This is a genomic window from Saccharopolyspora hirsuta, assembly GCF_008630535.1.
Taxonomy (GTDB): Bacteria; Actinomycetota; Actinomycetes; order Mycobacteriales; family Pseudonocardiaceae; genus Saccharopolyspora; species Saccharopolyspora hirsuta.
Window position 1 is genome coordinate 1 of sequence record NZ_VWPH01000013.1, and the last position, 56,834, is coordinate 56,834.

Sequence of the window (56,834 nt, forward strand, 5' to 3'; positions counted from 1 at the left end):
CCTCGAAGTCCAGCGGCTTGCCCGCCGACATCATCGGCCTGACCGCACCCAGCGCGACACCACCGTCGTCCTCGCGCTTGAAGTAGATGTTGAAGAACGCGCTGAACCGGTGCCAGGCGATGCCCATCGTCATCGTGCGGGCCACCACGATCAGCCAGACGGTGGCCGACATCAGCTTCAGGAACGCGAACGCCGACACCAGGTTCTCGCTGGCCGGGAGCAGCGTGCCCAGCGGGCCCGAGACGAACTCCGACCACAGCGGCATCGGGTGCACACCCAGCGCGGACTTCGCCGCCCGCACGCCGATGATGCCCAAGCCCTCGATCAGGACCACGGCCTCGACGAAGTACGCCCACTTGAAGTTCGAGCCCTGGAACCGCGAAACGCGGTCAGCGCGCCGCGGGTGGTTGCGCTGCCGGATCACGATCAGCACCACGATGCCCACCACGGTGCCGATGCCCAGCAGCTCCATCAGCAGGCCGTAGATCGCCAGATCGCTCAGGACCGGGAAGCCCCACGTCGGGACGAACACCTCCCCGTAGGCCTCGAACACCGCCAGCGAGCCGAGCAGGAAGCCCCACATCACCAGCCAGTGCCACACACCGACGTTGCGGAACTTGTTCATCCGCGTGTGCGCGGCGAACTCCTTGACCAGGGTCGCCAGCCGCGCCATCACCGGGCCGTTGCGGGTGCCGTCCGGTTGCCCGAGGCGGATGATCCGCACGAACCGGGCGATGGTCATGGCGAACATGCTCCACGCGACGACGCCGAGCGCGACCGAGATCGCGCCAAGCGTGATCTGAACAGCACCCATGCTCGCGGCCTCCTGTTTCGAGGGGGTTGTCCGTTCGGGCAGCGTACGCCCTGTTACCCATCGGTAACTACGGGGGCTGTGCGCATGTCGGGAACAGTCGGTGATTCTGCGAGACGGCTGGGTGAAAAACTAGTTGTGCATTCGTTCAGGTTTATCGGGTAGGCTGCCCCCGTCAGTTGCGGGTGGCGCCGGCCGCGGCCGCTGGAGTTGTCCTGGTTGTTCCTGTTAGACGGCTGAGACGGGGGTTGCGATTTCGTCGCGGCTTCCGCGTGGCGGATGTCGATCGGGGCAGACTCGGGGGCGCAGTGCGATTTTCGCCACGTATTTGATCGGGTGAACGGTTCGTTCGGCCACGCCGAACGTCCAGGGGGTTGCGATGACTGGGGCGGACAACGCGTCGATGCGCGCATCGGACGGTGACCGGGAGGCCGTGGCGCAGCGGCTGCGGGCGGCGCTGGACGAGGGGCGGCTCACCCTGCCGGAGTACGACGAGCGCCTGCAGCAGGCGTTCGCCGCCACCACCTACGGCGAGCTCGAACCGCTCACCGCCGACCTGCCCGAGTCGACGCCGCCGAAGCCGTCCAAGCAGGTCGCCAAGCGCGAGAAGCGCAAGCGCAAGCAGATCAAGGAGTGGCGGGACTGGGGCGGGGTCGCGGTCATCCTGGTCGGGATCTGGCTGGTGACCTCGATCGCCTCCGGCGAGCTCACCTTCTTCTGGCCGATGATCCCGCTGGGCATCTGGGCCGCGGTGATCCTCAGCGAACTGGTCTTCAGCAGCGGGGGCAAGCGCTCCGACGACTGAACCGGGCGCCCCCTCGACGGGGGCATCGTCGTGCCCTGAAAGTGGGGCGATCGTACAGCTTTTCGAAGGGAGTTCGGGCGTGGCCTACCTGGTCCTGGCGGTGGCGATCCTCAGCGAGGTGTTCGCCACCGTGTCGTTGAAGCTCTCCGAGGGGTTCAGCAAGCCCGTCCCCTCGATCCTGGTCGTGGTCGGGTACGTGATCGCCTTCTCCGCGCTGGCCTCGGTGCTCAAGCTGGGGCTGCCGGTCGGCGTCGCCTACGCGATCTGGGCGGGGGCCGGGGTCGCGCTGGTGGCGATCATCGGCGCGGTGTTCCTCGGCGAGTCGATCACCGCGGTGCAGATCGGCGGCATCGCGCTGATCATCGGCGGCGTCGTCGCGCTGGAGCTGGGAGGTGCGCATTGACCCGACCGCGGGCCGAGGAGACCGACGGTCGCCGGGCCAAGGGCGAGCGCCGCCGCCGCGCGATCATCGACGCGGCGCTGCGGGTGGTGGCCCGCGAAGGCGTCGGCGCGGTCAGCCACCGCAACATCGCGCGCGAGGCCGACGTCCCGCCGGCGTCCATCGCGTACTACTTCGACGGCATCGACGACCTGCTGGTGGCCGCGCTGATGGAGGGCTGCGAGGGGCTCATCGCGCAGCTGGACCAGCTGCACGAGCAGGTCCGCGAGCGCGCCGACTGGCCCCGGGCGATCGCGGAGAACCTGGCCGGAGTCCTGCGCGACCACCGAGAGCGCACCCTCGGCGAGTACGAGCTGTACCTGCTGGCGGCCCGCCGCCCGGCGCTGCGCCCGGCCGCGCGCCGCTGGATCGAGGCCGCCTCCGGCTACGTCAACGGCGGTCGCGGCGGCGACGGACCGGCGATCCGGGCCCTGTTCGCGGCCATCGACGGCATCCTCATGCAGGGCCTCATCGCCGACGAACCGCCCACCGCCGACGACCTCGAACCGGTGCTCCGCTTCCTGGTCCAACCGGTCGACTACCTGCGCGATCGCGGCTACCTCGACTGAACCCGACCGCGCGTTCCCGCCGACGGGAGGTCCTCGCCGTCGGACGACGGCGGCTCCGGGGCGGATCCGGGGTGTCCCCGATGCCGGGGCGGGTGCCCGGTGCGTAGTTTCGTCCGCGCGGAACGTACTGGGGACAGGGGGAATCGATGGCTCGGGTGGGACTCGCGATCGGTGGTGCGGCGCTGGTGCTGGTCGGGGGTGCTGTGGCGTTCTGGGGGCCGATGTCGTCCGCGGAGCAGCGCACCGACCCGATCGGCGAGGTCGACCGCGTCCAGCTCGGCGACGGGGCCGGGTCGGTCGAGATCCGGTACGCCCCGGGCGGGCGCGGTGAGGTCACCCAGCAGGTGCGGCGGTGGGGTGCCGCGCTCTGGGGCGGCGACGGCGCGGTGGAGCACCGGGTCGAGGGCGGTGCGCTGGTGCTGGACACCGACTGCGGGTGGGGCTGCAGCGTGTCCTACCAGGTCACGCTGCCCGCGCCGGTGCCGGTCGAGGGGGAGCTCGGCTCCGGCTCGCTGACCGTGGTCGGCATGCGGTCGGTGCAGGCCGAGGTCGGTTCCGGGGAGGTCGACGTGCAGGAGGTCCCCGGGCCGGTGAACGTGCGGGCCAGCTCCGGTTCGGTGCAGGTGCGCGGCGCCGACGGGCCCGTCGAGGTGCGCACCGGCTCGGGGCACGTCGAGCTCGCCGACCTCGGCGGTCGGGTCGAGGTGGAGGCCAGCAGCGGCGGGATCACCGGCAGGGGCCTGCGCGGCGCGGAGATCGTCGCGGACGCCAGCTCCGGGAGCATCGAGCTGGAGCTCACCGGACCGCGGAACGCCTCGCTGTCCACCGGCAGCGGTGGGATCGACCTGGTGGTGCCCGCCGACCGCTACCGGGTGGACGCCGACGCCGGCAGCGGCGGCGCGGACATCGAGGTCGTCCAGGACCCGTCCGCGGAGAAGCGGCTGACGCTGTCCAGCGGCAGCGGGCACATCAACGTCCGTTCCTGAGGAGGACCGGCCCCGACCGGGTGGTTCGCATCACTCCGCGGAACTCGCGCGCCTGGTCGGGCGTTGTCCTGGCAGAAAGCTTGAGTGAGCTGCGCTCAACCCCGATTGACGGTGCTGACGTGCAGTGGGTAAAACTTGAGTGAGCAAGGCTCAGGGCCTCGGTGGCTGCTGGGCGCACAGGCAAGAAGTCGGGAGGAATCGAGCATGGCGCGAGCGGTCGGTATCGACCTGGGGACGACCAACTCCGTCGTTTCCGTCCTGGAGGGCGGTGAACCGACGGTGATCGCCAACTCCGAGGGCTCGCGGACCACGCCGTCCATCGTGGCCTTCGCGAAGAACGGCGAGATCCTCACCGGGCAGCCAGCGAAGAACCAGGCGGTCACCAACGTGGACCGCACCATCCGGTCGGTCAAGCGCCACATGGGCACCGACTGGAAGGTCCAGATCGACGACAAGCCCTACACCCCGCAGGAGATCAGCGCCCGCGTGCTGATGAAGCTCAAGCGGGACGCCGAGGCCTACCTGGGCGAGGAGGTCACCGACGCGGTGATCACCGTCCCGGCCTACTTCGAGGACGCCCAGCGGCAGGCCACCAAGGAAGCCGGTCAGATCGCCGGCCTGAACGTGCTGCGCATCGTCAACGAGCCGACCGCGGCCGCGCTGGCCTACGGCCTGGACAAGGGCGAGAAGGAACAGACCATCCTGGTCTTCGACCTCGGTGGCGGCACCTTCGACGTCTCGCTGCTGGAGATCGGCGAGGGCGTCGTCGAGGTGCGGGCCACCAGCGGTGACAACCACCTCGGTGGTGACGACTGGGACGAGCGCATCGTCGAGTGGCTGGTGGAGAAGTTCAAGTCCTCGTCGGGCATCGACCTGACCAAGGACCGGATGGCCATGCAGCGGATCAAGGAAGCCGCGGAGAAGGCCAAGATCGAGCTGTCCAGCTCCTCCAGCGCGAACATCAACCTGCCGTACATCACGGTCGACGCGGACAAGAACCCGCTGTTCCTGGACGAGACGCTGTCCCGCGCCGAGTTCCAGCGGATCACCTCCGACCTGCTCGAGCGCTGCAAGAAGCCGTTCGAGGCGGTCATCCGCGACGCGGGCATCAAGCTCGACGACATCGACCACGTGGTGCTGGTCGGCGGTTCCACCCGCATGCCGGCGGTCTCCGAGCTGGTCAAGGACCTGACCGGTGGCCGCGAGCCGAACAAGGGCGTGAACCCGGACGAGGTCGTCGCCGTGGGCGCGAGCCTGCAGGCCGGTGTGCTGCGCGGTGAGGTCAAGGACGTCCTGCTGCTCGACGTCACCCCGCTGTCCCTGGGCATCGAGACCAAGGGCGGCATCATGACCAAGCTGATCGAGCGCAACACCACGATCCCGACCAAGCGCTCCGAGACCTTCACCACCGCGGACGACAACCAGCCCTCGGTGCAGATCCAGGTCTTCCAGGGCGAGCGCGAGATCGCCGCGCACAACAAGAAGCTCGGCATGTTCGAGCTGACCGGTCTCCCGCCGGCGCCGCGCGGCATGCCGCAGATCGAGGTCACCTTCGACATCGACGCCAACGGCATCGTGCACGTCTCGGCGAAGGACCTGGGCACCGGCAAGGAGCAGTCGATGACCATCACCGGCGGCTCCGCGCTGCCGAAGGAGGACATCGACCGCATGGTCAAGGACGCCGAGGCCCACGCGGAGGAGGACAAGAAGCGCCGCGAGGAGGCCGAGGCCCGCAACCAGGCCGAGACCCTCGTCTACCAGACCGAGAAGGTCCTCAAGGAGAACGACGAGAAGCTGCCGTCGGAGGTCAAGGACAAGGTCAAGTCCGCGATCGACGAGGTCAACGAGTCGCTCAAGGGCGACGACGTCGCGGCCATCTCCGCCGCGGTGGAGAAGCTGGCCACCGAGTCCCAGGCCCTCGGCCAGGCGCTCTACGCCGACGCCGGTGCCAACGCGGCGGCGGGTGCCGGTGCGGGCGCGGGTGCCGCGGACGACGCCGCGGGCGCGAAGGCCTCCGGCGCGGATGACGTGGTGGACGCCGAGATCGTCGACGACGAGGACGAGAAGAAGAAGTGACAGCGGACCGGTCCGAGATGTCGCACAACGAAGGCGAGCAGGAGCCGGTGGTGGTCCGGGATCGGCGTCGCATCGACCCCGAGACCGGCCAGCGCCGGGCCCCCGCTCCGAACGGAGAAGAGGCGCAGGTGCCCGAAAGCATCTCCGGCACCCTCGACGAGGAGATCGCCAAGGCCGAGCCGGCGGCGGAGGGCTCCGAGTCCGCCGCTGAACCGACCCAGGGCGAGTCCGCCGGCCTGCAGCAGCAGGTCGACGAGCTCACCGCCGACCTCAAGCGGGTCACAGCGGAGTACGCGAACTACCGCAAGCGGGTGGAACGCGACCGCGAGTCGGTGATCGCCGGGGCCAAGGCCTCGGTGGCCGGTGACCTGCTGACGGTGCTCGACGACCTGGAGCGGGCCGAGGCGCACGGCGACCTCAACGGTGCGTTCAAGGCCGTGGCGGACAAGCTGGTCGCGACGCTGAACTCGGCCGGTCTGGAGGCGTTCGGCGCGGAGGGCGACGAGTTCGACCCGTCCGTGCACGAGGCGGTGCAGCACAGCACCTCCCCGGACGTGAGCGGCCCGACCGTGACCACCGTGCTGCGTCGCGGCTACCGGTTCGCCGACCGGGTGCTGCGGCCCGCGATGGTCGCGGTGACCGACCACGAACCGGCGTCGGCGGAACCTGCGGCCGCCGACGACGACAGCCAGGCCGAGCAGGGTTGATCAGGAGCGAGAGGAGGGGCGTCCGGTGAGCGCGAGGGAATGGCTGGACAAGGATTTCTACGCCGAGCTGGGCGTCTCCTCCGACGCTTCGGCGGACGAGATCAAGAAGTCGTACCGGAAGCTGGCGCGGGAGAACCACCCGGACGCCAACCCCGGCAACGCCCAGGCGGAGGCCAAGTTCAAGGCCGTCTCCGAGGCGTACGGCGTGCTGTCCGACCCGGACAAGCGCAAGCAGTACGACGAGGCCCGTCGGCTGTTCGGCTCCGGCGGGTTCGGCGGCGGTGGCCAGGGCGGGTTCGGCGGCTTCGGCGGCCAGGGCGGCTTCGACATCGGTGACCTCTTCGGCGGTGGTCAGGGCGGTGCTGGCGGACTGGGCGACCTGTTCGGCGGCCTGTTCGGCGGCCGCCGCCCCGGCGCGTCCACGGCCAACCGGCCCAAGCGCGGCGCCGACGTGGAGACCGAGGTCCGCATCGACTTCACCGAGGCGGTGCGCGGCGCGACCGTGCCGCTGCGGCTGTCCAGCCCGGCGACCTGCCAGACCTGCCGCGGTTCGGGCGCCAAGCCGGGCACCCGGCCGCGCACCTGCGGCACCTGCGCCGGATCGGGGCTGGTCACCCGCAACCAGGGCGCGTTCGCGTTCAGCGAGCCGTGCCCGGACTGCCGCGGTCGCGGCCAGCTGATCGACGACCCGTGCCCGGACTGCGCCGGTGAGGGGGTCAGCACCCGCAGCCGCACGCTGACGGTGCGGATCCCGGCCGGGGTCTCCGACGGGCAGCGGATCAGGCTGGCGGGCCAGGGCGAACCGGGTCGGCAGGGCGCTGCCGCCGGTGACCTCTACGTGGTGGTGCACGTCAACCCGCACCGGGTGTTCGGACGTTCCGGTGACGATCTGACGATCACGGTCCCGACGACCTTCCCCGAGCTGGCGCTGGGCACTACGTTGACCGTGCCGACGCTGGACGGGAAGGTCACGCTGAAGGTCCCGGCCGGGACCAGCAGCGGCCGCACCTTCCGGGTGCGCGGCAAGGGAGTCGGCAAGAAGGACGGCAGCAGCGGGGATCTCCTGGTCACGTTGCAGGTCGCCGTTCCGTCCAAACTGGACGGCAAGGCGGCTGAGGCGCTGGCGGACTACGCGAAGGCGACCGCCGACCACGATCCGCGTCAGGACCTGAACGAGTTGCTCGGGAGGTAGCCATGGCCGGTCGCCGCACGACGGATCCGGGCTTCGGATTCCCGCCGGGGGCCGACGAGGACACGCCGATGTTCGTGATCTCGGTCGCCGCCCAGCTCTCCGGCCTGCACGCGCAGACCCTGCGCAGCTACGACCGGCTGGGCCTGGTGTCGCCCGGGCGGACCCCGGCCGGCGGCCGCCGCTACTCCCTCCGCGACATCGCGCTCCTGCGCGAGGTCCAGCGCCTCTCCCAGGAGGAGGGCGTCAACCTCGCCGGGATCAAGCGGATCATCGACCTGGAGAACGAGGTCGACGCCCTCCGCGCGAAGGTCCAGGAGCTGGCCGAAGAAGTCGCCGCGGCCCACGCGGCGGCCGAACAAGCAGCGGCCCAGATCCACGCCTCCTACCGCCGAGACCTGGTCCCGGTCCGCCAAGAAACGGCCCTCGTAGTCTGGAAACCCAACCGCAAGCGCTGATTCTTGGATTCCAGTGGCTGGTTTGCGTGGCGGTGCCGGTGGCGGAACCTCAGCGCCCGCCTGGCTGTGGGTGCCCTGACTTGTGTATGAGCCGATACACGGCGTCAGGGCCGTCCTCGCCGGAAGGAACCCCGGAGGGGTGGGCCGTGAACCCGCGGTGGTGCGAGCTGCGAGGGTGGGTTATGCGCCTGGCGGCGCATGCGACCCTCGCCGACCGGTGCCGGTCGCCCGTCGCGGTAGCTGTTCACCGCAGAAAGCCCGGTGGTCGGGCGTTTTCGGCGTTCCTCCCGACACCTGCTCGGCCAGGCGCTTCATACCCCCAGCTACGAGTGAAGGGCGGCTCTCGCCAGGTGCGAAAGCCGCCCTTCACTCGTGCTCTGGAATTCAGTCCAACGTGAACGGGTCGTAGCGGATGCGGTCCAGGGGTGTGCCCGCGACCAGCATTCGGGAGACCGTGGCCCGGATCATTCCCGGGGAGCCGCTGACCAGGACGTCCCAGTCCTGCCAGGCGCCGTAGCGGGTCACCACCTCGGGGAGGGTGCCGTGCTCGACGCCGGAGATGTTCGGGGCGTTCTCCAGGACCGGCGTGATCGTCAGCCACGGGTTGTGCATCGCGATCCGCTGGAGGTTCTCCAGGTCGTAGAGGTCCTCGCGGGTGCGGCCGCCGTAGAACACCTGGACGCGGGGGTTCTCGCCGTACTGGGCGAGGTCGTCGATGATCGCGCGCATCGGGGTCACCCCGGTGCCGCCGGCGATCATCAGCACGTCCGGGGACTCCTCCCGGTCCACCGTCATCCGGCCCATCGGCGAGCCGATCCGCCACTGGTCGCCGGTGCGGGCGTGCCCGACCAGCGCCCGGCTCACCCAGCCGCCCTCCACCGAGCGGACGTGGAACTCCATGATCCCGTCCTCGGCGGGCGCGTTCGCCGGGGTCAGGTACCGCCACAGCCGGGGCCGCTGCGGCACCTCCACGCTCACGTACTGCCCGGGCAGGTAGGGCACCGGGTGGTCGGTCTGGACGCGGATCACGGCGACGTCCCAGCTCAACCGCTCGTGGTGGACGATCTCGCCGGTGTACCAGGCGGGGCCGTCGTCGGCGGCGGCCGCTTCGGTCATCGCCGAGGCCATCACCGTGTACGCCTCCGCCCAGGCCCGCTCCACGGTGTCGTTCCAGGCGTCCCCGGCGTGCTTCTTGATCGAGGCCAGCAGCGCGGTGCCCACCGCCTCGTAGTGGTCGGCGACCACGCCGAACTTGCGGTGGTCGCGGCCGAGCTGGTGCAGGAACGGCAGCAGCTCGTCGGGCTTGTCGACCATCTGGATCACGTGCACGAGCGCCCGCAGCAGACGGCTGCGCTGCACTTCCATGTTCACCGCGAACAGCTCGCGGGTGGCCGGGGAGAGGCTGAAGAGCATCCCGTAGAAGAACTTGGCGACGTCCTCGATCTGCGGTTCGACGACCTCGAAGCTCTCGCGGATCAGGCGAACCATCTTGCTCACACCAGAGGACGGCTCGCGGTTCGGGGGTGGTCCGGGGCTCAGTACGGCGTTCGCTGTCATGGTTCGGGTGCAGTCTTCTCCACGTTGGCGGCGGTACCCGATTGGGCGCACCGCTACTTGCTTGCGTCCCCCGACACTGGGCTGACCCTAACTCGTGGGTCGGGGAACGTCTGCCTTGATGCCACTTTTGAGTGCTTCTTAACTACTACTGGTAGATAGTGCATGAACCTGTCGGGGGAACCTAGTATCCACCTCTGTGAGTGGAGAGGAAGGCGTGACACGGTGAGCCGCGTGAGCCCCGACCACCCGACCCCGACCGGCACCGCCGACGAGGCGCTGCTGGACCTGGAGCTGTCCGACCCGTCCACCCCGACCGATTCGTCGCAGGTCAGCACCCCTCTCCAGCACCACGCGCTGGACGTGGCGCCCCGCGATCCGTTCGCCGAGGAGGACCGCCCGGTGCCGCTGCCCGGCTCGACGGGCGAGCACCTCCTGCAGCAGGCCTACGGCACCGAGAAGCGGGCCCGCCGGTTCTACGACGACCAGGTGCTGGACCACCTGAACTCGGAGATGAAGGCGTTCATCGGCCGGATGGAGCTGGCCTTCGTGGCCACCGCCGACGCCCGCGGCGAGTGCGACTCGAGCCTGCGCGCCGGTCCGCCCGGCTTCATCGAGGTGCTCGACGACCGGCACGTCTGCTACCCCGAGTACCGCGGCAACGGCGTGATGGCCAGCCTCGGCAACATCAGCGAGAACCCGCACGTCGGGATCCTGCTGGTGGACTTCGTGACCGACCTGATCGGCCTGCACCTCAACGGCAAGGCCCGCATCGTGGAGGACGCCGACCTGCGCGCGATCCACCCCGCGCTGCCCGCCGAGTTCGACCGCGGCCGCACCCCAGAGCGGTGGGTGGTGGTGCAGGTCGAGGAGGCCTACATCCACTGCCGCAAGCACATCCCGCGGATGGTCCCGGTGCTGCGCCAGCGCACCTGGGGCACCGACGACGTCAAGCGCAAGGGCGGCGACTACTTCGCGGCCAAGGGCACCCCGCGCCCCTGGCACCGGGTGGAGCCCGTCTCCGCGAACTGATCGCAACGAAGGGCCGCCGCGCGACATCGGTTCTGGGACGGCCTCCTAGAGTGGGGCGAAACGGACTAACGTGGGGCCTGGGCCTGATCGGGTGCTGCGGGTGCGCCTCCGGCAGGTGGAGGCGCGGGCGGGAGAGCTGTGATCGAGCAGGATGAGGCGCGGGCGACCGACGGGGTCCGCGAGGAGGGCGTGGACCGGCGCGCCGCGGCGGAGACCGTGGAGCGCGAGCTGGTGATGATGTTCCGCCGCGCCCGCAACCTCTCGACCACGGTGGCTGCGCACGTGCACCCGGACCTGGACCCGGCGTCCTACAGCCTGCTGCTGATGATCGACGACGCCGGACCGCTGCGCGGCATGGACGTGGCGGGCCGCACCGGCCTGGACAAGTCGACGGTGAGCCGCCAGATCGCGACCCTGGTGGAGCTCGACCTCCTGGAGCGCGTCCCGGACCCGGACGACGGTCGGGCCCGCCGGATCCAGCTGTCCGACCTGGGGCGCGAGCGCCTGGCCCAGGTGCGGGCCGAGCGCCGCAAGCACCTGCACGGCCAGTTCGCCAGCTGGACGACCCAGGACCTGAAGGACCTGGCCAGGCTCCTCGCCAAGCTCAACGCCATGATGTGACGTCCTGATCCTCCGATCGCCGGGGCCCGCCTGAGTGCGGGCCCCGGCGATTTCGCGCGAAAGCGCCGCTTCCCCCGCCTGCGAAACGCCGATCTCGCGCGAAATCGGCGAAACGCCCCGCGCCGGAGCTGCGGGTGTTGCGGGTCACAAGCCGACAAGTTGCGTGCTACAACCAATTGAGGTTATGGTTGCGTGCAGCAACTAAAGGATTGGGTTCGCATGGGACCGAAACTCGAGACCTGCGGTGAACTGCTCCGCCCGCTCCGGGCGTTGATGGGGCTCAAGCAGGTCGCACTGCAACGGGGCCACTTCGCTGATCAGGTGCCCTACGCCGCGGCCGGGTTGCTCACCGAACTCGTGTTCCGCGGCGAGTGCCGGGCCTCCGACCTCGCCCACCACCGCGTCGTCGACGCCTCCGTGGTGAGCCGCCAGGTGGCCCAGCTCGAACAGGCCGAGCTGATCAGCCGCCGACCCGACCCCGCCGACCGGCGGGTGTCGCTGCTGCGCGCCACCCCCGAGGGCGAGCGCGCGGTGGCCGAACTGGAGCGCAAGAAGGCGGAGTGGATCGCCGGTGCGCTGGGGAACTGGGAGGACGCGGAGGTCCGCGAGCTCACCCGGCTGCTGGGGGAAGCGATGGACGACATCCGCCGCCACACGATCGACGAGGGGATCTGCCACGCAGACCCCGCTACCAGGGAAGGAACTCGATGACGAGCTCGACGGAGGCGGTGCGGGACGCACCGGCCCGGCGGGATGCGCGCGGGTCCGCCGATGAATCGCCGATGACGCATCGGCAGATCATGGAGGCGATGTCCGGGCTGATGTTGGCGCTGCTGGTCGCCATCCTCAGCTCGACCATCGTCTCCAACGCGCTGCCGCGCATCATCGCCGACCTGGACGGAACCCAGGGCCAGTACACGTGGGTGGTCACGGCGATGCTGCTGACCTCCACCGCGTCCACCCCGATCTGGGGCAAGCTCTCCGACCTGTTCAGCAAGAAGCTGCTCTACCAGCTCGCGATCGTGATCTTCACGGTCGGCTCGGTGGCCGGCGGGTTCGCGCAGTCGATGGAGACGCTGATCGGCTTCCGCGCCCTGCAGGGCATCGGCATGGGCGGTCTGCAGGCGCTGATCCAGGTCGTGATCGCGGCCATGGTCTCGCCGCGCGACCGCGGTCGCTACAGCGGTTACATCGGCGCCACGTTCGCGGTGGCCACGGTCAGCGGCCCGCTGGTCGGCGGGGTCATCGTGGACACCTCCTGGCTGGGCTGGCGCTGGTGCTTCTGGGTCACCGTGCCGATCGCGGTGATCGCGTTCATCGTGCTCGGCCGCACGCTGAAGCTGCCGGTCATCAAGCGGCCGGTCAAGATCGACTGGTTCGGCGCGCTGTTCCTGGTCGGCGGCGTGAGCCTGCTGCTGGTGTGGGTCTCGCTGGCGGGCAAGTCCTTCGACTGGTGGTCGGCGGAGACCGCGGCCTACGTCGGCGGCGGCGTGGTGGCGCTGATCATCGCGGTGATCATCGAGTCGCGGGTCAGCGAGCCGATCGTGCCGCTGCGGATGTTCCGCAACCCCACGGTCACCCTGGCCACCATCGGCACCGTCGCGGTCGGCACCGCGATGTTCGGCGGCTCGGTGTTCCTGGGCCAGTACTTCCAGATCTCGCGCAGCATGACGCCCACCGAGGCCGGGCTGATGACGCTGCCGATGGTCGGCGGGATGTTCCTGTCCTCGACCGTCTCCGGTCAGGTGATCTCCCGGATCACCGGAAAGATCAAGCCGTTCCTGGTGGCCGGGGCGGTCGTGATGGTCGCGGCGATGTACCTGCTGAGCACCATGGACCACGAGACGAACCTGTGGTTGGTCGGCGTCTACCTGTTCCTGATGGGCACCGGCGTCGGCATGCTGATGCAGAACCTGGTGCTGGCGGTGCAGAACGCGACCAGCGCCCGGGACATGGGGTCGGTGACCTCGGTGGTCACCTTCTTCCGGACCCTGGGCGGTTCGGCGGGCGTCTCGGTGCTCGGCGCGGTGCTGGCCACCCGCGTGTCGGACTACATCGTGCAGGGCCTGGCCAAGATCCCCGGCGCCGCGCAGGCGGCCGGTGGCAGCGGCGGCGGCTCGCTGGACGTCGGCAGCCTGCCCGAACCGATCCAGGTCATCGTGCGGGCCGCCTACGGCGACGCGATCGGCGACATCTTCTTCATCTCCGCCTGCATCGCGGTGGTCACCTTCCTGGCGGTGCTGTTCGTGCGGGAGACCCCGCTGCGGACCACGATCGACAGTCACGAGGAAAGGGAGGCGGTTGCGGTGGCCGCGCACGAGGACGCTGTGGACAACCCCACCCGTCCTGTGGACAACTCGACGGTGACCGGTGCCGCGGTCAACGGCTCTCCGCTGGTTGGGGACCCCGGCCCGCGCACCGCGCGACTGGCCGCCGAGCCTGTGGACAACTCTGTGGACAGGCGCTCCGAGGCCTGGTCAGAGCCGGTGTCGCCGCGCCGCTACGCAACCAACGGCAGGCATCTGGCAGGTGAAATCGGCGGCGACGGGCTGTTCGTGCACGGCACCGTGCAGGACTCGGTCGGCAGCCCGGTGCCCGGGGTGGTGCTCACCCTCACCGACGCCAACGGGCGGCAGGTCGAGCGGGCCCGCACCGACCAGGACGGCCAGTTCCGGCTGGCGGTCACCCACGGCGGCACCTACGTGCTGATCGCCTCCGGCGGCAGCTACCAGCCCACCGCGTCGATGGTGGTGGTCGGCGACCGCCCGGTGCGCCACGACGTCCAGCTGCTCGGCGCCGGTCGGCTCGTCGGCCTGGTGCACGTCGGCGGCGTCGGGGTCGGCGGGGCGATGGTGGTGCTCACCGACGTGCGGGGCGAGGTCGTGGCCACCACGGCGACCGCCGCGGACGGGCACTACGCGTTCGGCGACCTGGTCGGCGGCTCGTACGCGCTGACCGTCACCGCGCCGAACTACCGGCCGGTGGCCAACTCGGTGACGGTGACCGACGGCGAGCAGACCACGGCCGACGTGGTGCTGCAGAGCGGGGCGCAGCTGACCGGCGTGGTCCGGTCGGCCAGCCTCGGGGTCGCGGTGCCGGACGCGCGGGTCACCCTGCTGAACTCCGGCGGGGCGGTCGTCGGCGCGGCCACCACCGACATCGACGGCAACTACACGTTCACCGACCTGCCCGACGGCGAGTACACGGTGATCGCCACCGGCTACCCGCCGGTCGCCACGTCGCTGCAGCTCTCCGGCGAGACGAGCACCCACGACGTGGAGCTCGGCTACCCGGACGCCGACTGAGCAGCGAGAAACCCGTCTGACGAACTCGTTTTGCGCGGCGGTGCCGGTAGCGGAACCTCAGACGCCGCCTGGCTGCGGGATCCCGTTGTCCAACACACGGCGAACGGGCTGTCCTCGCCAGGCGACGTCTGAGAACCCGCGGCGGTGCGAGTTGCGAGGGTGGGTTGAAGCGGCTGCGCCGCTTCAAAAGCCAAAGATCAAAAGCGGGTTCGAAAGCAGACTCTGAGGAGATGTTCTGGATGGACCTCGGCCAACAGCAGGTCGACACGACCGGCGTCGGAACCGGCGCGGTCACCGCGACGGTCCGCGGCGGTGACGGCTGGCCGGTCCCGGAGGCGGTGCTGACCGTCATCGACGGCACCGGCACCCAGGTCGCCCGCGTGCAGGGCGACGCGCAGGGTTCGGTGGTCGCCGCCGGGCTGAAGGCCGGTGCCTACACCGCGATCGTCACGGCGGTGGGGCACGAACCGGTCGCGCGCACCACGCTGGTGCACGACGGGACGGCCGCCACGCTCGGCGAGGTCGAGCTGCGCCGCGCGGGCGGGGCGGACCTGCCCGCGCCGGGGTTGTGGCGGATCGACCCGGTGCACTCGTCGATTCAGGTGACCGCCCGGCACCTGGGGATCAGCAGCATCCGCGGGCGGTTCAACGAGTTCGCCGGGGAGATCCGCATCGGCAACCCGATCGAATCGTCCACAGTGGAGGCGACGATCGTCGCGGCGAGCATCGACACGGCCAACGGGATGCGCGACGACCACCTGCGCAACGCGGACTTCCTGGACGTCGAGAAGCACCCGCAGATCACCTTCCGCTCCACCGCGCTGCGCCCGCGCGGCGGCGACCGCTGGGACCTGGACGGCGAGCTGACGCTGTGCGGCCTGACCCGCCCGGTGCGCCTCGACACCCGCTTCGCCGGTGTCGGCCCGGACCCGTGGGGCGGCACCCGCGCCTCGGCGACGGCGACGACCCAGCTCCGCCGCGAGGACTTCGCGATGAACTTCAACCAGGCCCTGCAGACGGGCATCGCAGCCATCGGCACGACCCTCAAGGTCGAGATCGACATCCAGGCCGTCCGCGAGGACTGAGTCGTGAGCGGCGATGGCCGCAAGGGCGACCATCGCCGCTCACGAGGGGTCAGACCTTCTCGGGTTTCTCGGCCTTGGTGACCTCGCCGGTGCGGAGCTTCTCGCGGTAGGACGCCAGCTCCTTCTTCACCACCGGGATCATGATGTACAGGCCCAGGATGTTGAACAGCGCCAGCGCGAACAGCACCGCGTCGGCGAAGTCCAGCACGCTGCCCAGCGTCAGCACCGAGCCCACCACGGTGAACGCGCAGAACACCACGTTGTAGACGCGCTCCTTGGTCCTGCTCTTGCCGAACAGGAACAGCCACGCCCGCTGGCCGTAGTAGCCCCAGGTGATGATGGTGGAGATCGCGAACAGCGCCACCGCCACGGTCAGCACGTACGGGAACCACGGCAGCACGGTGGCGAAGGACTCCGAGGTGACCGTGACGCCGTCCGGGGTGTCGCCGCCGTTGAGCACGGTCTGCTGCGCGTCGGTCCAGAACTGGGTCTTGGCGATGACGATGGTCAGCGCCGTCATGGTGCACACGATGACCGTGTCGATGAACGGCTCCAGCAGCGCGACCAGGCCCTCGGTGGCCGGGTGCTTGGTCTTCACCGCCGAGTGCGCGATCGGCGCCGAGCCGAGCCCGGCCTCGTTGGAGAACGCGGCGCGCTGGAAGCCGACGATCAGCACGCCGATCAGCCCGCCGAACCCGGCCTCCGGGGTGAACGCGCCGGAGATGATCTCGCCGATCGCGCTGGGGATCGTGTCGTAGTTGACGCCGATGACGGTGAGGCAGGCGAGCACGTAGATCACGGCCATGGCGGGCACCAGGCGGCTGGTGACCGCGCCGATGGACTTGATGCCGCCGATGATCACCGAGCCGATCAGCACCGCCAGCAGGACGCCGAAGATCAGCGCCGCGCCGTCGGAGCCGAGCAGGCCGCTGTCGCCGCCGGTGACGTTGCGCAGCTGCGCGAAGGTCTGGTTGGCCTGGAACATGTTCCCGCCGGCGATGGCGAAGAACAGGATCATGATCGCGGCGAGCACGGCCAGCACCTTGCCCAGGCCCGCGCCGAAGGCGTTCGGGAAGCGCTCGGCGATGCCCTTGCGCAGGTAGTGCATCGGGCCGCCGGAGACGGTGCCGTCGGCGTCGATCTCCCGGTACTTCACGCCGAGGGTGCACTCGACGAACTTGGTGGCCATGCCGAGCACGCCGCAGACGATCATCCAGAAGGTCGCGCCCGCGCCGCCGACGGTCACCGCCACGCCGACGCCGGCGATGTTGCCGAGGCCGACGGTGCCGGACAGCGCCGAGGCGAGCGCCTGGAAGTGGTTGATCTCGCCGGGTTCGGACTTGTCGGTGTACTTGCCGCGGACGAGGTCGACGGCCAGCTTGAAGGACCGGATCTGGATGAACCCGAAGACGGCGGTGAACACCGCCGCGGCGATCGCGAGCCAGGCCACGATCCACGGGAAGGTCACGCCGAAGACCGTGACCTCGCCGAAGACGATGTTGGAGAAGCCCTCCGAGATCGGGGTGAAGACCGTGTTGATCGCGTTCTCGATGCCGGAGAGCGCGCCGCCCTCTTCGGCAGCCAGGACGAGTTGATCGCCCGCTGTCGTGGTGGTCATGGCGGTTTAGCTAAAACGGGTGAAATGTCCCGGACAAGACCTGCTTGTCACATTCGTCGAAAATGAAACCAGTTCGTGTCGTGCGTCACGTCATCACCTTGAGCGGAACTCGCTCAACTTTTCTTACGTTGACGGTGTAGATGAGGCTGGTACAGGGCAAGATGTCCTGGCAGGAGCCATCGGCGACGAGGTGAGGAATGGACGCGTTCAACCCGACGACCAAGACCCAGCAGGCGATCTCCTCGGCGGTGCAGGCCGCGACCGTGGCCGGCAACCCGGACGTCAGCCCCGCGCACCTGCTCGGCGCGCTGCTCGCCCAGGGCGACGGGCTGACCGCACCGCTGCTGACCGCGGTCGGCGCCGAGCCCGCGGCGGTGCGCCAGGAGCTGGAGCAGCTGATGAACAGCCTGCCCGCGGCCAGCGGCAGCACGGTGTCCGCGCCGCAGCTGTCCCGCGACGCGGTCAAGGCGCTCACCCACGCCCAGCGGCTGGCGACCGAGATGGGCGACGAGTACGTCTCCACCGAGCACCTGCTGGTCGGGCTGGCCGCTGAGGGCGGCCGGGTCGCAGACCTGCTCAAGAAGCACGGCGCCACGCCCGAGGCGCTGACCGACGCCTTCGGCAACGTGCGCGGCTCGGCCCGCGTGACCAGCCCGGACCCCGAAGGCACCTACAAGGCCCTGGAGAAGTACGGCCAGGACCTCACCGACCGCGCCCGCAAGGGCGACCTGGACCCGGTGATCGGCCGCGACACCGAGATCCGCCGCGTGGTGCAGGTGCTCTCCCGCCGCACCAAGAACAACCCGGTCCTCATCGGCGAGCCCGGTGTCGGCAAGACCGCGATCGTCGAGGGCCTGGCCCAGCGGATCGTCGCCGGGGACGTGCCGGAGTCGCTGCGCGGCAAGCGCGTGGTGGCGCTGGACCTTGGCTCGATGGTGGCCGGGGCGAAGTACCGCGGCGAGTTCGAGGAGCGGCTCAAGGCGGTGCTCAAGGAGATCACCGACTCCGCCGGGCAGGTCATCACCTTCATCGACGAGCTGCACACCATCGTCGGCGCCGGGGCCAGCGGCGAGGGCGCGATGGACGCCGGGAACATGATCAAGCCGATGCTGGCCCGCGGCGAGCTGCGCATGGTCGGCGCCACCACGCTCGACGAGTACCGCCAGCACATCGAGACCGATGCCGCGCTGGAGCGCCGGTTCCAGCAGGTGCTGGTCGGCGAGCCGAGCCCGGAGGACACGGTGGCGATCCTGCGCGGGCTCAAGGAGCGCTACGAGGTGCACCACGGCGTGCGGATCACCGACGGTGCGCTGGTCGCCGCGGCCACCCTGTCCGACCGCTACATCACCGCGCGCTTCCTGCCGGACAAGGCGATCGACCTGGTCGACGAGGCGGCGTCCCGGCTGCGCATGGAGATCGACTCCCGCCCGGTGGAGATCGACGAGGTCGAGCGCGCCGTGCGGCGGCTGGAGATCGAGGAGATGGCGCTGTCCAAGGAGGACGACCCGGCCTCCCTGGAGCGGCTGGCCGCGCTGCGCGCCGAGCTCGCCGACCGCCGCGAGAAGCTGTCCGAGCTGACCGCGCGCTGGCAGCAGGAGAAGGAGTCCATCGACAAGGTCCGCGACCTGAAGACGCAGCTGGAGCAGCTGCGCGGCGAGTCCGAGCGCGCCGAGCGCGACGGCGACCTGGGCAAGGCCGCCGAGCTGCGCTACGGCCGGATCCCGCAGCTGGAGAAGGAGCTCGACGCGGCCACCGCCGCGCAGTCCGAGCGCAAGGCGATGCTGCAGGAGGAGGTCACCGCCGACGACGTCGCGGACGTGGTGAGCTCCTGGACCGGCATCCCCGCCGGGCGGCTGCTGGAGGGCGAGACGGCGAAGCTGCTGCGCATGGAGGAGGCCCTCGGCGCCCACGTGGTCGGGCAGGCCGAGGCGGTGCGCGCGGTGTCCGACGCGGTGCGCCGCACCCGCGCCGGGGTCGCCGACCCGGACCGGCCCACCGGCTCGTTCCTGTTCCTGGGCCCGACGGGCGTCGGCAAGACCGAGCTGGCCAAGGCGCTGGCCGGGTTCCTGTTCGACGACGAGCGGGCGATGATCCGCATCGACATGTCCGAGTACGCCGAGAAGCACTCGGTGGCCCGGCTGGTCGGTGCGCCGCCCGGGTACGTGGGCTACGACCAGGGCGGCCAGCTGACCGAGTCGGTGCGCCGCCGCCCCTACTCGGTGGTGCTGTTCGACGAGGTGGAGAAGGCGCACCCGGACGTCTTCGACGTGCTGCTGCAGGTGCTCGACGACGGTCGGCTCACCGACGGCCAGGGCCGCACGGTGGACTTCCGCAACACCATCCTGGTGCTGACCTCGAACCTGGGCTCGCAGGCGATCGCCGACCCGAACCTGTCCGAGCGGGAGCGCGACGACGCGGTCATGTCGGTGGTGCGCAAGCACTTCAAGCCGGAGTTCCTGAACCGGCTGGACGACGTGGTGGTGTTCCACTCGCTGTCCACCGAGGAGCTGACGTCCATCGTGGACATCCAGGTGGACCGCCTGGGCCAGCGCCTGGCGCAGCGCCGCCTCACCCTCGACGTCCAACCGGCGGCGCGGGACTGGTTGGCGCTCAACGGCTTCGACCCGGTCTACGGCGCGCGCCCGCTGCGCCGCCTGGTCCAGTCGGCCATCGGCGACCAGCTGGCTCGCAAGCTGCTGGCCGGTGAGATCCGCGAGGGCGACAAGATCCGCGTCGACACCACCGACGACAACGAATCCCTCACGGTCACCGCGGCCGAGGGCTGAGGTCGTGAGCGGCGATGGTTCCGCCATCGCCGCTCACGAGTCCCGGTCAGCGGTGGAGGTAGGTCGAGGTCACGGCGATCGCGGCGAACAGCGCTGCGGCCGAGGCGAAGACGACCGTTGCCGCGGTGAGGCCGAAGAAGGTGCTGACCACGCCCAGCGCCACGCTGGGGACTCCTGCCGACAGGTAGGCCACCACGTAGATCAGCGCCGAGGTCCCCGCGCGGTGCTCGGGGGAGGCCAGGCCGGTCAGCATGCGCATGCCGCCCATGAACACCACGCCCCAGCCGGTTCCCAGAACAGCTGCGGCGGCGAAGAACAGGATCGGCTGGTGCTCGACGGTCGAGGTCGCCACCCCGGCCAGCCCGAGGACCATCACCGGACCGCCGATCCGCACCGCGCGGCGGGCGTCCACACCGGACAGCACCAGCTGCGAGAGCCCGCCGAACCCGGCCAGCACCGCGACCGTCGCGCCCCCGATCAGGTAGGGGCTGCCGTGCACCATGCCCTTCGCCACCGACGGGCCGAGGGACATGAACATCCCGCCGACGATCCACGACGCCAGCAGCGTGGTGGCCATGAGCGCGAACGCGAGGCCCTTGCCCGCCGGGACGGTCGGCCGCTGCGGGCGCAGCACCTCGCGCAGCTTGCTGCGGTGGGCGACCGGCTCGGGCATCGCCAGCACGCCGGGGATCGCCACCGCGAGGCCGAGCACGATCAGCAGGTAGCTGGTCAGCGTCGGACCGGGCACGTACTGCACGAGCGCCCCGGCCAGCAGCGAGCCCAGCGCCATGCCGAACGCCGCGGCCACCCCGTTGACCAGCGACCCGCGGTTGGTGCCGGGGCGCTGGAAGTCCAGCAGCGAGCCGCTGATCGCGCTGGTCGCCACGCCGGTGGCCAGGCCCTGCAGCGCGCGTCCCGCGTACAACCAGCCCACGGCGGGTGCGAAGGCGAGCAGCAGCATCGAGACGATCTCCAGCACGACCGCGACCAGGAGCACCGGTCGGCGCCCGATGTGGTCGGACAGCGAGCCGAACAGCAGCAGCGCGGCCAGGATCGCGACCGCGTAGACGGCGAACACCTCGGTGAGCACGGTGGTCGTGAAGCCCCACCGCTGCTGGTAGATCGAGTACATCGGGGACGGCGCGGTGGACGCCATCAGGAACAGGGCGTAGAGCGCGCCGATGAACCAGAACGAAGCGGACCGGGACAGCCCGCCGCTGCGGAACGCGCGGACCGCGCCGCGGGGCCGAACGAGTTCCGTGGTGGTCATGGTTGCTTCCCATCCTCGCGAAAGACCGGAACGGACGATTCCGTTCCGCTGCAACCCGAGGGCGGAACGGATCATTCCGCTCCGGGGTTATCCTGTGTCCCAAGACACCCCTGGTGTCGAGTCCTGCTCAACCGCACCTCAGGGGACACCGATGCAACCCAGCCGCAAGAAACCGCGAAACGTGGGATCCCTCCCGGACGCGACCGCCGCTGACAATCACGGAGAGGTGGACGGCCTGGTCATCCGGGCGGCTCGCGACGTGTTCGCCGAGCAGGGCTTCGCCGCCCCGATGGCCGAGGTCGCCAAGCGCGCGGGCGTCGGCGTGGCCAGCGTGTACCGCCGCTACCCGAGCAAGCACGAGCTGGTCGAGCAGGTGCGCATCGACGGGTTCCGGCTGATGCTCGCCGAGGCCGAGCAGGCGCGCGCCCAGGAGTCCGACCCGTGGGCGGCCCTGGTCCGGTTCATGCAGCGGTGCCTGCGGGAGAGCTCCGGGATCGGCGCGGTGATGCCGCCGATGGACCCGCAGCACGTCTACTCGGACGAGTTCCGCGACCTCCAGCGACGGGTCGCGAAGGAGCTGGAGGAGCTGGTCACCGCCGCCCAGGAGGCCGGTGAGCTGCGCTCGGACGTCGACTGGCCGGACATCCTGCTGCTGCTCAAGCACCTCAACCCGCGCCTGCCGACCAGCGAGCACCGCCGCGCGGAGCTGCGCTCCCGCTACCTCGCCCTGGTCCTCGAAGGCCTGCGCGCCGGTGGCCCGGAGCTCCCCGGCTCGGCCCCGGACCGCGCGGAGTGGCAGTCCCTCTGCGACAACCTGGCCACGTCCTAGCGATTGACCCACCCTCGCGCCCCGACGTCCGTCGGGGCGTTTTTGCTGCTCAGGGGTCATTTTCGCGGTTCCGCTCGACAAAGATCATCGTATGGTTATCCTATGGTCATAGGTAAATAGAGATGGGAGCGAGTGCTTGATCGAGTTCCGGGTCGACACGGGATCGGGCGTGCCGCCGTACCGGCAGCTCGTGCACCAGGTCGAGCACGCCCTCCGGCTCGGGCAGCTGCAGGTCGGGGATCGGCTGCCCACCGTCAAGGAAGTCGCGAAGAACCTGGTCATCAACCCGAACACGGTGTTGAAGGCCTATCGCGAGCTGGAGCACAAGGGATTGGCCAAGGGCCGTCCGGGACAGGGCACCTTCATCGAGCAGGGCCTGGTCGGACTGCCCGCGGAGAAGCAGGCCGAGCTGCGCGCCGGTCTGGAGTCGTGGCTGGCCGAGGCGCACCGCGCGGGCATGGACGCCGACGGGATCGCGGCGCTGGTCGCGACGGTGCTGGCCGAGTTTCGCCAGGAGGAGCGGAAGTGAACGAGATAGCGATACGAACCAGCGGGCTGGGCAAGCGGTACCGGCAGCAGTGGGCGCTGCGCGGCTGCGACATCGAGGTCCCGGCCGGGCGGGTGGTCGGGCTGGTCGGCCCGAACGGCGCGGGCAAGTCGACGCTGATGAACCTGGTCGTCGGCCTGCTGGCGCCGACCGAGGGCGAGCTGGAGGTCCTGGGCCGCCCGGTGCGGACGAGCACCGTGCTGCACCGGGTCGCCTACATCGACCAGGAGCACACGCTGTACCGGAACTTCCGGGTGCGCGAGATGGTCAAGGCGGGCCGGAAGCTCAACCAGCGCTGGGACGACCAGGTCGCGCTCGACCGGCTCGCCGAGCTGAACATCCCGCTGGACAGCAGGATCAGCGCGCTCTCCGGCGGCCAGCGCGCGCAGGTCGCGCTCGCGGTGGCGCTGGCGAAGCAACCCGACCTGCTGATCCTCGACGAGCCGGTGGCCAGCCTCGACCCGCTGGCCCGGCGGGAGCTGATGAGCGTGCTGATGGAGGCCAAGGCCGACTCGGGCTGCACCGTGGTGCTGTCCTCGCACGTGGTCTCCGAGCTGGAACGGCTCTGCGACCACCTGATCGTGCTCGACCGCGGCCGGGTCAAGCTCGCCGACGACATCGACGACCTGCTGGAGCAGCACCACCTGCTGACCGGACCGGCCGCCGCCGCGGACGACGTGGCCGGGCAGGTCGTGCACCGGGACGACCGCGGCGACCGGGTTTCACTGCTGGTGCGCGGCCCCCGCCCGGAGCCGGGCTCGCCGTGGGACGTCCAGCACGTCGACCTGGAGACCCTGGTCATGCACTACCTGACCGCCGCGGCTCCGGTGCGACCGCAGGAGGTCGCCGCATGACCTGGCTGGCGTGGCGGCAGCACCGCCTGGGACTGGCCGGTTTCGCCGTCCTCTTCCTCGCCGTGGTCGCGCTCTACCGGCTCGCCGCTCCGCTCGGCGCCGACGCCCTGACCGTCTACACCGCGGCCGCCGGTTTCTCGCGGCTGGTCAAGCTCGGCGAGGACGTCAGCACGTACCTGCAGCCGCTGCCGGTGCTGGTCGGCATGTTCGCCGGTGCTCCGCTGGTGTCCCGGGAGATCGAGCACGGCACCTACCGGTACGCCTGGACGCAGGGGACCTCGCGCGGGAACTGGTTGCGCAGCAAGGTGCTCCTGGTCGGCGGTGCCGTGCTGGTGCTCAGCGCGCTGGTCTCGGCGGTGCACATGGCCTGGTTCGCGCCGGCGGCCCCCGACCGCGGCTGGTTCCAGCTGTTCAACCAGTCGATCCTGGTGTTCCCGGCGACCTGCCTGTTCACCTTCGCCCTGGGCGTGGCGATCGGCGCGCTGATCAGGCGGACCGTGCCCGCGATGGCGACCACGCTGGTCGCGGCCGGGGCGGTGTTCCTGCTGTTCGCCACGGTGCTGCGGCCGAACTACCAGGCGCCGCTGACCGTCAGCAGCCCGGTGACCGCCATCGACGGCCCGCCGGAGCTCGACGGCGCCTACTACCTCGGCTCCGTCGTGAACGGCGAGATGACGACCACCTCCTACCACCCGGCCGACCGGTTCTGGACGTTCCAGTTCGTCGAGGCCGGTATCTACCTGGCGCTGACCGCCGCCCTCCTGGCGCTCACCTTCTGGTGGCTGCGCCGCAAGTTCAGCTGAACCCGCTCCGGGCAGCGCGAGAACCCCCTCACCAGGACGCGAAATCGCGTCCGGCTCGACGCTGCCCGGAAAACCCGGACGAGGAGACAACGGATGATCTGGTTGACCTGGCGGCAACACCGGCTCGCCGTCGCGGCCATCGCCGCGGTGCTGGTCGGTTTCGCCGGTTGGTTCCTGCTGCTGGGCAGCGGGATGCGCGGTTCGCTGGCACCGGGCGAGCTGTCCGGATGCCTCGGCATCGGGGTCGACTGCGGGGAGTGGTCGACGTCCGTCGGCCTGCTCTCCGAGCTGCAGCAGACGCTGCTGCCGCTGATCCCGGCGCTGATCGGCGCTTTCCTGGGCGCGCCGATGCTGTCGCGGGAGATCGAGCACCGCACCCTCCGCTACGCCTGGACGCAGGGGGTCTCCCGCGAGCACTGGCTGTTCGGCAAGGTGCTGCTGCTCGGCGGGGTGATCGTGCTGCTCGGCAGCGCGTTCTCCGCCGGGTACATGTACTTCTTCCAGCCCGCGGTGCCGGAGTGGAGCTGGTTCGACTCCTTCGGCATGGCCTGGCCGTCCTTCCCGGCCCTCTGCCTGTTCGGCTTCGCGCTCGGCGTCCTGGCGGGCACGCTCACCCGGCACGTGCTCGTCGGGATGGCGCTGGCGCTGTTCGGGTTCCTGGCGGTGTTCCTGCCGGTCGTGGCGTGGCTGCGGCCGCGCTACATGTCGCCGGAGCGGATCCCCGTCGACGAGTACTACCGGGGCGAGCCCGGCTGGATCACGGACTTCACCTACCGGACCCCGACCGGTGCGGAGGTCGACGTCTGGGAGGCGATGCGGATGAGCGGCGTCCCGCACGAGTCGCGGTCCTTCGGATCGGCGCAGATCGACCAGCTGCAGCAGGCCGGGTTCACCGAGCTGGCGATCGTCCAGCCCGGCGACCGGTTCTGGACCTTCCAGCTCGTCGACGCCACGGTCTTCGCGGTGCTCGCGGCGGTCTGCATCGGCGCGACGTGCTGGCTGCTGCGCCGCAAGGCGCTCTGAGCGCCCGGCGTGGCGCAACGCCCGGCCGACCCGGGGGCGGCCGGGCGTTTCCGCAGGTCAACTTCAGCCGATGGGGCGGTTCCGGAGCGGATCTCCAGGTGATCTTCGTCTTCGGCGGTGATCGGACTACCCTGCGCAGTGTGGGCATACCTGCGTGGCTCTGGTTCGTCGTCGCCGTCCTCGCCATCGGCGCGGGCGTCGCGCTGCTGATCGCTGACCGGTCGCAGCGCGTCTCGAACAACCGGGAACGGCGGCGCTGGGCCGCGCTGCGCGGTTGGCAGTTCGCCGAGGTCGACCAAGTACTGCCGACCCGCTGGGAGCGCGGCGCGCTCGCCCAGTACGGCAGCCCGACGGCCACCGACGTGGTCGCCGGATCGACCTTCACCGCCGACGGGCGGCGCCAGGTCTACGTGATGGACCTCGCCGTCAACGGCCGGGCGGCGACCGTGCTGGTCGGCATCCGCTGCCGCCGGGCGGCCCCGGCCACCATCGAGCTGTGGCTGCCCGACGTGCCGGTGCCCCAGGACTCCGAGCTGGACCTGCTCGGCCCGGTCGGCGCCCGCTACGCGTTCGTCACCGAGGTGGCCGCGGCCCGTCCGCTGGTGACCCCGGACCTGGTGGACGCCACCGAGGAGATCGGCTCGGACGTCACCGTGGTGTGGCTGGAGGACGACTGGGTGCTGGCCGCCCTGGAGCCCGGCCAGGCCGACCCGGCCCGGCTGGAGCGCCTGCTCCGCGACCTCGGCGACCTGGCCGACCTGGTCGACCCCTTCGACACCGACCCGAACGAGGCGGAGACCCCCGCCGAGGTCGAGCCCTCCGAGTCCCGCTGACCCCCGCCGCTGCTTCGGCGGTGGGGTCGTGTGCAGATCAAACGGCATCGACGGCCCGGACATCGCAGTGCCTGGCGGGCACCGGATCGGGGCGCGCGGCTGCGGGTGCGGGCCACGGTAAGTTCGGGCGCATGCCTACCGCACTCGTCACCGGAGCCACCGCGGGGATCGGGCGCGCCTTCGCCCGCCGACTCGCCGCTGAAGGCCACGACATGGTCCTGGTCGCCCGCGACGCCGACCGGCTCGCCGAACTCGCCGACCGGCTGCAGTCCCGGCACGGGGTGCGCGTCGAGGTGCTCCCGGCGGACCTGGCCGACGCCGACCAGCGCGCGAAGGTCGAGCAGCGCCTCGCCGACGCCGAGCGGCCGGTGGACGTGCTGGTCAACAACGCCGGGTTCGGCACCGCCGGAGCCTTCTGGGACACCCCCGCCGCCGAGCTGCAGAAGCAGCTGGACCTCAACGCGGGCGCGGTGCTCGCGCTGACGCACGCCGCGGTGCCGGGCATGCGGGAGCGCGGCCGCGGCGACGTGATCAACGTGTCCAGCGTGGCCGGGTTCTTCCCGGTGGCCGGGTCGACCTACGGCGCGACCAAGGCCTACGTGACCGCCTTCTCGCAGGGCCTGTCCGTCTCGCTGACCGGCACCGGGGTGCGGGTCATGGCGCTGTGCCCCGGCTTCACCCAGACCGAGTTCCACCAGCGGGCCGGGCTGGAGATGGGGCGGCTGCCCAAGGCGTTCTGGCTGCAGGCCGACCAGGTGGTGCACGAGGCGCTGGCGGACCTCCGCCGCGGCAAGGACGTCTCGGTGCCGGGCGCGCAGTACAAGGCGCTGGTCACCCTGGGCCGCCTGGTGCCGCAGAAGCTCCAGCGCATGATCGTCACCCGCACCGTCCCCGACCGCACCTGAGCTGTCGTGAGTGCGTAACAGTGTTCGAACACCGTTACGCACTCACGACCACCCCGGCGCGGGCCGAGCAGCGGGACGTATGCTGAAAACTCGTGGTCACAGTGGATGAACAGCAGCGCTCCGAGCTCGCCCGCCTGGTCCGGGAAATCGCCGTCGTGCACGGCAAGGTCACGTTGGCCTCGGGCAAGGAGGCCGACTACTACGTCGACCTCCGCCGCGCGACGCTGCACCACCAGGCGGCACCGCTGATCGGCCGGTTGCTGCGCCAGCTCACCGCCGACTGGGACTACGTCGCCGTCGGCGGCCTCACCCTCGGCGCCGACCCGGTCGCGACCGCCATGATGCACGCCGAGGGCGCCCCGCTGGACACCTTCGTGGTGCGCAAGAGCACCAAGGAGCACGGCATGCAGCGGCTGATCGAGGGACCGGACGTCACCGGTCGCCGGGTGCTCGCGGTCGAGGACACCTCCACCACCGGCGGCAGCGTGCTGACCGCCGTCGAGGCCCTGCGCGCGGCCGACGCCGAGATCGTCGGCGTGGCCACCGTCGTCGACCGCGACACCGGAGCGCGGGAGAAGATCGAGGCGGCGGGCCTGCCGTACCGCTCCCTCCTGGGCCTGGCCGACCTCGGCCTGGCGTGAGCGGGCCCGTTCGGTGCCCCAGTCCTGAGCCCCACCCAACCGCACCTCAGGGGACCGTGACGCAACTCAGCCACAAGAAACCGCGAAACGTGAGATCGCTCCAGGACGCAACCCACCACTGTGAATCGCGGGGAGGCGGGACTGTGAATCGCGGGGAGGCGGGACCGTGAGCGAAGACCTCGGCCCCACCGAGTGGGGCACCACGGTCGGCGTTGGTCCTTGGGAAGGTCCCTGGCCGACCGACGAGCGCTACGACCCCGAGCTGCTGGAGCACGGCGACCGCCGGAACGTGGTCGACCACTACCGCTACTGGCGGCGCGAGGCGATCGTCGCCGACCTGGACCTGCGGCGGCACGACTTCCACGTGGCGATCGAGAACTTCCAGCACGACCACAACATCGGCACCGTGGTGCGCACCGCCAACGCCTTCGCCGCCAAGGCCGTGCACATCGTGGGTCGGCGGCGGTGGAACCGGCGCGGGGCGATGGTCACCGACCGCTACCAGCACATCCACCACCACCCGGAGTTCGCCTCGCTGCGCGACTTCGCGGCCGAGCACGACCTGGCGGTGGTGGCGGTGGACAACACGGCCGGTTCGGTGCCGATCGAGCGCACGGCGCTGCCGCGCCGCTGCGTGCTGCTGTTCGGCCAGGAGGGGCCCGGCCTGCGCGAGGACTCGCGGCGCGACGCCGACCTGGTGGTCTCCATCGCGCAGTACGGCTCGACGCGGTCGATCAACGCGGGCGTGGCGGCCGGAGTCGTGATGCACACCTGGATCCAGCAGCACGCGAACCCCGACGACGCCTGGTGATCAGCCGCGGGTGGCCAGCCACTCCTGGAGCTCGATCAGGTTCCCGGCCGGGTCCTTCAGGTGCGCGACCCGCATCCGGTCGGTCATCGGGGCGGGTCCGTTGCACAGCTGAGCGCCGCGACGGGTGATTTCCGCGCAGTAGCCGTCGAGGTCGTCTAGGTGCAGGACGACCAGCGACCGGTGGGCGGACGGCTCCTCGCCGAGCTCGTCGAGCACCTGCGCCATCTGCGCCCGGTCTTGGAGCGCGATGCCTGCGGAGCCGCCGTCCGGGCTGAACTTCGCGTACGGGCCGTCGGGCGCCTCGAACTGCGGCTCTAGCCCCAGCACGTCCCGGTAGAAGCGGTAGCAGGCGGCGAAGTCGGTCACCAGCAGGCGGACCTGGGAGAGTTCCACGGATGGGCTTTCTGGGAGGAGTCGTTGCCGCGGCCGACGAGCTCGCGGGAAGGGCTGAAAAGCAGTTCGCGCGGACCCGGTGCGACCGGATCCGCGCGAAACGTGGCGACTGATCAGCTCGCGGCCTTGCGGGCCTTCTCGCGGCGGCCCTTCAGGTACTCGATGACGATCGGGATGACCGAGACCAGCACGATCAGGATCGCCATCGCTTCGAGGTTGTTCCGGATCCACGGGATGTTGCCGAGGAAGTAGCCCAGCAGCGTCATGCTCACGATCCACGCGACGCCGCCGATCGCGGAGTAGCTGAAGAACTTCTTCTGGTCCATCTGCGCGATGCCCGCGACCGCGGTGATGAAGGTGCGCACGATCGGCACGAACCGGGCCAGGATGATCGCCCGCGCGCCGTACCGCTCGAAGAAGTCGTGGGTCTTGTCCACGTGCTCGCGCTTGAACAGCTTCGAGTCCGGCTTGTTGAACATCGCCGGTCCGACCTTGCGACCGATCCAATAGCCGGTCACGTTGCCCACGAAGGCGCACAAGCTCAGCAGGATCAGGACCAGCCAGATCGGGGTGTCGATCGCACCGGCCGCGACGAACAGGCCGGTCACGAACAGGAGCGAGTCACCCGGCAGGAAGAAGCCGATGAGCAGGCCGCATTCGGCGAAGATGATCAGGCACACGCCGATCAGGGCGAACGGGCCGAGGGACTGGACGATGTTCTCGGGGTTGAGCCAGTCCGGCAGCAGGGCCAGCGCGGATGTGTTCGCGGCGGCGTTGACAATCGCGGGCAGTTCGGTCGTCACGGTCGCCAACGGTACCGCGACCCCGTGAAGCCCGGTCCGCGGGCGAGTGACCCGCCGTGCACGCAGCACGGTCGGCCGATCACCCGGTGGAATGACAGGCGGGGGCGACGAGCACTCTCCGGCTGATCCCGAAGGCCTGGACGGCTGGGTCGTCCGGGCGCGGAGCGCCCTTTCGAGGGCCGTTCTGACCAGCGGAAACGATCTCCCGCGATGTCGGGGTCAGGTCACCAGATCGGACCAACGACGGTCATGACCCCGGCCAGCGCCCCGGCCGCCAACCCCAGGACCAGCGCGAAGACCAGCACGCCCGCGACGGGCAGGCGCTTGCGCGCGGGAGGTGGGGGCGGCGGAGGTGTCGGGCCCATGCCGGGACTTCCCCCGGCCTGGGCGCGCAGCGCCGCGGACAGCAGGTGCTCGGGATCAGGCGACGTCACGCCCCGAGCCTAACCACCGCACCCCGCACATCCGGCCCATCCGCCTCCGCCCGTCGGCCTCCGCCCGGGGTGGACGCGATTTCAATGGAAATCGGACATCCGATTTCCATTGAAATCGCGGAAGTCCCCCGCAGCGGCGTCGAGCTGTCCACAGGCACCGGCGTGTCGGGAGGCGACACGCCGGTGGGACCACAGTTTCAATTGAAACTGCAAGTCCTGGTCAGCTGGGGTCGACGGCCCAGGCGCCGTCCTTGAGGACGCCGGTGAGCTGGAGGTCCGCGTCCAGGACGACCAGGTCGGCCGCCAGGCCGGGGCGGATCGCGCCGGTGCGGTCGCCGAGGCCGAGCAGCTCCGCGGGCTTGGTCGAGGCCGCCGCCACCGCCGCCGGGACGCTCTGCCCGCCGGACTCGACCAGGTTGCGGAACGCCACGTCCATGGTCAGCGTGCTGCCCGCCAGCGAACCGTCCGCCAGCCGCGCCTCCCCGTCGGTCACGGTCACCGGGAGCTTGCCCAGCTCGTAGGTGCCGTCCCCGGCGTCGGTGGCGCTGATCGCGTCGGTGACCAGCACGGTCCGGCCGGTGCCCGCGTGCGAGGCGGCCAGCTGCACGATCGCCGGGTGCAGGTGCACCAGGTCGCAGATGAGCTCGACAGTCACCCGCTCGTCCTCCAGCAGCACGCCGATCGGGCCGGGCTCGCGGTGGTGCAGCGGGCGCATCGCGTTGAACAGGTGCGTGGCCACCGTCGCCCCGGCCTCCACCGCGGGCACCACCTGCGACAGCACCGCGTCGGTGTGCCCGACCGCGGCGATCACCCCGTGGTCGACCAGCTGGCGGACCGCCTCGACCCCGTTCGGCAGCTCCGGCGCCAGGGTGACCATCCGGACCGCGCCGCGCCCCGCGTCCAGCACCTGCTGCACGGCGGAGGCCTCCGGGGCCCGGAGGATCGCCGGGTCGTGCGCGCCGCACCGCGCCGCGGACAGGAACGGGCCCTCCAGGTGGATACCGGCCAGCTCGCCGTCCACGACCAGGTCGCTCAGCGCGCTGATCTGCTTGGTCAGGTCGGGCAGCGGGGCCGACACCAGGCTGGCCATGATGGTCGTGGTGCCGTGCCTGCGGTGCGCGGCGATCGCGGCCCGCGCCTGGTCGACCTCGATGCTGGTGAACGAGCCGCCGCCACCGCCGTGGCAGTGGATGTCCACGAAACCGGGCACCAGCCACTGCCCGCGCAGGTCCACCACCCGGCCCGCGGGCGCCGGACCGGTGCCGACCTCGGCGATCGTCCCGCCGGACACCCGGACCCACCCCCGGTCCAGCACTCCCTCCGGGGTGACGACCTGCCCACCGGCGAGGATCAGTTCGGGATCGTTCACTTCGCTCTCAATCCTTCCGTCGCCAGCAGCGCTGCCCCGAGGCAGCCCGCGGTGTCGCCGAGTTCGGCCAGTTCCAGGTGCGGGCGGCGGTGGTACGCCGCCAGCATGCCGTCGAGCCGTTCGCGCAGCGGCCCGGTGAGCAGGTCCCCGGCCTGCGCGAAGCCGCCGCCGAGCACGATGCACTCGGGTGCGGCGACCGTCACCAGCACCAGCAGGCCCTTGGCGAGCGCGTCGACCGCCTCCCCCCACACAGCTTGCGCGTCCGGGTCGCCCGCGCGCACGGCCGACGCCACTTCGGCGCTGGTCCGCGCCGTGCCGGTGCGCGCCAGGTAGCGGCGGGCCACGGCCGCCGAGGACGCCAGCGCCTCGACGCAGCCGGTGCGCCCGCAGCCGCAGAGCTCGTCGTGGCCGATGTCGACGTGCCCGATCTCGCCAGCGAACCCGCCGCCGGAGTGGACCCGCCCGTCGAACAGCAGCGCCGCGGCGATGCCGGTGCCGATCGGCAGCACCACCACGTCGCGCATGCCGCGCGCCGCGCCCAGCCGGGCCTCCGCGAGGCCGCCCGCGCGGACGTCGTGGCCCAGGCTGACCGGCAGGTCGATGTGCTCGGCGAGCAGGTCGCGCAGCGGGGCGTCGCGCCAGCCGAGGTTGGCCGAGTACACCCCGACGCCGCGCTCCTCGTCGACCGCGCCCGGCACCACCACGCCGACGGCGTCGACCGATGCGTCCACGCGCAGCTCGGCCACCAGCTCGGCCACGGCGGCCACCACGCGCTCCGCGGTCGCCGAGCCGTCCGCGCCTCGCGGGGTCGGGCGTCTCAGCCAGCGCAGCGGCTCCGCGCTCCGCTCGCCGACGGCGACCAGCGCGGCCTTCATCTCGGTTCCGCCGACGTCGACGGCGATGGCGTTTGCGGTCACGCCGACGATCCTCCGCTACCGAACACCTATTGGTCTACACCAAACCGGTGTGTTGTTCGCGGAAGGTTTTCGCGGACTTCCCGCGCTCAACCGCCCATCAGCTTCTGCAGCGCGTCCAGCGCCCGGCTCGCGGTGGACTTCACCGTGCCCCGCGACACCCCGGTGGCCTCGGCGATCTCCGCCTCCGACAGGTTGCCGTAGTAGCGCAGCACCAGGACCTCCCGCTGCCGCCGCGGCAGCTTGGCCAGCGCCGCCACCACCGCCTGGTGCTCGGCCGTGAGCATCGCCAGCGACTCCGCCGACCGGGCGTCGGCCTGGTGCGGCGGCTGGTACTCGCGGGCCGTCTTGCGGCGGCGCAGCACCGAGCGGCTGCCGTTGACCACCGCGGTCCGCAGGTAGCCGATCGCCGCCCTGGCGTCGCGCAGGCCCGACCAGTTGCGGTACAGGCCGGTGAACGCCTCCTGCACCACGTCCTCGGCCGTCGCCGGATCGTCGACCAGCAGGATCGCCAGCCGCACCATCCGCATCCGCTGCTGTCGGTAGAGGTCCTCCAGGGTCAGCGGCGGCGCCGACGCGTCGATCGCCGCGCTGTCCAGGGTCCGCAGGTGGCCGAGGGTCTGCTCGACGCTCCGTTCGACTCCGCGTGAATCACCGGCCATGATCGAACAAGTTACCGGTTGCACCCCGGTCCGTGTGGCGCGGCCGGGTAGCGTGCGCACCGAATCGTGATCCGAAGACGGAGGTTTCGGCATGGCCAGGTTCGTGGTCGAGTTGGTCTACGGCGAGGACCAGGAGCGCCGCCTGGAGGTCCGCCCGGCGCACCGCGAGTACTGCCGGGACCTGGCCGCTCGCGGCGTGGTGCTGGCAGGCGGCCCGTTCACCGACGGCGAGGGCGCGCAGCTGGTCTACGAGGTCGCCGACCGCGACGAGCTCCAGAAGGTGCTCGACGCCGACCCGTACACCGAGGCCGGGGTGATCGCCAAGACCACCGTCCGGGAGTGGGACGTGGTCGTCGGCGCGTGGCTGCAGTGATCTCCCCAAGATCGAAAACACGACCTCGGCGAGCCGCGAAACCCCAGCGTGTGAGGATGTACACAGGATTCGTCGCGTTCTGAATCCTGTCACCGGCTTTCCAAAGCGGCCCCGGCTCGGGCACTGTGACGCGAAAGTGTGGCGCCGAGCCAACAGGGCCCGCTGGCGCTGGGCCGCGGCTCGTAGGATGCTGCGCAACTCCCCGTCACCACGACAAAACTCCATGCGAGGAGGACGACCGATGCCCATCGCGACCCCCGAGGTCTACGCGGAGATGCTGGACCGGGCGAAGGCTGGCGAATTCGCCTACCCGGCCATCAACGTGACCTCGTCGGAGACGCTCAACGCGGCGCTGCGCGGGTTCGCGGAGGCCGAGAGCGACGGCATCATCCAGATCTCGACCGGCGGTGCCGAGTTCGCCTCCGGCACCAAGGTCAAGGACATGGTCACCGGTGCCACCGCGATGGCCGAGTTCGCGCACGTGGTCGCCGCGAAGTACCCGGTGAACATCGCGCTGCACACCGACCACTGCCCGAAGGACAAGCTGGACGGCTTCGTCCGGCCGCTGATCCAGATCAGCCAGGAGCGGGTCGACCGCGGCGAGAACCCGCTGTTCCAGTCGCACATGTGGGACGGCTCGGCGATCGACCTCGACGAGAACCTGCAGATCGCCCAGGAGCTGCTGGCCGCCTCCGCCAAGGCCAAGATCATCCTGGAGCTGGAGGTCGGCGTGGTCGGCGGCGAGGAGGACGGCGTCGCCAACGACATCAACGAGAAGCTCTACACCGCGCCCGGCGACTACGAGAAGACCGTGGACGCCCTCGGCAGCGGCGAGAAGGGCCGCTACCTGCTGGCCGCTACCTTCGGCAACGTGCACGGCGTCTACAAGCCGGGCAACGTCAAGCTGCGCCCGGAGATCCTCAAGCAGGGCCAGGACGTGGTCTCGCAGAAGCTGGGCCTGCCTGCTGGCTCCAAGCCGTTCGACCTGGTCTTCCACGGCGGCTCGGGCTCGCTGCTGGAGGAGATCCACGAGGCGGTCTCCTACGGCGTGGTGAAGATGAACATCGACACCGACACCCAGTACGCCTTCACCCGCCCGATCGCGGACCACATGTTCAAGAACTACGACGGCGTCCTGAAGATCGACGGCGAGGTCGGCAACAAGAAGACCTACGACCCGCGCAGCTACCTGAAGGTCGCGGAGCAGGCCATGGCGGCCCGAGTCGCCCACGCCTGCGAGAACCTCAAGTCCGCAGGCCGCATGCTCGCGGGCTGACGCCTTCGGAACGTCGGTTCGCCGCTTGCCTGACGTCGGCAAGTTCGCGCTTCCAGGTGGCTGCTGCTGTTCCGGCGTTGATTTCCGACGGCCCGTTCGCCAGGTGCGGACGGGCCGTCGTCGTACCTGACAGGATTGGGCCATGACGAGGAACCTGTTGGAACCGCCGGAGACGCTGCTGCCGGAGAGCCCGGAGGCGCAGGCCGAGCTCAGCGCGGGCACCGATCCGACCGTGGTCGCCGCGCACCACCCGGCCTTCAGCGCCGCGTGGGCCGCGCTCGCCGAGGCGGCGCTGGAGTCCGGCCAGAACATCGCCGCCTACGCCTATGCGCGCACCGGCTACCACCGCGGGCTCGACGCGCTGCGCAAGGCGGGCTGGAAGGGCTTCGGCCCGGTGCCGTGGCGCCATGAGCCGAACCAGGGCGTGCTGCGCTCCATCGCGGCGCTGGCCAAGGCGGCGAAGTCGATCGGCGAGGACGACGAGTTCGACCGCTGCCGCAAGCTGCTCGAGGACAGCGACCCGAAGTCCCTCGAAGCCACCGGCCTGGCGTGATGCCGCACCGCGATTTCCATTGAAGTCGGACATCCGATTTCAATGGAAATCGCGGTTCTGACGAGGATCACTGCTCCTGTGCTCGGATCGCCGGGCGGTCTGGCGGACAATGTCCCGTGTGCACCGACTGCGCGAGGAACTGAACCGCCGACTGCGCCGACTGCTGCGCACCGGCGTGCCCATCGTGCAGTGCGCGGTCGCGGCCGGGCTCGCCTGGTTCCTGGCCCGTCACCTGTTCGGACATCCGCAGCCGTTCTTCGCGCCGATCGCCGCGGTCATCTCGCTCGGCGTCTCGCTGGGGCAGCGGATGCGGCGCGCGCTGGAGCTGGTCGTCGGCGTGAGCATCGGGATCGGCGTCGGCGACGTGCTGATCTCGTTCATCGGCACCGGCACCTGGCAGATCGCGCTCGTCGTCGCGCTGGCCATGAGCACGGCGGTGCTGCTGGACAGCGGTGTCGTCATCGTGCTGCAGGCCGCGTCCTCGTCGGTGCTGGTGGCGACCCTGCTGCCGCCCGCCACCGCGGGCGGGCTGACCCGCATGCTCGACGCGGCGATCGGCGGCCTGGTCGGGTTCGCGGTGGCGGCGCTGCTGCCCGCCAACCCGCTCGCCGTGGCCCACCGCAACGGGCGGCTGGTGCTCGGTGCGCTGGCCGACGCGTTGCGCGGCGTCGCCGGGGCGGTGGCGCGGCAGGACCCCGAGATGGCCAGCGACGTGCTCGCGAGCGCCCGCAAGAGCCAGAAGTCCGTCGAGGAGTTCCGCGCCGCGCTGGAGGCCGGGCAGGAGATCGCCAGGTTCGCGCCCATCCGGTGGCGGCGGCGCGGCGACCTGGAGCGCTACGAGACCGCGGCGACGCCGATCGACCGGGCGCTGCGCAACACGCGCGTGCTGGCGCGTCGCGCGCTGGCCGCGCTGCGCGACGGCGAGCCCGTGCCGCGACCGCTGCCGGGCCTGCTGGAGGAGCTGGCGGGCGCGGTGGTGCTGCTGCGCGACGAGCTGGCCAGCGGGGTCGATCCGCTGCAGACCCGGGAGGCGGCCCGCTCGGTGGCGAAGAAGTCCACTGTGGAACTGCTCGGGGAGGGCGACTTCTCGATGCAGGTGGTGGTCATGCAGGTCCGTTCGATCGCGGTCGACCTGCTGCAGGCGACCGGCCTGAGCCGCAACGAGGCCACCGCGGCTCTCCCGCCGCTGTACCCCGAGGCCAAGTGACCCGCTACGGCCGGTTCAGGACCGCGGCGAGGGCGGTGTGCAGGGCCTCGTGGTCGCGCGGGTCGTGCAGGCGGCAGTCCGCCGCGGAGATCCGGTACCACTCCTCGGCCCCGGCGTAGCGGATCCACACCTCGACCGCGCCGTCGGCGCAGGTCGTGGCCAGTTCCAAGGTGCCGGTGATGACGCCGACCTCGTCCGTCATCACCCCGCCAGGCGGTGCGGCGATCGACGAGCGCAGCTCGGTTGCCCCCGACATCGGCCCTCCCCTCTCACGACCTCTCGATGATCGCGCCGAGCGCCGCGAGGTGCGACTCGTAGGCGCGGCGGCCGACCGGTGTGGCGCTCAACCAGGTGCACGGGCGGCCGTCGGCCTGCCCCTTGCGCACCTCGACGTACCCGGCGCCCTCCAGCGTGGAGACGTGCTTGGACAGCGCGGAGTCGCTGACCTCGACGGTGTCCCGCACGCGGCGGAACTCGGCCTGGTCGACCGCGACCAGCACCGCCATGATCGAGAGCCGGACCGGGGAGTGGATGGTGCGGTCCAGCAGGTGCCGGGGGTGCTCGCCCCGGCTCACCTCGGACGGCCTTCGGGCGCGGCGATCTCGATCTTGCTCATGCCCGCAATCTCGCAACCGCCCGACAGCGTGTCAAGCGCCGGGGCGCGATGCCCGCCGGACGGCGGACGCCGCGCCCCGGTCGGGTCAGCAGCCGTCGAGGGCCTTCTGCAGCGCCGACTTCTCCGCTTCGGTGATGGTCAGCTCGTACTTGTGCTTGCTGCCGACCCACATCGAGGCGTACTTGCAGTGGTAGTCCGCCAGCGGCGGCATCCACTGGTCCGGGGTCTGGTCGCCCTTCTCCTGGTTGACGTTGTCGGTCACCGCGATCAGCTGCGGGCCCTCCAGGTCGTTGGCGAACTGCTGGCGCTTCTCCTGCGTCCAGTCCGCCGCGCCGGAGCGCCACGCGGCGGCCAGCGGCACCACGTGGTCGATGTCCACATCGGACGGCTGGGTCCAGGTCTCGCCGTCGTACGGGCTGTACCAGGAGCCGGAGGTCGGGTAGCAGTCCGAGCCGACCTGCACGTTCTCGCCGTCCCGCTTGAGCACCGACTCGCGGGTGTTGCAGTTGTCCGGGCCGTCGATCCAGTGCGGGAACTTCTCCCGGCTGTAGCCGTCCATCGAACCCTCGGGGGCGACCTTGAGCTCGCCGAGCTGGGTCTTGGCGGTCGCCGGGTCCGGGATGCCCGGCGGTTCTGCGCCGGCGGGCGCGGCCAGGCCGAGGCCCAGGGCGGCCGCGAGCGGCAGGGCGGTCAGGGTCGCGCGCAACGTTCGGTGGCCTGTCATGGCTTCCTCCGCGTGGGCGTCTCGCCGTTGTCGGTGTTCGACCATTGCCCACGCAGGTGGACGGATCAATGCCAGCGCGTGGCCAGTGGGTGACTTGGCGTGAAATCGCCACCGATCGTGTCATCTTCTGGTGAATTTCGCACCGATGGCCGTCGCTCGGCCGGGTGATCTCAGCGCGCGAACCGCAGGTCCTCGGTGTGCCGGTACCAGACCCACTTCTCCGCCGGGCGCGGGTGCTTCATGCCGTCGTGCACGACCGTCGCCGAGCGGAACGACGCCTGCACCGCGCGCCCCCGGGTCACCTGGCTGCGGCGGCGCAGCAGGCCGCGCCGGACCGTGGTGACCAGCAGCCCGTCCGTCGCGGGGTCCAGCATCGCGTTCATCGGGTCCGGGGTGGACTCCGGCAGCGGGGTGGCCGCCGGGTCGGGCGAGACGGTGATCTCGAGCGCGCTGCCGTTGAGCACCTGCTCGTCGTCGCAGTACACCTGGCCGGTGATCGGCTCGATGCTCCCGGTGCCGAGCAGCACGCCGCCCGAGTCGTCGCGGATCAGCGCGGACGGGCGGGGCGGGGCGGTCAGCGCCCGCTCGAAGTCGCCGGCCCGCAGCCCCCACAGCCGGGCCGCCGGGGAGTCGGCCACCGGCACGTAGCCCACCACCAGGTCGGCCAGCCGCCCCTTGCGGAGCAGGCGCAGCACGACCGAGGCGAAGTCGGCGTCGGTGCCGTGCACCACCAGCCGGTCCGAGGTCTCGGCCAGCAGCGGGTCCAGGTCCTGCCGGGTCGGGGTGACCGGCACGTCGAACCATTGCACACCGTCACCGGCCGGGCGCGCTGCGCGGTCGACGTTTCCGCAGGACAATGCGGTGGTACTCACGTTTCGCTCCTGGTTTACCCTGATCGACCGGCATACCCCGTGGTGGGAGCGGGCGAAGCGTGCGGTCACGCTGGCGACCACCCAGTCCAGGTTGGAGTTTCACATGCCGGCGATCGTGCTGATCGGCGCCCAGTGGGGCGACGAGGGCAAGGGTAAGGCGACCGACCTGCTCGGCGAGCAGGCGCAGTGGGTCGTCCGCTACCAGGGCGGCAACAACGCGGGTCACACCGTGGTGCTGCCCGACGGGCAGGACTTCGCGCTGCACCTCATCCCGTCGGGGATCCTGACCCCCGGGGTGACCAACGTGATCGGCAACGGCGTCGTGGTCGACCCCGGCGTGCTGCTGGAGGAGCTGGCCGGGCTGGAGGAGCGCGGCGTGGACACCTCGCGGCTGCTGATCTCCGCCGACGCGCACCTGATCATGCCGTACCACGTGGCCATCGACCGGGTCACCGAGCGGTACCTGGGCAAGAAGCAGATCGGCACCACCGGTCGCGGCATCGGCCCCTGCTACCAGGACAAGATCGCTCGCGTCGGGGTCCGCGCGCAGGACCTGCTGGACGAGAAGATCCTGCGGCAGAAGGTCGAGGCCGCCCTCGACGTGAAGAACCAGATCCTGGTCAAGGTCTACAACCGGCGCGCGTTGGACGTCGACGAGGTCGTGGACACCGTGCTGGCCCAGGGCGAGAAGTTCGCGTCCCGGATCGCCGACACCAAGCTGCTGATCAACCAGGCGCTGGACCGCGGCGAGACGGTGCTGCTGGAGGGCTCGCAGGGCACCCTGCTGGACGTCGACCACGGCACCTACCCGTTCGTGACCTCGTCGAACCCGACCTCGGGCGGCGCCTGCGCCGGGTCCGGCATCGGCCCGACGAAGATCAACGCGGTGATCGGCATCCTGAAGGCCTACACCACCCGCGTCGGCGCCGGTCCGTTCCCGACCGAGCTCACCGACGAGGCGGGCGAGAACCTGCGCAAGCAGGGCGGCGAGTTCGGCGTCACCACCGGCCGCTCGCGGCGCACCGGCTGGTTCGACGCGGTGATCGCGCGCTACGCGACCCGGGTCAACGGCATCACCGACTACTTCCTGACCAAGCTGGACGTGCTGTCCGGGCTGGAGACCATCCCGATCTGCGTGGCCTACGACGTGGACGGCGAGCGGGTCACCGAGATGCCGATGACGCAGACCGGCGTGCACCACGCGGTCCCGGTGTACGAGGAGATGCCGGGCTGGTGGGAGGACATCAGCGGCGCCCGCTCCTTCGAGGACCTGCCCGCCAACGCCCGCGCCTACATCGAGCGCATCGAGGAGCTCTCCGGAGCCCGCGTCTCGGCGATCGGCGTCGGCCCCGGCCGCGACCAGACCATCGTCCGCCACACCATGGCCTGACCTCCGACGGCAGGGGACCTCGGCTCCGGCCGGGGTCCCCTGCCGCGATTTCAATGGAAATCGGACATCTGACTTCCACTGAGGTTTTTCCAACCTCGTTCTGCGTGGCGGTGCCGGTGGCGGAACCTCAGCGCCCGCCTGGACTGCGGGTGCCCAACTTTATGTATGCCAATACACGGCAGTTGGGCCGTCCTCGCCAGGCGAACGCTGAGAACCCGCGGCGGTGCGAGTTGCGAGGGTGGGTTATGCGCCTGGCGGCGCATGCGACCCTCGCCGACCGGTGCCGGTCGCCCTTCGCAGCTGCGGTCCACGGCCAGGATGAAAAAGGCTCACTGAAATCGCGGGTCAGCGGTTGCGCCAGGAGCTGTCCAGGGCGGCTTCCTGCAGGTCGAGCTCGCGGAGGACGCGGCGGAGGATCTCGTCGTCCAGGTTGCCCGCGTCCCGCTCGTCGGCCATCGCCGAGCGCTGGACCTCCAGGAGGTCCCTCCGCAGGTCGGAGAAGCCGCGGCTCGCGGTGTCCTCCCGCTCGGCCGGGGTTCGGCCGACCTGCTCGGCCGCGGCCATGCCCTGGTGCTCCACCAGGGCCTTCATCCGGGTGATGATGCGGTCGAAGCGCTCCGGGTCGGTGCGCAGGTCCTCCGGGGTGAGCTGGTCCAGGTAGCGGAGGGCCGCGTTGGTCGCCGTCACCCGCGCCTCGGCCTCGGCGTGGTCGTCGCGGGCCGCCTCGTCGGGGTCGATCACGTCGAGCTTGCGGATCAGCCAGGGCAGCGTGGTGCCCTGCACCAGGATGGTGGCCACCGTGATCACCGACGCGACGAACTGGATCAGGTCCCGCGCCGGGAACGGATCACCCGAACTGGTGGTGAACGGGATCGCGCCCGCCGCCGCGAGGGTGACCACGCCGCGCATCCCCGCCCACGAGATCACCGCCGTGCGCCGCCACCGGCCGCCGGGCCGCTTGCCCGGGCTCAGCAGGTGCGACAGGCCGGGCAGGTAGTTCGAGCTGAACATCCACAGCACCCGGAAGCCGACCGTCGCGGCGAAGATCGCCAGCGTCGCCAGCAGCAGCGAGCTGATGTCCCGCCCGGAGGCGATCAGCCCGTCGACGACCGTCTTCAGCTGCAGCCCGATGTAGGCGAACACCAGGCTCTCCAGCAGCAGGTTGATCGAGGCCCAGACGGTGTGCTCCTGCAGGCGGCCCGCGGCGCGGGCGCGCGGCTGGTTGTGGCCGACGTAGAGCCCGGCGGTGACCACCGCGAGCACGCCGGACCCGTACAGCTCCTCGGCCGTGAGGTAGGCCAGGAACGGCACCAGCACGCCCAGCACCGTCGCCACCTGCACGTCCGGGATGCGGGTCCGCGCGGCCTGCGCGAGCACGCCGAACACCAGCCCCAGCGCGACGCCGACCACCACGGCCAGCACGAACACCAGCACGCCGTGCGCGAGGGTCGGGGTGGTGCCGACGACGGCCGCGATCGCCATCCGGTAGATCGTCAGCGCGGCGGCGTCGTTGATCAGGCTCTCGCCGCCGAGGATCGTCATGACGCCGCGCGGCAGCTTCAGCTGGCGGCCGATCGCGGAGGCGGTCACCGCGTCCGGCGGGGCGATCACCGCGCCGAGCACGATCGCCGAGGCCAGCGGCAGTTCGGGGATGAGGGTGAAGGCGAGCCAGCCGATCGCGAACGAGGTGGCGATCACCTGCAGCACGCCGTGGTGCGCGATCTTGCGGATCTGGGCCCGGAAGTTCGTGTAGGAGCTCTCCAGCGCCGCGGCGTAGAGCAGCGGCGGGAGCACGACGGTGAGCAGCAGCTCCGGGTTGATGTTCAGCTCGGTGGTGCCGGGGATCAGCGACACCAGCAGGCCGACCAGCACGAGCAGCAGCGGGGCCGCGATCTCGCGGCTGCGGGCCAGCGCGGTGACGAGCAGCGCACCGATCAGCACGAGGAGCAGTTGGACCACCGGGCGACACCTCCGTCCATCATGGACAGGTTAGGCGGCGCCCGAGCCGCGCCGCTCGGCACCGCTGCTCCGGCCCGGCGGACGTTTCCGCAGGTGATGGCCCGCGAGCACTTTCCGGGGTCCTGGCGCCGGAAAGTGCTCGCGGGGCCTGAGCAGCGGAAACGGAACTCCTCTCAGCGGCCTTCGGCGAACTCGTCGCGGGCGGTCACCGCGATGTCCGGGTGGTCGGCGAAGATCCCGTCGATGCCGGTGTCGAACAGCGCGCGGAAGAAGCCGAAGACGTCCCCGAAGGCGGCCGGGTCGTCCGAGGACCGGAAGTCCTTCGGCAGGAAGTTGTTCTCCGCCCGCACGGTGTAGGGCACGACCTCCAGCCCGGCGGCGTGCGCGTCGGCCACCACCGAGGTCGGCTCGGCGAGGAAGCCGTCCTCCCGGACCGGCAGGATCACCTTGGTGTCCGGCCCGATCACGTCGGCGTACCCGGCGATCTCCCGCAGGCCCTCCGGCTTGACCAGGTCGGCGTAGGTGCGCGGGTCACCGGACTCGACGAAGTCCTGCGGCGCGCCGCTGTTGCTGATCAGCTGGACCAGGTCCACCCGCAGCGACCTGCTCAGCTCCTTGAGGTTGGCCACCTCGAAGGACTGCACCGCGACCTCGGCGTTCGGCCGGTTCAGACCGTTGCGGGTCAGCGCCTCGACCACGCCGGGCTCCAGCGGCAGGCCGATCTTGGCGAAGTAGCTCGGGTGCTTGGTCTCCGGGGCGACGCCGATCTCCCGGTGCAGCTCGCGGGACAGCCGGGCGCGCAGGTCCAGGACCTCCTGGAACGTCGGCACCTCGTAGCGGCCGTCGTAGATGGTGTTGTTCGGCCGCACCTCCGGGATGCGCTCCTTGGCCCGCAGCGTCTTGAGCTCGGCCAGCGTGAAGTCCTCGGTGAACCAGCCGGTCAGCTCCTGGCCGTCGATGACCTTGGTGGTCTTGCGGTCGGCGAACTCGGGCCGGTCGGCGACGTCGGTGGTGCCGCCGATCTCGTTCTCGTGCCGCGCGACCAGCACGCCGTCCTTGGTGGGCACCAGGTCCGGCTCGATGTAGTCCGCCCCCATCCGGGCGGCCAGCTCGTAGGAGGCCAGCGTGTGCTCCGGGCGGTACCCGGAGGCGCCCCGGTGGCCGAAGACCGTCACCTGGTCGGTGCCGGTCGGCCGGTCCGGTGCGGCGATGGCGGGCGCGGTGATCAGCCCGAGCGCCGCTGCGCCCGCGACGGACAGCGCCGTCAGGCGTACCCGAATCGTCAATTTGCCCTCCCGTGTCCCGCAGCGCGTGATCAACGCTGCACATTCGGGCAAAACACTGACCGCCGCAATCGACCATTCGCGCAAGCGGGTGCGACGTCCGGTCGACCGCCAGGTGAACGCCGGGATGACAGCCTGTCGGCGAAGCGGGCGTGCATCGGGAGGGGCACCCGCAGCCCGGGGAAGCGCTCGGGTTCCGCTGAGCGACCACCCGAGCAGCGCAACCACCAACCGGCCTCTTCGCGGGGGCAGGTCTCGCGTGGCCTGCCGCACGCTCTACGCTGCGGTTCGTGCGAATCCTCGTGATCGGTGGTGGCGGCCGGGAGCACGCGATCGCCCTGGCCCTGTCCCGCGATCCCTCCGTCACCGCGCTGGCCTGCGCGCCCGGCAACGCGGGCACCGCTGCGCTGGCCGAGAACTACGGCGTCGACGTCGCCAAGCCCGCCGAGGTGGTCGAGCTGGCCACCAGGTGGCAGGCCGACCTGGTCGTGTTCGGCCCGGAAACGCCGCTGGTCGCGGGCGCGGCCGACGCGGTCCGCGCGGCCGGCATCGCCTGCTTCGGCCCGTCCAAGGCGGCGGCCCGCATCGAGGGCTCGAAGGCCTTCGCCAAGGACGTCATGCTCGCCGCCGGGGTGCCGACCGCGCACAGCGAGGTGGTGGACAACCCCGCCAAGCTGGACGCCGCGCTGACCCACTTCGGACCCACCTGGGTGGTCAAGGACGACGGGCTGGCCGCGGGCAAGGGCGTGCTGGTGACCGGCGACTTCGACGCGGCGCGGGCGCACGCGCTCAAGCTGCTCGACGGCGGCCACCCGGTGCTGCTGGAGTCGTTCCTGGACGGCCCGGAGGCGTCGCTGTTCTGCCTGGTCGACGGCACCACGGTCGTCCCGCTGCTGCCCGCGCAGGACTTCAAGCGCGTCGGCGACGACGACGCGGGCCCGAACACCGGCGGCATGGGCGCCTACGCGCCGCTGCCGTGGGCGCCGGAAGGCCTGGTCGACGAGGTCGTGCGCACCATCGTGCAGCCGACCGTCGACGAGCTCGCGCGCCGCGGCACCCCGTTCTCCGGCCTGCTCTACGCCGGTCTCGCGCTGACCTCCAGCGGCCCGCAGGTGATCGAGTTCAACTGCCGCTTCGGCGACCCGGAGACCCAGGCGGTGCTGTCGCTGCTGCAGACGCCGCTGGCCTCGCTGTTCAACGCGGTGGCGACCGGCACGCTCGCCGAGCAGCCGCCGCTGGAGTGGGAGCCCGGCGCCGCGGTGACCGTCGTGCTGGCCGCGGAGGGCTACCCGGGGCGGCCGCGCGTGGACGACGTGATCCAGGGCAGCGACGCGCAGGGCGTGCTGCACTCCGGCACCCGGCGCCGCGAGGACGGCGCGGTGGTCTCGGCGGGCGGCCGCGTGCTGTCCGTGGTCGCCACGGGCGCGGACCTGGCGTCCGCGCGGGACGCGGCCTACCAGCGGGTCAACGGCGTGCACCTGCCCGGCGCGCACTACCGCACCGACATCGCGCTGCGCGCCGTGCGCGGCGAGATCACCGTCCCGACCGCCTGACGATCGGGACATTCCGGCGAAAACCGCCCGGAGGTGGGGAAAATCCCGCCGCTGGGCGGTTTTTTCTGGTGTTCTGACTGGGGAACTGGGCCGCGATGGGGGCGGCCGAGCGCGAGGAGGAGTCGTGACGCAGGCGGGCTACAACCTGGCGGCGCTGGAGGACTGCCGGGCCGAGCTGGACGGCAAGGCCGGTCCGGTGGGCGCGGTCGGCGACGGGTTCGAGGGGCAGCGCGTCGATGCCGCGATCTTCGGCGAGCTGGACGCGGCGGGCGACCTCGCCGCCGCGATCGGCGAGCTGGACACCACCGGCAAGGCGCAGTTCGACGCCGCCGAGCAGCTGCTGCGCAGCGCCAGCGGCGCGCTCGACGCGGTGCGCAGCACCGTGGACGAGATCGACCAGGCCAACGCCGAATCATTCCGCTGAACTGGGGATCTGATGGGGATATCGGGAGAGGTGGCGAGCAAGCCCGGTGGTGGCCCGCTCGCCGAGCAGCTGCGCAAGATCGAGAACAGCAGGCCGGACGACATCCGCGCCGTGAGCGCCCGCTGGCGCGAGGCGGCCGGGAAGGCCGATGAGCACGGCAACGCGCTGGGCCGGACCGTGAGCGGCCTGGACGGGGCCTGGGAGGGCAGCTCCGCGGACGCCTTCGTCGGCTACATGGGCAAGATCAACGACGGCTTCGCCAAGGCCCGCGAAGCGCTGCAGGGCTCCGCCGACGCGCTGGACCGCGCGGCCGAAGCGGTGCAGGCCGCGAAGGACGAGGTCAACGCGATCGGCGAGCGGGCGCTGGCCGACGCGCGGCGCGCGGAGCAGGCGTACGAGAAGGAGGTCGCCGACGCCGACGACGAGGCCAAGGAGGAGGCGGCGAAGCGACGCGACGAGGCCATCGCGAAGGCCATGCAGGAGCACGCCGAGGAGGCCAGGGGCAAGGTCGACGCGGCGAACGCGAAGCTCAGCGGCGCGCTGGGCGAGCTGCGCGGCGCCGCGGCCGGGCTCAACGACGTGTTCTCCGCGCTGCCCAAGGCCGGGGAGCAGCCGTTCACGCCCGCCGAGGGGCGGAAGGTCGACTGGGAGATGACGATGCCGTCGGCGACGACCTCGCAGTCCGCCGCGCCCGGCGGCGAGCCGGGATCGTCCGGTGGCACCGGGTCGGGCGGTTCCGGCGGTGGTTCGGGTTCCGGCTCCGGAGGGGGCGGCGGCGAGTCCGGCGGCTCCGGTGGCGGAGGCGGCGGCGGCCTCGGGCCGAGCGGTGGTCCGCCCGCCGGGCCGCCGCCCGGCAACGTCCAGGAGTGGATCCGGGAGGCGATCAAGATCCTGCAGGCCAACGGCATCCCGGTGACCGAGGACAACATCGACGAGATCTGGACGATCATCCAGAAGGAATCGGGCGGCAACCCGAACGCGATCAACGACTGGGACTCGAACGCGGCCAAGGGCACCCCGTCGAAGGGTCTGATGCAGTGCATCGACCCGACGTTCCAGTCCTACAAGCTGCCGGGGCACGACGACATCTGGAACCCGGTCGACAACATCATCGCCGGTGTCCGCTACACCTTCGACCGCTACGGCGGCTTCGACGGCCACCCCGGCCTGAAGTCCATGGCCCAGGGCGGCGGCTACCGGGGCTACTGATCCCGCGGTGCCCCGCACCGGCTCCGAGCCGGGGGAACCGCAGTTTCAACTGAAACTGCGGTTCCCACCCACGGCGGATCGCAGTTTCAATTGAAACTGCACTCGTCGGCGCGTCCGGCGCCCGACATGCCGACGGGTGTGGACAGGCCGTCCGGGCTGTGGAGAACTCCCGCGATTTCAATGGAAATCGGACATCTGATTTCCATTGAAATCGCGGCACCGCGGAGGGGCGGACTGCGGGTGGGGAGACCCGGGGGACGGTGGGTTGCGTCGGGGGTGAGCCCCTGAGGGCTGGGGTTCCGACCCCGAGTCGCGTTTGGCACGCTGAGCGCATGGTCGATCCTGCGGTTCTGGGCGTCGCGCAGCGCGCCGACGTCGCTCCGTTCCAGGTCATGGAGGTCCTCACGGCTGCTGCGGAGCGGCAGCGGGTCAAGGGCGACGTGGTGTCGCTGGCCGCTGGCCAGCCCAGCACGCCCGCGCCGCGAGCGGTCCGCGAGGCCGCCGCAGCCGCCCTGCAGGGCGATCCGCTCGGCTACACCGAGCAGCTCGGCCTGCCCGCGCTGCGGGAGGCCATCGCCGGGCACTGCGACCGGTCGTACGGGCTGTCGGTGCAGGCCGACGACGTGGTCGTGACCACCGGCGCGTCCGGGGCGTTCCTGCTCGCGTTCCTCGCGGCGTTCGACGCCGGGGACCGGGTCGCGCTGGCCCGCCCGGGATACCCCGCCTACCGGAACATCCTGGCCGCGCTGGGCTGCGAGGTCGTGGAGCTGCCGTGCGACGCCTCGACCCGCTTCCAGCCGACGGTGGCGATGCTGGAGGAGCTGGACCGACCGGTGCGCGGGCTGATCGTGGCGAGCCCGGCGAACCCGACCGGCACGGTGCTCTCCGGCGCCGAGCTGGCCGACCTCGCCGCCTGGTGCGAGGCCAACGGCGTGCAGCTGATCAGCGACGAGATCTACCACGGGCTCAGCTACGGCGACCCGCTGCACTCGGCGTGGGAGTTCTCCCGCGAGGCGGTCGTCGTGAACTCCTTCTCCAAGTTCTGGTCGATGACCGGCTGGCGGCTGGGCTGGATGCTGGTGCCGCCGCGGCTGCGGCGCGCGGTCGACTCGCTGACCGGCAACTTCACGCTCTGCCCGCCCGCGCTGTCCCAGCACGCCGCGATCGAGGCCTTCTCCGCGTCCGCCCTCGACGAGGCCGCCGGTCACGTCGAGCGCTACCGGAAGAACCGCGAGCTGCTGCTGAACGGCCTCGAATCCCTCGGCATCACGCGGGTGGCCCCGGCCGACGGCGCGTTCTACGCCTGGGCGGACATCGGGCATCTCACCGACGACGCGACCGCGTTCTGCCGCCGCCTGCTGGACGAGACCGGGGTGGCCGTGGTGCCGGGCGCGGACTTCGACCCGGACCTGGGCAACCGCTACGTCCGGATGTCCTTCGCGGGCAGCACCGACGACATCGCCGAAGCCCTCGACCGCCTCAAGACCTGGCTCCCCACCAGCGGTCCGGGGAAGCCCTGAGATTTCCCCGGTGTCCGCGCCGGGTGGGACTAATCGGGCGTCCCGTCTGGCAGGCTTGGGGTGACGAGTTGCTGCGGTCGAGCTGAGGTGCTTGCGATGTTGTGGAAGGTGATCGGCGGGCTGCTGGTCCTGTGGCTGGTGATCTCGATCGCGGGGGTCGTCATCAAGGGCCTGTTCTGGCTCGCGGTGATCGGCGGGGTGCTGTTCGTCGCCACCGCCGCGATCGGCTGGGCCCGGGACCGCAAGAAGATCAAGTCGTAACCGCTCGACGACGAGGGCACCTTCCGCCGGGGAAGGTGCCCTCGTCTCGTCAGGCGAGGATCGAGCGGGACCGGAGCAGGGCGCGGGCCGCGTCGGGGCCGGGCCAGAGCTCGGCGGCCAGACCCACCTCGCGAGCCGCGTCGACGTTCTCCTGCCGGTCGTCGAAGAACAGGCAGTCGGCGGGTTCCGCGTCGATGGTCTCCAGCAGGGAGCGGTAGATCCGGGCGTCCGGCTTGGCCAGCTGCAGGTCGCCGGAGAACACCAGGTGCTTGAACAGCCGCGCCCAGTCGGCCTGCTCCGCCGCGCGCCCGAACGACGACGGCGCGTTGGACAGCAGCGCCAGCGTGACGCCCTGCTGGTGCAGGTCTTCGAGCAGCCGCACCGAGCCGGGGTCGGTCTCCATCCAGCCCGCCACGTCGGCGCTGGTCAGCCGCTCGGACAGCGCGGCGTCGACCTGCCGGTCCACCCGCTCGCCGACCGCCCGCCAGTACGCCAGGTCGGGGCAACCCCAGTCGTAGGCCTTGCGCTCGGCGAAGTACGCCGCCTCGAACTCCTCGGGTTCGACGTCGAGCATCGCCGCGATGCCGGGCAGCGCCGCCGTCCGCCGGCTGATCACCTCGCCGTAGTCGAACACGACCCAACGCACCACGTGCACCTCCTGGTCAGAGCCGGGCTTCCTCGATCCGGCGCAGCGCTTCCTTGATGTCGGCCGAGGAGACGTCGCGGTGCGTGACGAACCGGATCTGGCCGCTCATCGAGACCGCCTGCACCCCGATCGCCGCCAAGCGTTGCAGGGTCAGGGCCACGTCCGGCACCGCCGCCAGCACGATGTTGGTCTGCGGCGCGGTGACCGACCAGCCGTGCTCGGCCAGGCCCTCGGCGAGCAGCCGGGCGTTGTCGTGGTCGGCGGCCAGCGCGTCGATGCGGTCCAGCGCGACCAGCCCGGCCGCGGCCAGCACCCCGCCCTGCCGGACCCCGCCGCCGAGCATCCGCCGCACCCGCCGCGCCTCGGTGATGAAGTCCTCGCCACCTGCGACGACGGACCCGACCGGGGCGCCGAGGCCCTTGCTCAGGCACGCCTGCACGCTGTCCGCACCGACGGTCAGCGCGGCGGGCGGCAGCCCGAGGGCGACCGAGGCGTTCCAGATCCGCGCCCCGTCGAGGTGGATGCGCAGACCGCTGTCGCGGGCCGCGGCCGCCAGCTGCGCGTGCTCGTGCGGCGGCGTCACCGCGCCACCAGCGCTGTTGTGCGTGTTCTCCAGGCACAGCAGCGTCGTGCGCAGGGTGTCGTAGCTGGACTCGCCGTGCCCGCGCACGGTCTCCGGCGTCGGCCGCCCCGGTCCGGCGTTCCACTCCAGCGGTTGCGGCATGCCGCCGGCGAGCCACGCCGCGGAGCCGAACTCGTAGGCGAGCACGTGCGAGCCGTGCGGCGCGAGGAACCGGTCGCCGCGCTGCAGGTGCAGCATCAGCGAGATCAGGTTGCCCATCGAACCGCTCGGCACCCAGAGGGCGGCGGCGGTGCCGAGCAGCTTGGCGACGCGCTCCTCCAGGGCGCGCATGGTCGGGTCGTGGTCGAGCACGTCATCGCCGACTTCGGCGGCCGCCATGGCCGCGGACATCTGCTCGTCGGGACGCGTGACCGTGTCGGAGCGCAGGTCGATGGGGGCCAGTTTGGTCACGAACGGATCACATCACACCTGCCCCGGGGGAGGGCAACAGCCCGCCGCCGACGGCCGGGGGGATTGCGGTATCAATCACGGGGTGGATCGCCGCGCCGGCGCGTGCAACGGTTGGGGGCGGGGATCCCGTCCTAGACGTGCAAGCACTGACGAGCGGAGAGTTCCGCGTGGACCAGCGCGAGGAGCAGGAGTTCGCGGAGTACTTCGCGGCTCGGCGGGAGGCGGTGCGTCGGATGGCGTACATGATGTGCGGTGACTGGCACCGCGCGGACGATCTCGCCCAGACCGCGTTCATCTCGCTGCACCGGCACTGGCGGAAGGTGCGCGACAAGGGCGCGCTGGACGCGTACGTGCGGCGGACCCTGACGCGGGCGGTGATCGACGAGTCCCGGCGCCCGTGGCGGCGGGAGCGGGCCGCGGAGGTGCTGCCGGACAAGCCGGTGGACAGCCCGGACGTGGACGACTCGGTGGCGACCAAGCAGACCCTGCTCGCCGGGTTGCAGAAGGTGCCGCCGAAGCAGCGCGCGGTGCTGGTGCTGCGGTTCCTCGAGGGGCTGGACGTCGCGGGGGTCGCGGCGGTCATGCGGTGCAGCGAGGGCAATGTCAAGAGCCAGTGCGCCCGGGGTCTCGCCGCGTTGCGCGAGGCGCTGGGCGACGAGCTCGGCGATCTGCGGTCGGCGTGAGGGGGTGCGGGTAAGTGGACGAGCGCAAGCTCGAGGAGCTGTTCCGTGATTCGGTGCAGTCCGTTCCTCCGGCGACGTTCGACGAGCACGACGTGGCGCGGGCGTCGCGGCGCATCACGGCTCGCCGCCGGATGACGGCCGTCGGCGGCACGGTGGTGGCCGCGGGCGTGCTCGCGGGCGGGGTCTTCCTGACCCTGCCGCAGCAGCAGCCCGTCACCAGCCAGCAGGCGCAGCCCGAGGTCGCACCGGCCTCGCCGCGCAGCGAGGACGGCCCGGGCATCTTCTCCCAGCGCAGCGGACGCTGCGGTCCGGACGCCCAGGTGGCGGCGGCGGTGACCAAGCAGCTCCCGGAGGCGGCGGCGACGGCCCCGGTGGCGCCCCCGAGCTGCCCGTCCGGGGCGAAGGCGGCGTCCTTCGTCCTCCGCGAGGGCCCGGCGGCGGGCAGCGTGACGGTGATCGTGAGCCCGGCGGGAACGGTCCCCCCGGACCAAGCAACCCCTGGCGACACCCGCCAACCCGACGGCACGCAGCAGTCGGTCCGCCAAACCCGCAGCGGAAAGCTGGTGGTCGTCCGGAGCGACCCGGACGAAGGCTCCCCAGCGGCCCCCTACAGCACCCGCCTACCAGCCCTGGCCGGAGACCTAGCAGGCCAGTTCTGAGCGCCACCCAACAAACGACCACACCCGATCACAACCACGAGAGCCGCGCCAGACCCCGACAAGCCGACCCGAAACGCTCGACGAGCCAGCCCCCGCCCAGACTGACCGCACGTTCCGGCCCTAGCGGACGCCCCTCCCCGCCAAGATCGAACCCGAGCCGATGCCCTACGAAGGCCAGTGCCGCCTGCAATCCGGACGGCCATCCGAGGTGCGGTAACGCCTGGGGTTCGGATGGCCGCGCGAGGGGTGGTGAGGTCTGCGGTTCGGACGGCCGCGCGAGGCGTGGTGGCGTCTGTAGTTCGTATGGCCGCCCGGGGTGGTAACGCCTGCGGTTCGGATGGCCGCTCGGGCGGTGGTGGCGTCTACGGTTCGGACGGCCATCCGAGGGGTGGTGACGTCCGCAATTTCGATTGAAATTGCCTCACCCCGCCGCCGCAGGTTCCGTCGAGAACGCTGGCAATTTCGATTGAAATTGCAACACCACGCAAAGCAACCACCCGCCGCTTTGAACCCAAACCCAACCCCCCACGCAACGTCACCCCTCCTCCTCAGGCCGACCCCGGTATCACCACCGATCCCCGGGTATCACCCCACCCAAGCCCCCATCGCCAGGCGCCGCCCCGGTGGCCTCCCTCACCAAACCGGTACATCCGTACCACTTTATTGGTACGTTCGTGCCAGAAAAGCTCGCTCCGCGTCCGAAGGAGAGGTAGACCAGCGATGATGTCCTGGATCATCCTGATGGTGTCGGGAGTCTTCGAAGCCGGTTGGGCGATCTCGCTGAAGCTCTCGCACGGCTTCAGCCGCCTGATCCCGACGATCTCGTTCTTCGTCCTGGCCGCGGTGAGCTTCGCGGGCCTGGCCTACGCGATGCGCGAACTGCCAGCGGGCCCGGCGTACGCGGTGTGGACCGGCATCGGCGCGGCGCTGACCGCGATAGTCGGCATGGTCTGGCTCGGCGACGGCTTCTCGGTCCTGAAGCTGGTCTCGATCGTCCTGATCGTGGCGGGCGTCATCGGCCTCAACCTCGCGGGCGCGGGCCACTGACGCAACTTCAATGGAAATCGGACCCGCGATTTCAGTGAGGTTTTTCCAGCCTCGTTCTGCGTGGCGGTGCAAGTGGCGGAACCTCAGCGCCCGCCTGGACTCCGGGTGCCCTGACTGATGTATGACCCGATACACGGCAGCCGGGCCGTCCTCGCCAGGCGAACGCTGAGAACCCGCGGCGGTGCCGGTTGCGAGGGTGGGTTATGCGCCTGCGGCGCATGCGACACCTGCCGACCGGTGCCGGTCGCCCTTCGCGGCTGCGGTCCACGGGCAGGATGAAAAAACCTCAATGGAAATCGCACCCCGTCGGCGCGTCGGACCCCGACACGCCGACGGCCTCGGGCCGGTCCCCGCAACTTCAATGGAAATCGGACCTCCGATTTCCATTGAAATCGCGGAAGGGGTGACGGAGCGTCGGACGGCCGTCACCCCGGGGTGGCCGAGGTCGCGGGGTGACCGGGACCGGCCCGGCGGCGAATAGGATCGGCAGGCATGACAGCGGCCAGCACACCGAAGGGCGAGCGGCGGCGGCAGGCGTTGGTGGTGGCCGCCGCGGAACTGCTCGCCGAGGGCGGCTTCGAGGCCGTCCGCCACCGCGCGGTCGCCGAGCGCGCCGGACTGCCGCTGGCCTCCACCACCTACTACTTCTCCTCGCTCGACGACCTGGTCAGCGCCGCGGTCGAGCACGAGTCGCGGCAGGAGCTCGCGGCGGGCCGCGCCCGGCTGGACGAGCTCGCCGACCAGCCCCGCAGCACCGAGGCCGTCATCGAGCTGCTGCTGGACATGCTGCTCGGCCGGGAGTCGCGCGACGGCGGCGCGGAGGCGGTGCTGCTGCGCTACGAGCGCCTGGTCGGCTCGCCCCGCCGCCCCTACCTCGCGCCGCTGATGCGCGAGCTCAGCGCGGAGCTGCACGACCTGATGGCCGAGATCTTCGCCCGCAGCGGGATGGACATCAGCCGGGACCGGCAGCTAGAGCTGATCGCGCTGGTCGACGGTGCCGTGGTCAACGCGCTGATCGAGAGCAACCCCGACCCGCGCGGCGCGGCCCGCCGGATGCTGCGCGCTCAGCTCGGCTGAGCCACCCGGTAGAGCTCGGCGTAGGAGCCACCGGCCGCGAGCAGCTCGTCGTGGCTGCCCAGCTCCACGATGCGCCCGTCCGACATCACCGCCACCCGGTCGGCGTTGCGGGCGGTGTGCAGCCGGTGCGCGATGGCGATCACCGTCCGCCCGTCCAGCAGCGTGGCCAGCGCCTGCTCCAGCTCCCGCGACGTGGTGTTGTCCAGCAGCGAGGTCGCCTCGTCCAGCACCACCGTGTGCGGGTCGACCAGCAGCACCCGGGCCAGCGCGAGCTGCTGCGCCCGGGAGGCGGCCACCGGGTGACCGCCCGCGCCGAGGACGGTGTCCAGGCCGTCCGGCAGGGTGCGCAGCCACTCCAGCAGCCCGACCGACTTCAGCGCGTCGACCAGCTGGTCGTCGGTGAAGTCGTGGTCCGGCAGGGCCAGGTTGTCCCGGAGCGAGCACGCGAAGATGTGCTGCTCCTGGGTCAGCAGCACCACCTCGCGGCGCAGCTGCTCGGTCGGCAGGTCGGCGATCTCGGTGCGGCCGAAGGCCACCGAACCCGAGTCCGGGCGGCTGATCCCGGCGATCAACCGGCCCAGCGTGGACTTGCCCGCCCCGGACGGGCCGACCACGACCAGCCGCTGCCCGGCGGGCACGGTCAGGTCGATGCCGTGCAGCACCTCCCGGTCCGCGCGGTAGGAGAAGCGGACGTCGCGGAGGACCAGCTCGCGCGACCCGTCGACGTCCTGCCGCGCGGTGTCGGCGGTCGGCGCCTCGCGGACGCCGAGGATCCGCTGCAGCGCGGTGTAGCCGGTCTGCAGCTCCTCCAGCCACCGGAACAGCTCGTCGAACGGGTTCGACATCGCCTGGGCGTAGAGCACGACGGTGATGACCGTGCCGAGCTCGACCATCCCGCCCCAGTACGCCCAGCCGCCGATCAGCAGGATCACGCCGATCGGCAGCACGTACGACAGCTCCAGGCAGGGCAGCCAGATCGTCAGCAGCGTGCGGTGCCGGTACTCGGCGCCCACCGCGTTGCCGAGCGCCTGCTCGTTGCGCGCGATGCGGCGCTCGCCGAGGCGCAGCGCGGCGACGGTGCGCGCGCCCTCGACGGACTCGTGCGTGCTCGACTGCACCTCCGCCCAACCGGCCATGATCCGGCGCAGCGTCGGCAGCGAGCGCGGGTAGTACCAGCGGGTGCTGAACACCATCAGCGGCACCGCGATGAGCATCCCGCAGGCCAGCAGCGGTGAGGTGAGGACCATCGCGGTGCCGGTCAGCAGCACGGCGATCAGCGCGGTGGTGATCTCCGGGGCCGCGTTGCGGATGGTGAAGTCCAGCCGGTCGACGTCGGTCGTGGCGCGGCTGAGCAGATCACCGGTGCCCGCCGATTCGACGGTGCCCAGCGGCAGCCGCAGCGCGTGCCCGACCATGCCCTCGCGGGACTCGGCCAGCAGGTGCTCGCCGAGCAGCGTCGCGCGCATCCGCGCCGCCCGGATCAGCAGCGCGTTCACCACCAGCACCACGAGGAACGCCCCGGCCAGCAGGTCGATGCGCTGCGTCGTGGTGCCTGCGACCACCGCGTCGACCAGCCTGCCGAGGATCTGCGGGCCGACCAGCCCGACCACGGTGGCAAGCCCGAACAGCAGCATCATCGCGGCGAACCGGCCGCGGTGCGCGCGCAGGGTCTGCCACGCCCAGCGCCGGACGGTGCGCCCGTCGGCCAACGGCAGCTTCACTTCTCCGCCCCCATGTCCAGTGCCCGGTCCGCCACTGCCGTCCAGAGTGGACTCTGGCTGAGCACGATCGTGGTGCGACCGGCGCGGAACTCCTTGACCCGGGCCGCGATCCGCGCCTCGGTGTGCGCGTCGACCGCCGAGGTCGGTTCGTCCAGGATCAGCACGTCCGCGTCCGCGCACAGCGCGCGGGCCAGCAGCAACCGCTGCCGCTGACCGCCGGACAGCGAGCGGCCGCGCTCGTCCAGCACGCCGTCGGCGGGCAGCGCGGCGAGCACGTCGTGCGCGTCCGCGGCGTGCAGGGCGGCGTCCAGGTCCACCCCGCGGCCCAGGTCCACCTCGGCCCGGACCGGACCGGCGAACAGCTGGTCCTGGTTGTGCGCCAACAAGATCCGCCGCCGGACCTCGTCCGGCTCGACCTCGCGCAGCGGCACGCCGCCCGCGCTCGACCGCCAGGCCAGCCGCTCCGCCACGGCCTCGGTCCGCTCCCCGGCGTCGACGACGGTCAGCTCACCCGCGGCGAACCGCACCCCGCTGGCCTCGTCGACCAGGTCCAGCGGCCCCGGCGGCAGCGCCCGCGGCTGCTCCGGCGACGGCGGCTCGGGCTCCACCTGCAGCAGCGCCTTCGCACGGCCCGCCGCGACCATGCCGCTGGCGAACGAGTAGGCGGCCTCGGAGGCCGTGCGCACCGGGATGACCAGGAACGCCGAGACGCCGTAGAACGCGACCAGCTCGCCCACGCTGATCGTGCCGTCGAGCGCGAGCCGGGCACCCAGCCAGGTCACCAGCACCGTGACCAGACCGGGCAGCAGGACCTCGGTCCCGACCAGCCACGCCTCGATCCGCCCGGCCGCCACCCCGGCGGCGCGCACCCGCTGGCTGGCGCGGGTGAACCGCTCGTGGAACCGGGACTCGCCGCCGACGCCGCGCAGGATCCGCAGCCCGGACACGATGTCCGCCGCCTGCGCGCTGACCTGGCCCAGCTGCTCGCGCTGGGCCTCCTCGCGGCGGCGCAGCGGGCTCAGCAGCGGGCTGATGCCCAGCGTCGCCAGCGGCACGCCGACGAGCACCACGGCCCCCAGGAGCGGGGAGATCCACAGCAGCACCCCCGCCGCCACGGCGAAGGACACCAGCGCCCCGGTCGCCCGGCCGACCACCTCGAACAGGTTGCCCACCCGGTAGATGTCCGAGGCGCCGATCGCGACCACCTCACCGGCCCGGACCTTGCGCGTCAGCACCCCGCCCAGCTTCGTCACGTGCGCGAGCACGAGGCGCTGCGAACCGGCCGCGCCGTGCAGCCAGATGGTGTGCGTCGCCCAGTGCAGGGCCCCGGCGGAGATCATCTGCACCAGGCCGAGCCCGAGCACGACCAGCACCCAGCTCAGCAGCGCGGCGACGTCGTGCGGGCGGATCCCGGAGTCGATCGCGGAACCGATGGCGAGCGGCATCAGCGCCGTGGGCAGCATCCAGAGCGAGCCCGCGACGGTGGCGAGCAGCAGCAGTCCCGGTCGCTGGGCGAGCAGGGACCACAGGAAGCGGGGGGAACTGTCGGAAGCCATGGCCCGACCGACGTTAGTCCGCGAAAAGTCCGCTGGCGATCGATTTTTCCGCTTCCGGGC

General features: G+C 71.2%; 56 protein-coding genes and 1 pseudogene. 37 read left to right on the forward strand and 20 right to left on the reverse strand.

The genetic code is table 11. The features are described from left to right. Positions 1 to 814: pseudogene (locus F1721_RS25555) on the reverse strand (Fe-S oxidoreductase); the annotation flags it as partial. A 376-nt stretch (positions 815 to 1,190) separates the two neighbouring features. Between F1721_RS25555 and F1721_RS25560 the strand changes: the two are divergent. From F1721_RS25560 to F1721_RS25595, 8 genes are all read left to right on the forward strand, one after another. Further along, positions 1,191 to 1,616, forward strand: coding sequence for a DUF1707 SHOCT-like domain-containing protein (locus F1721_RS25560; RefSeq protein WP_150069339.1), 426 nt, complete (start codon positions 1,191 to 1,193; stop codon positions 1,614 to 1,616). A gap of 79 nt (positions 1,617 to 1,695) precedes the next feature. After that, positions 1,696 to 2,019 carry a DMT family transporter gene (locus F1721_RS25565; protein ID WP_150069340.1) on the forward strand — a complete coding sequence of 108 codons (324 nt, stop codon included), beginning with the start codon at positions 1,696 to 1,698 and terminating at the stop codon, positions 2,017 to 2,019. Beyond that, the gene (locus F1721_RS25570; protein ID WP_150069341.1) at positions 2,016 to 2,624 is read left to right on the forward strand and encodes a TetR/AcrR family transcriptional regulator; all 609 of its coding nucleotides are present in this window, start codon (positions 2,016 to 2,018) and stop codon (positions 2,622 to 2,624) included. The genes F1721_RS25565 and F1721_RS25570 overlap by 4 nt, the downstream gene beginning before the upstream one ends. Positions 2,625 to 2,770: 146 nt before the next feature. Continuing rightward, the gene (locus F1721_RS25575) at positions 2,771 to 3,610 is read left to right on the forward strand and encodes a DUF4097 family beta strand repeat-containing protein (RefSeq protein WP_150069342.1); all 840 of its coding nucleotides are present in this window, start codon (positions 2,771 to 2,773) and stop codon (positions 3,608 to 3,610) included. Positions 3,611 to 3,814: 204 nt separating this feature from the next. Then, positions 3,815 to 5,686 carry a molecular chaperone DnaK gene (gene dnaK, locus F1721_RS25580; RefSeq protein ID WP_150069343.1) on the forward strand — a complete coding sequence of 624 codons (1,872 nt, stop codon included), beginning with the start codon at positions 3,815 to 3,817 and terminating at the stop codon, positions 5,684 to 5,686. 17 nt (positions 5,687 to 5,703) lie between these two features. Next, positions 5,704 to 6,393, forward strand: a complete 690-nt coding sequence (grpE, locus tag F1721_RS25585; RefSeq protein WP_387511245.1) for a nucleotide exchange factor GrpE — start codon at positions 5,704 to 5,706, stop codon at positions 6,391 to 6,393. 25 nt (positions 6,394 to 6,418) lie between these two features. Next, the gene (gene dnaJ, locus F1721_RS25590; RefSeq protein WP_150069345.1) at positions 6,419 to 7,585 is read left to right on the forward strand and encodes a molecular chaperone DnaJ; all 1,167 of its coding nucleotides are present in this window, start codon (positions 6,419 to 6,421) and stop codon (positions 7,583 to 7,585) included. A gap of 2 nt (positions 7,586 to 7,587) precedes the next feature. Further along, entirely contained in the window at positions 7,588 to 8,040 is a 453-nt protein-coding gene (locus tag F1721_RS25595) for a heat shock protein transcriptional repressor HspR (protein WP_150069346.1), read from the forward strand. A gap of 384 nt (positions 8,041 to 8,424) precedes the next feature. Here F1721_RS25595 and F1721_RS25600 read toward each other — a convergent pair whose 3' ends face one another. Further along, a complete protein-coding gene (locus F1721_RS25600; protein ID WP_150069347.1) occupies positions 8,425 to 9,528 on the reverse strand; it encodes an FAD-binding oxidoreductase in 1,104 nt (367 codons plus the stop codon). 300 nt (positions 9,529 to 9,828) lie between these two features. Between F1721_RS25600 and F1721_RS25605 the strand changes: the two genes are divergently transcribed. From F1721_RS25605 to F1721_RS25625, 5 genes are all read left to right on the forward strand, one after another. After that, positions 9,829 to 10,626: a pyridoxamine 5'-phosphate oxidase family protein gene (locus F1721_RS25605; RefSeq protein ID WP_246155300.1), complete on the forward strand. Its 798-nt coding sequence runs from the start codon at positions 9,829 to 9,831 to the stop codon at positions 10,624 to 10,626. Positions 10,627 to 10,764: 138 nt separating this feature from the next. Further along, entirely contained in the window at positions 10,765 to 11,247 is a 483-nt protein-coding gene (locus tag F1721_RS25610; RefSeq protein ID WP_150069349.1) for a MarR family winged helix-turn-helix transcriptional regulator, read from the forward strand. 219 nt (positions 11,248 to 11,466) lie between these two features. Continuing rightward, entirely contained in the window at positions 11,467 to 11,958 is a 492-nt protein-coding gene (locus F1721_RS25615; RefSeq protein ID WP_150069350.1) for a MarR family winged helix-turn-helix transcriptional regulator, read from the forward strand. A 71-nt stretch (positions 11,959 to 12,029) separates the two neighbouring features. Continuing rightward, positions 12,030 to 14,552 carry an MFS transporter gene (locus tag F1721_RS25620; protein ID WP_170301612.1) on the forward strand — a complete coding sequence of 841 codons (2,523 nt, stop codon included), beginning with the start codon at positions 12,030 to 12,032 and terminating at the stop codon, positions 14,550 to 14,552. A gap of 239 nt (positions 14,553 to 14,791) precedes the next feature. Continuing rightward, positions 14,792 to 15,637 carry a YceI family protein gene (locus F1721_RS25625; RefSeq protein WP_150069545.1) on the forward strand — a complete coding sequence of 282 codons (846 nt, stop codon included), beginning with the start codon at positions 14,792 to 14,794 and terminating at the stop codon, positions 15,635 to 15,637. 49 nt (positions 15,638 to 15,686) lie between these two features. Here F1721_RS25625 and F1721_RS25630 read toward each other — a convergent pair whose 3' ends face one another. Then, the gene (locus tag F1721_RS25630) at positions 15,687 to 17,255 is read right to left on the reverse strand and encodes an alanine/glycine:cation symporter family protein (protein WP_150069352.1); all 1,569 of its coding nucleotides are present in this window, start codon (positions 17,253 to 17,255) and stop codon (positions 15,687 to 15,689) included. Between the two features lie 197 nt (positions 17,256 to 17,452). On the opposite strand from F1721_RS25630, the gene clpB reads away from it, so the two are divergent. Beyond that, a complete protein-coding gene (gene clpB / locus F1721_RS25635; protein WP_150069353.1) occupies positions 17,453 to 20,041 on the forward strand; it encodes an ATP-dependent chaperone ClpB in 2,589 nt (862 codons plus the stop codon). Positions 20,042 to 20,087: 46 nt separating this feature from the next. Here the strand turns inward: clpB and F1721_RS25640 are convergent, their stop codons facing one another. Beyond that, positions 20,088 to 21,311 (reverse strand): MFS transporter, encoded by a 1,224-nt coding sequence (locus F1721_RS25640; RefSeq protein WP_150069354.1) that lies wholly within the window; start codon positions 21,309 to 21,311, stop codon positions 20,088 to 20,090. 226 nt (positions 21,312 to 21,537) lie between these two features. Here F1721_RS25640 and F1721_RS25645 point away from each other — a divergent pair, with 226 nt between their 5' ends. The 9 genes from F1721_RS25645 (at position 21,538) to F1721_RS25685 (ending at position 28,557) form a co-directional block, all read left to right on the forward strand. Further along, positions 21,538 to 22,140: a TetR/AcrR family transcriptional regulator gene (locus F1721_RS25645; protein ID WP_246155302.1), complete on the forward strand. Its 603-nt coding sequence runs from the start codon at positions 21,538 to 21,540 to the stop codon at positions 22,138 to 22,140. A 136-nt stretch (positions 22,141 to 22,276) separates the two neighbouring features. After that, positions 22,277 to 22,669, forward strand: coding sequence for a GntR family transcriptional regulator (locus tag F1721_RS25650; RefSeq protein WP_150069356.1), 393 nt, complete (start codon positions 22,277 to 22,279; stop codon positions 22,667 to 22,669). Continuing rightward, the gene (locus F1721_RS25655; protein ID WP_150069357.1) at positions 22,666 to 23,541 is read left to right on the forward strand and encodes an ABC transporter ATP-binding protein; all 876 of its coding nucleotides are present in this window, start codon (positions 22,666 to 22,668) and stop codon (positions 23,539 to 23,541) included. Before F1721_RS25650 ends, F1721_RS25655 begins: the two co-directional genes overlap by 4 nt. Then, positions 23,538 to 24,344 (forward strand): ABC transporter permease subunit, encoded by an 807-nt coding sequence (locus tag F1721_RS25660; protein WP_150069358.1) that lies wholly within the window; start codon positions 23,538 to 23,540, stop codon positions 24,342 to 24,344. The genes F1721_RS25655 and F1721_RS25660 overlap by 4 nt, the downstream gene beginning before the upstream one ends. 93 nt (positions 24,345 to 24,437) lie before the next feature. After that, the gene (locus F1721_RS25665; protein WP_150069359.1) at positions 24,438 to 25,367 is read left to right on the forward strand and encodes an ABC transporter permease subunit; all 930 of its coding nucleotides are present in this window, start codon (positions 24,438 to 24,440) and stop codon (positions 25,365 to 25,367) included. 140 nt (positions 25,368 to 25,507) lie between these two features. Then, positions 25,508 to 26,200 (forward strand): type III secretion system chaperone family protein, encoded by a 693-nt coding sequence (locus F1721_RS25670; protein ID WP_246155303.1) that lies wholly within the window; start codon positions 25,508 to 25,510, stop codon positions 26,198 to 26,200. Between the two features lie 131 nt (positions 26,201 to 26,331). Continuing rightward, the gene (locus F1721_RS25675) at positions 26,332 to 27,105 is read left to right on the forward strand and encodes an SDR family NAD(P)-dependent oxidoreductase (RefSeq protein ID WP_150069361.1); all 774 of its coding nucleotides are present in this window, start codon (positions 26,332 to 26,334) and stop codon (positions 27,103 to 27,105) included. A 92-nt stretch (positions 27,106 to 27,197) separates the two neighbouring features. Next, entirely contained in the window at positions 27,198 to 27,746 is a 549-nt protein-coding gene (pyrE, locus tag F1721_RS25680; protein ID WP_150069362.1) for an orotate phosphoribosyltransferase, read from the forward strand. Between the two features lie 166 nt (positions 27,747 to 27,912). Further along, a complete protein-coding gene (locus tag F1721_RS25685; RefSeq protein ID WP_150069363.1) occupies positions 27,913 to 28,557 on the forward strand; it encodes a TrmH family RNA methyltransferase in 645 nt (214 codons plus the stop codon). Here F1721_RS25685 and F1721_RS25690 read toward each other — a convergent pair whose 3' ends face one another. The 6 genes from F1721_RS25690 to F1721_RS25715 all read right to left on the reverse strand — a co-directional run bounded on the left by F1721_RS25690 (position 28,558) and on the right by F1721_RS25715 (position 33,132). Next, a complete protein-coding gene (locus tag F1721_RS25690) occupies positions 28,558 to 28,950 on the reverse strand; it encodes a VOC family protein (protein WP_150069364.1) in 393 nt (130 codons plus the stop codon). 113 nt (positions 28,951 to 29,063) lie between these two features. Further along, complete coding sequence (locus F1721_RS25695; protein ID WP_246155304.1) at positions 29,064 to 29,753, reverse strand: DedA family protein; 690 nt, start codon at positions 29,751 to 29,753, stop codon at positions 29,064 to 29,066. Between the two features lie 224 nt (positions 29,754 to 29,977). Next, positions 29,978 to 30,187 (reverse strand): hypothetical protein, encoded by a 210-nt coding sequence (locus F1721_RS25700; protein WP_150069365.1) that lies wholly within the window; start codon positions 30,185 to 30,187, stop codon positions 29,978 to 29,980. A 220-nt stretch (positions 30,188 to 30,407) separates the two neighbouring features. Beyond that, positions 30,408 to 31,556, reverse strand: coding sequence for an N-acetylglucosamine-6-phosphate deacetylase (gene nagA / locus F1721_RS25705; RefSeq protein ID WP_150069366.1), 1,149 nt, complete (start codon positions 31,554 to 31,556; stop codon positions 30,408 to 30,410). Further along, complete coding sequence (locus F1721_RS25710) at positions 31,553 to 32,473, reverse strand: ROK family protein (RefSeq protein WP_150069367.1); 921 nt, start codon at positions 32,471 to 32,473, stop codon at positions 31,553 to 31,555. Before F1721_RS25710 ends, nagA begins: the two co-directional genes overlap by 4 nt. 86 nt (positions 32,474 to 32,559) lie before the next feature. Further along, positions 32,560 to 33,132 (reverse strand): SigE family RNA polymerase sigma factor, encoded by a 573-nt coding sequence (locus F1721_RS25715; protein WP_150069368.1) that lies wholly within the window; start codon positions 33,130 to 33,132, stop codon positions 32,560 to 32,562. Between the two features lie 91 nt (positions 33,133 to 33,223). Between F1721_RS25715 and F1721_RS25720 the strand changes: the two genes are divergently transcribed. From F1721_RS25720 to F1721_RS25735, 4 genes are all read left to right on the forward strand, one after another. Next, the gene (locus F1721_RS25720; protein WP_150069369.1) at positions 33,224 to 33,505 is read left to right on the forward strand and encodes a YciI family protein; all 282 of its coding nucleotides are present in this window, start codon (positions 33,224 to 33,226) and stop codon (positions 33,503 to 33,505) included. A 241-nt stretch (positions 33,506 to 33,746) separates the two neighbouring features. Next, positions 33,747 to 34,781: a class II fructose-bisphosphate aldolase gene (gene fbaA, locus F1721_RS25725; RefSeq protein ID WP_150069370.1), complete on the forward strand. Its 1,035-nt coding sequence runs from the start codon at positions 33,747 to 33,749 to the stop codon at positions 34,779 to 34,781. A 142-nt stretch (positions 34,782 to 34,923) separates the two neighbouring features. After that, a complete protein-coding gene (locus F1721_RS25730) occupies positions 34,924 to 35,334 on the forward strand; it encodes a DUF3151 domain-containing protein (protein WP_150069371.1) in 411 nt (136 codons plus the stop codon). Positions 35,335 to 35,443: 109 nt separating this feature from the next. Beyond that, positions 35,444 to 36,541 (forward strand): FUSC family protein, encoded by a 1,098-nt coding sequence (locus F1721_RS25735; protein WP_211840627.1) that lies wholly within the window; start codon positions 35,444 to 35,446, stop codon positions 36,539 to 36,541. A gap of 4 nt (positions 36,542 to 36,545) precedes the next feature. Here F1721_RS25735 and F1721_RS25740 read toward each other — a convergent pair whose 3' ends face one another. The 4 genes from F1721_RS25740 to F1721_RS25755 all read right to left on the reverse strand — a co-directional run bounded on the left by F1721_RS25740 (position 36,546) and on the right by F1721_RS25755 (position 38,753). Continuing rightward, positions 36,546 to 36,797 (reverse strand): hypothetical protein, encoded by a 252-nt coding sequence (locus tag F1721_RS25740; RefSeq protein ID WP_150069372.1) that lies wholly within the window; start codon positions 36,795 to 36,797, stop codon positions 36,546 to 36,548. A 13-nt stretch (positions 36,798 to 36,810) separates the two neighbouring features. Then, positions 36,811 to 37,116 (reverse strand): winged helix-turn-helix domain-containing protein, encoded by a 306-nt coding sequence (locus F1721_RS25745; RefSeq protein WP_246155305.1) that lies wholly within the window; start codon positions 37,114 to 37,116, stop codon positions 36,811 to 36,813. 126 nt (positions 37,117 to 37,242) lie between these two features. After that, positions 37,243 to 37,881: an HNH endonuclease family protein gene (locus F1721_RS25750; protein WP_150069373.1), complete on the reverse strand. Its 639-nt coding sequence runs from the start codon at positions 37,879 to 37,881 to the stop codon at positions 37,243 to 37,245. Between the two features lie 170 nt (positions 37,882 to 38,051). Next, positions 38,052 to 38,753, reverse strand: a complete 702-nt coding sequence (locus tag F1721_RS25755) for a hypothetical protein (protein WP_246155306.1) — start codon at positions 38,751 to 38,753, stop codon at positions 38,052 to 38,054. A gap of 103 nt (positions 38,754 to 38,856) precedes the next feature. Between F1721_RS25755 and F1721_RS25760 the strand changes: the two genes are divergently transcribed. Beyond that, positions 38,857 to 40,143, forward strand: coding sequence for an adenylosuccinate synthase (locus tag F1721_RS25760; RefSeq protein ID WP_150069374.1), 1,287 nt, complete (start codon positions 38,857 to 38,859; stop codon positions 40,141 to 40,143). A gap of 345 nt (positions 40,144 to 40,488) precedes the next feature. Here the strand turns inward: F1721_RS25760 and F1721_RS25765 are convergent, their stop codons facing one another. Continuing rightward, complete coding sequence (locus F1721_RS25765; RefSeq protein WP_150069375.1) at positions 40,489 to 42,102, reverse strand: Na+/H+ antiporter; 1,614 nt, start codon at positions 42,100 to 42,102, stop codon at positions 40,489 to 40,491. 173 nt (positions 42,103 to 42,275) lie between these two features. Continuing rightward, positions 42,276 to 43,382 carry a glycerophosphodiester phosphodiesterase gene (locus tag F1721_RS25770; RefSeq protein ID WP_150069550.1) on the reverse strand — a complete coding sequence of 369 codons (1,107 nt, stop codon included), beginning with the start codon at positions 43,380 to 43,382 and terminating at the stop codon, positions 42,276 to 42,278. A 293-nt stretch (positions 43,383 to 43,675) separates the two neighbouring features. Here F1721_RS25770 and purD point away from each other — a divergent pair, with 293 nt between their 5' ends. The 5 genes from purD to F1721_RS34550 all read left to right on the forward strand — a co-directional run bounded on the left by purD (position 43,676) and on the right by F1721_RS34550 (position 48,352). Then, positions 43,676 to 44,938 (forward strand): phosphoribosylamine--glycine ligase, encoded by a 1,263-nt coding sequence (gene purD, locus F1721_RS25775; RefSeq protein ID WP_150069376.1) that lies wholly within the window; start codon positions 43,676 to 43,678, stop codon positions 44,936 to 44,938. 124 nt (positions 44,939 to 45,062) lie between these two features. Then, entirely contained in the window at positions 45,063 to 45,362 is a 300-nt protein-coding gene (locus F1721_RS25780) for a hypothetical protein (RefSeq protein ID WP_150069377.1), read from the forward strand. A gap of 30 nt (positions 45,363 to 45,392) precedes the next feature. Then, on the forward strand, positions 45,393 to 46,571 hold the full coding sequence (locus F1721_RS25785; RefSeq protein WP_246155307.1) for a WXG100 family type VII secretion target: 1,179 nt from the start codon (positions 45,393 to 45,395) through the stop codon (positions 46,569 to 46,571). Positions 46,572 to 46,903: 332 nt separating this feature from the next. Beyond that, positions 46,904 to 48,091 carry a pyridoxal phosphate-dependent aminotransferase gene (locus tag F1721_RS25790; protein ID WP_150069379.1) on the forward strand — a complete coding sequence of 396 codons (1,188 nt, stop codon included), beginning with the start codon at positions 46,904 to 46,906 and terminating at the stop codon, positions 48,089 to 48,091. A 96-nt stretch (positions 48,092 to 48,187) separates the two neighbouring features. Beyond that, positions 48,188 to 48,352 carry a hypothetical protein gene (locus tag F1721_RS34550; protein WP_170301602.1) on the forward strand — a complete coding sequence of 55 codons (165 nt, stop codon included), beginning with the start codon at positions 48,188 to 48,190 and terminating at the stop codon, positions 48,350 to 48,352. Positions 48,353 to 48,401: 49 nt separating this feature from the next. Here the strand turns inward: F1721_RS34550 and F1721_RS25795 are convergent, their stop codons facing one another. Both F1721_RS25795 and F1721_RS25800 read right to left on the reverse strand, forming a co-directional pair. Beyond that, positions 48,402 to 48,998: an HAD family hydrolase gene (locus F1721_RS25795; protein ID WP_170301613.1), complete on the reverse strand. Its 597-nt coding sequence runs from the start codon at positions 48,996 to 48,998 to the stop codon at positions 48,402 to 48,404. Positions 48,999 to 49,014: 16 nt separating this feature from the next. Continuing rightward, positions 49,015 to 50,031, reverse strand: a complete 1,017-nt coding sequence (locus F1721_RS25800) for a threonine aldolase family protein (protein ID WP_150069381.1) — start codon at positions 50,029 to 50,031, stop codon at positions 49,015 to 49,017. A gap of 167 nt (positions 50,032 to 50,198) precedes the next feature. Here F1721_RS25800 and F1721_RS25805 point away from each other — a divergent pair, with 167 nt between their 5' ends. The 4 genes from F1721_RS25805 to F1721_RS25820 all read left to right on the forward strand — a co-directional run bounded on the left by F1721_RS25805 (position 50,199) and on the right by F1721_RS25820 (position 53,497). Further along, positions 50,199 to 50,714, forward strand: coding sequence for a SigE family RNA polymerase sigma factor (locus F1721_RS25805; protein ID WP_150069551.1), 516 nt, complete (start codon positions 50,199 to 50,201; stop codon positions 50,712 to 50,714). A 14-nt stretch (positions 50,715 to 50,728) separates the two neighbouring features. Then, entirely contained in the window at positions 50,729 to 51,373 is a 645-nt protein-coding gene (locus tag F1721_RS25810) for a hypothetical protein (RefSeq protein WP_150069382.1), read from the forward strand. Between the two features lie 723 nt (positions 51,374 to 52,096). Then, positions 52,097 to 52,420 (forward strand): DMT family transporter, encoded by a 324-nt coding sequence (locus F1721_RS25815; RefSeq protein WP_150069552.1) that lies wholly within the window; start codon positions 52,097 to 52,099, stop codon positions 52,418 to 52,420. Positions 52,421 to 52,912: 492 nt separating this feature from the next. Then, a complete protein-coding gene (locus tag F1721_RS25820) occupies positions 52,913 to 53,497 on the forward strand; it encodes a TetR/AcrR family transcriptional regulator (RefSeq protein ID WP_150069383.1) in 585 nt (194 codons plus the stop codon). Here the strand turns inward: F1721_RS25820 and F1721_RS25825 are convergent. Both F1721_RS25825 and F1721_RS25830 read right to left on the reverse strand, forming a co-directional pair. Further along, positions 53,485 to 55,218: an ABC transporter ATP-binding protein gene (locus tag F1721_RS25825; RefSeq protein ID WP_150069384.1), complete on the reverse strand. Its 1,734-nt coding sequence runs from the start codon at positions 55,216 to 55,218 to the stop codon at positions 53,485 to 53,487. The genes F1721_RS25820 and F1721_RS25825 overlap by 13 nt on opposite strands. Further along, the gene (locus F1721_RS25830; RefSeq protein WP_150069385.1) at positions 55,215 to 56,774 is read right to left on the reverse strand and encodes an ABC transporter transmembrane domain-containing protein; all 1,560 of its coding nucleotides are present in this window, start codon (positions 56,772 to 56,774) and stop codon (positions 55,215 to 55,217) included. The genes F1721_RS25825 and F1721_RS25830 overlap by 4 nt, the downstream gene beginning before the upstream one ends. Positions 56,775 to 56,834: the final 60 nt, after the last annotated feature.

Coding starts and splice junctions, on each gene's coding strand:
- F1721_RS25560 (WP_150069339.1), top strand. CDS start 1,191: ATGACTGGGGCGGACAACGCGTCGATGCGCGCATCGGACGGTGACCGG.
- F1721_RS25575 (WP_150069342.1), top strand. CDS start 2,771: ATGGCTCGGGTGGGACTCGCGATCGGTGGTGCGGCGCTGGTGCTGGTC.
- dnaK (WP_150069343.1), top strand. CDS start 3,815: ATGGCGCGAGCGGTCGGTATCGACCTGGGGACGACCAACTCCGTCGTT.
- grpE (WP_387511245.1), top strand. CDS start 5,704: ATGTCGCACAACGAAGGCGAGCAGGAGCCGGTGGTGGTCCGGGATCGG.
- F1721_RS25595 (WP_150069346.1), top strand. CDS start 7,588: ATGGCCGGTCGCCGCACGACGGATCCGGGCTTCGGATTCCCGCCGGGG.
- F1721_RS25600 (WP_150069347.1), bottom strand. CDS start 9,528: ATGGTTCGCCTGATCCGCGAGAGCTTCGAGGTCGTCGAACCGCAGATC.
- F1721_RS25615 (WP_150069350.1), top strand. CDS start 11,467: ATGGGACCGAAACTCGAGACCTGCGGTGAACTGCTCCGCCCGCTCCGG.
- F1721_RS25620 (WP_170301612.1), top strand. CDS start 12,030: ATGACGCATCGGCAGATCATGGAGGCGATGTCCGGGCTGATGTTGGCG.
- F1721_RS25625 (WP_150069545.1), top strand. CDS start 14,792: ATGGACCTCGGCCAACAGCAGGTCGACACGACCGGCGTCGGAACCGGC.
- F1721_RS25630 (WP_150069352.1), bottom strand. CDS start 17,255: ATGACCACCACGACAGCGGGCGATCAACTCGTCCTGGCTGCCGAAGAG.
- clpB (WP_150069353.1), top strand. CDS start 17,453: ATGGACGCGTTCAACCCGACGACCAAGACCCAGCAGGCGATCTCCTCG.
- F1721_RS25640 (WP_150069354.1), bottom strand. CDS start 21,311: ATGACCACCACGGAACTCGTTCGGCCCCGCGGCGCGGTCCGCGCGTTC.
- F1721_RS25660 (WP_150069358.1), top strand. CDS start 23,538: ATGACCTGGCTGGCGTGGCGGCAGCACCGCCTGGGACTGGCCGGTTTC.
- F1721_RS25665 (WP_150069359.1), top strand. CDS start 24,438: ATGATCTGGTTGACCTGGCGGCAACACCGGCTCGCCGTCGCGGCCATC.
- F1721_RS25675 (WP_150069361.1), top strand. CDS start 26,332: ATGCCTACCGCACTCGTCACCGGAGCCACCGCGGGGATCGGGCGCGCC.
- F1721_RS25715 (WP_150069368.1), bottom strand. CDS start 33,132: ATGGCCGGTGATTCACGCGGAGTCGAACGGAGCGTCGAGCAGACCCTC.
- F1721_RS25720 (WP_150069369.1), top strand. CDS start 33,224: ATGGCCAGGTTCGTGGTCGAGTTGGTCTACGGCGAGGACCAGGAGCGC.
- fbaA (WP_150069370.1), top strand. CDS start 33,747: ATGCCCATCGCGACCCCCGAGGTCTACGCGGAGATGCTGGACCGGGCG.
- F1721_RS25730 (WP_150069371.1), top strand. CDS start 34,924: ATGACGAGGAACCTGTTGGAACCGCCGGAGACGCTGCTGCCGGAGAGC.
- F1721_RS25735 (WP_211840627.1), top strand. CDS start 35,444: ATGTCCCGTGTGCACCGACTGCGCGAGGAACTGAACCGCCGACTGCGC.
- F1721_RS25740 (WP_150069372.1), bottom strand. CDS start 36,797: ATGTCGGGGGCAACCGAGCTGCGCTCGTCGATCGCCGCACCGCCTGGC.
- F1721_RS25750 (WP_150069373.1), bottom strand. CDS start 37,881: ATGACAGGCCACCGAACGTTGCGCGCGACCCTGACCGCCCTGCCGCTC.
- F1721_RS25760 (WP_150069374.1), top strand. CDS start 38,857: ATGCCGGCGATCGTGCTGATCGGCGCCCAGTGGGGCGACGAGGGCAAG.
- F1721_RS25790 (WP_150069379.1), top strand. CDS start 46,904: ATGGTCGATCCTGCGGTTCTGGGCGTCGCGCAGCGCGCCGACGTCGCT.
- F1721_RS34550 (WP_170301602.1), top strand. CDS start 48,188: ATGTTGTGGAAGGTGATCGGCGGGCTGCTGGTCCTGTGGCTGGTGATC.
- F1721_RS25815 (WP_150069552.1), top strand. CDS start 52,097: ATGTCCTGGATCATCCTGATGGTGTCGGGAGTCTTCGAAGCCGGTTGG.
- F1721_RS25820 (WP_150069383.1), top strand. CDS start 52,913: ATGACAGCGGCCAGCACACCGAAGGGCGAGCGGCGGCGGCAGGCGTTG.
- F1721_RS25830 (WP_150069385.1), bottom strand. CDS start 56,774: ATGGCTTCCGACAGTTCCCCCCGCTTCCTGTGGTCCCTGCTCGCCCAG.